The following is a 46,532-nucleotide window of genomic DNA, read 5'->3' as shown; positions in this document are numbered from 1 at the left end:
TCAACATGCACGACCTCTGGACGCTGCGCGGCGTCGGGATCAAGCCCGACCAGTTCCCCATGATCCTCGGCTGCGACGGTGCGGGGACCCTCCCCGACGGCACCGAGGTCGTCCTCTACCCGATCATCGGTGACCCGGACTGGCGCGGGGACGAGACCCTCGACCCCCGGCGCACGCTGCTCACCGAGAAGCACCAGGGCACGATGGCCGACAGGGTGATTGTCCCGGCCCGCAACGCGATCCCCGCCCCGAAGGGCCTCACCCCGGCGCAGGGGGCGGTGCTCGGCACCGCGTGGCTGACCGCCTACCGGATGCTGTTCACCCGGTCCGGGCTGCAGCCGGGCCAGACCGTGCTCGTCCAGGGTGCCTCCGGCGGTGTGTCGACCGCGCTCGTGCAGCTCGGGAAGGCCGCCGGGTTCCAGGTGTGGGTCACCGGCCGCGACGAGGAGAAGCGGGCGCTGGCCGAGCGGCTCGGCGCGGACGCGACCTTCGAGTCCGGGGCGAAGCTGCCGGGCAAGGTCGACGCCGTGATGGAGTCGGTCGGCGAGGCCACGTGGAAGCACTCGATGCGCGCCCTGCGCCCGGGCGGCCGGATCGTGATCTGCGGCTCGACCTCGGGCCCGAACCCGCCGGCGGACCTGCAGCGGCTGTTCTTCCTACAGCTCGAGGTCGTCGGGTCGACCATGGGGACGCGCGACGAGCTGGCCCAGCTCATGGACTTCGTCGCCACCGCCGGGATCGCGCCGGAGATCGGGACCGAGCTGCCGATGGACTCCGCGGCCGAGGCGTTCGAGACGATGGCGGCCGGACGGACGGCGGGGAAGATCGTGCTCACCCGCTGAGGCGTTACGTGATCGGGGTGTGATCTAGTCGTGATCCACCCGGACGGTGGTCCCCCGGGACCATCGGCCCTGGTCCACGCCATGTTCGTCACCGCAGTGTGACGACCGCCCGGCGCTGTGAACGGGTTTCCCCAGGATAGTGTCGGATTTCGGCCGAATGACAAGTACAGTCCGTCATCGTGACCGAGCCTTTCAGTCGACGGGCGTCGGGGACGGCCACCATGGCCGCCCCGACGCCTGGAGCCGCGGGTGTCGTCGAGTTCCTGGACCGGGTCGACCACGCCGTGGCCAGCGCCCTGTCCACCAACCCGTCCTCGACCGATGTCAGCCGTGACGGTTGGCGGGTCCTGCTGATGCTCGCCCGCGGCACCGGCCGCAGCATGGGCGAGATCGCGGGACACACGTCGCTCCCCGCTCCCACGGCGACCCGCATCGTCGACCGCCTGGTCGAGAAGAAGCTGGCCTACCGGTCGGCCGACCCGCTCGACCGCCGCCGCGTCCTCGTGCACCTCTCCGCCGAGGGGCGGACCGTCGTCGAGTCGGTCTGCCAGCGGGTGCAGCGCATCCTGTCCCCCCGCCGTGCTCCCGCCGCGCGCCCCGCCGCCTGCGACAGCACCATCCCCGGCCCCCGCACGGGATCCGTCCTGTAGCTCCCTCCTCCCCCACGTACACGTCGGGCCCGACCCCCTCGGGGGTCGGGCCCGCTCCATATCCGGTGCCGGCGAGTGCCGGTCCCGCTACTTCTTGGGCTTCTCCGTGGCCTGGCCGCCGCCGGTGGACAGCGCGGCGACGAAGGCCTCCTGCGGGACGTCGACGCGGCCGATCGTCTTCATCCGCTTCTTGCCCTCCTTCTGCTTCTCCAGCAGCTTGCGCTTGCGGCTGATGTCGCCGCCGTAGCACTTGGCGAGCACGTCCTTGCGGATCGCCCGGATCGTCTCCCGGGCGATGATCCGGGAGCCGACGGCGGCCTGGATCGGCACCTCGAACTGCTGGCGCGGGATCAGCTCGCGCAGCTTCGTCGCCATCGAGGTGCCGTAGGAGTACGCCGACTCCTTGTGCACGATCGCGGAGAACGCGTCGACCGGCTCCCCCTGCAGCAGGATGTCGACCTTGACCAGGTCGGACGCCTGCTCGCCGGCCTCCTCGTAGTCGAGGCTGGCGTAGCCACGGGTACGGGACTTCAGGGCGTCGAAGAAGTCGAAGATGATCTCGCCGAGCGGCATCGTGTAGCGCAGCTCGACCCGCGACTCGGACAGGTAGTCCATCCCGCCGAGCTGGCCGCGCCGGCTCTGGCACAGCTCCATGATCGCACCGACGAACTCCGCGGGCGCCAGGATCGTGATCTTCGTGATCGGTTCCCGGATCTCGGCGATCTTGCCCTCGGGCCAGTCGCTGGGGTTGGTCACCTCGAGCTCGGTGCCGTCGTCGGTGGTGACCTGGTAGACGACGTTGGGCGCGGTCGAGATCAGGTCCAGGTCGTACTCGCGTTCCAGACGGTCCCGGGTGATCTCCAGGTGCAGCAGGCCAAGGAAGCCGCAGCGGAAGCCGAAGCCGAGCGCGCCGGAGGTCTCCGGCTCGTAGGTGAGTGCCGCGTCGTTGAGCTGGAGCTTGTCCAGCGCCTCGCGCAGCATCGGGTACTGCGAGCCGTCGATCGGGTACAGCCCCGAGTAGACCATCGGCTGCGGCTCGCGGTAGCCGGTCAGCGGGAACTCCGCGCCGCCGCGCTTGGTGGTGACGGTGTCACCGACCTTCGACTGGCGGACGTCCTTCACCCCGGTGATCAGGTAGCCGACCTCGCCGACCCCCAGGCCGTCGGACGGCTTCGGCTCCGGGGACACGATGCCGATCTCGAGGAGCTCGTGCTCGGCACCGGTGGACATCATCTTGATCTTCGCCCGCGGGGTGAGCTTGCCGTCCACCACACGGACGTAGGTCACGACGCCGCGGTAGGTGTCGTAGACCGAGTCGAAGATCATCGCGCGGGCCGGGGCGTCGGACTCGCCGACCGGCGCCGGTACCTGGGCGACGACGGCGTCCAGCACGGCCTCGACCCCGTCACCGGTCTTGGCCGAGCACCGCAGCACGTCCTCCGGCTCGCAGCCGGTGATGTGGGCGATCTCCGCGGCGTACCGCTCCGGCTCCGCCGCCGGCAGGTCGATCTTGTTGAGGACCGGGATGATGTGCAGGTCCTTCTCCATGGCCAGGTACAGGTTGGCCAGGGTCTGTGCCTCGATCCCCTGCGCGGCGTCGACCAGCAGGATCGCGCCCTCGCACGCCTCCAGGGCCCGGGACACCTCGTAGGTGAAGTCCACGTGCCCGGGTGTGTCGATCAGGTGCAGCACGTGGTCGGTCTCGACGCCGTCGGCATCCTTCGCCCTCCACGGCAGCCGCACGTTCTGCGCCTTGATCGTGATCCCGCGCTCGCGCTCGATGTCCATCCGGTCCAGGTACTGGGCCCGGTAGTCACGCGCCTCGAGCACCCCGGTCATCTGCAGCATCCGGTCGGCCAGTGTGGACTTGCCGTGGTCGATGTGCGCGATGATGCAGAAGTTCCGGATACGCTCCGGCGGGGTGAACGTGCGGTCGGCGTACGTCGTCACTCGGCTCTACTCGGCTTTCGCAGTCGCGTCGGGGCAGGTGGCACTCGCGCCCATCGTCCCATGTCGCGCGGGACGGGTGCGGTGGTACCGGGCACGGGCCACCGCGGGGCGGCCGGCGGGCCCCGACCGGGCTCCGGTGACCCGCAGCGGGACCCCGGCACGCCGCTGGTAACCTTGTGCGTCGAGCGCTCGGCGTGCTCGCCCGGAACGGCCCTGGACCCTCTCTCCAGCCATGCCGTTCGGTGCCGCCGGAGCGGACCGGACGCAGAGCAAGCCAGAGACGCAGAGCAAGCAGACCAGCCGTACTGAGCAGGCAGGAAGACCAGAGGCAGACGTGGCCAACATCAAGTCGCAGATCAAGCGGGTCAAGACCAACGAGAAGCGCCGGCAGCGCAACAAGTCGGTGAAGTCGTCGGTCAAGACCGCCATCCGCCACTTCCGCGAGGCCGCTGACCAGGGCGCCGACAACACCACCGAGCTGCAGCGCAAGGCGGCCCGGGCCCTGGACAAGGCGGCCGGCAAGGGCGTCATCCACAAGAACCAGGCCGCGAACCGCAAGTCGGCCATGGCGAAGCGCCTCAACCAGACGGGCGCCTGAGCCCCACGGTTCACCGCACGACGGCGCCGCCCCGCTCGGGGCGGCGCCGTCGTCGTTTGTGCAGCCGTCGTCTGTGCGGCCCTCGTCTGTTCGGCCGTCGGTGTGCGGCCGGTCAGCGGGCCCCGCGGGCGTCCACGACGGCGAGCACGGCCCGCTCGAGCGCGTACTCCGGGTCCGCGGCGACGCCCTTGACGTCGGCGTTCACCCCGGCGGTCGCGGCGATCGCGACCGCCAGCTGCTCGGGCCGCCACTGCCGGACCGTCCCCTGCGCCTTGCGGATCTTCCACGGCGGCATGCCCAGCTCGCTCGCCAGCCGGTTCGGGTCGCCGCGGCCGGCGGACCCCACCTTGGCGAGGGTGCGGACCGAGTCGGCGAGCGCGTCGGCGATCAGCACGTGCGGGACGCCCAGCACCAGGGCCCAGCGCAACGCCTCCAGCGCACCCCGGCGGTCACCCGCGACGGCGGCGTCGGCCACGGCGAAGCCGGACGACTCGGCCCGGCCCCGGTAGTAGCGCCGCACCCCGGCCTCGTCGATCCGCCCGCCGGTGTCGGAGACGAGCTGACCGGCCGCCGATGCGAGCTCGCGCAGGTCGGAGCCGACCGCCTCGACGAGCACCGCGAGGGCGCCCGGCGTGATGGACCCGCCGTTGCGCCGGACCTCGGCGTGCACGAAGTCGGAGCGCTCGTCGGCACGGGTGATCCGCGCACAGGTCGTGACGTGCGCTCCGGACTTCTTCATCAGGTCCACCAGCGCCTTGCCCTTGGCGCCGCCCGCGTGCTGGACGACCAGGACGATCCCCTCGGCCGGGTCCCGCACGTACCGCGAGATCGCCGTGACCATGTCCTTGGTCGCGTCCTGGGCGTGCGTGAGCACGATCACGCGGCCCTCCGCGAACAGCGAGGGGCTCAGGTGCCCGGCGAGCTCGTCAGGCGCGACCTCGGAGGTCCGCAGCCGGTGCAGCTCGACCTCGGAGTCGTGCTCGCGCACCCGTCTGACCAGGTCGGACACTGTCCGTTCGGCCAGGAACTCCTCGTCCCCGACGACCAGCTGCAGCGGTGCGGGTGGGGTGCCGGCGTCACGGGTCCTGCTCACGGTCCCCATCGTGGCGCACACCCCCGACGAGCGGTCGGCCGCGTCCGGGATCGAGGTGGCGGCTGGCCACGAACACACGACGTCACGTAACGTCCTCCTCGCTCCGGCCGGTCCCCGGCCCGGACACACAACCGAATACGGCTCATCCAGAGGGGCAGAGGGAACGGCCCGTTGAAGCCCCGGCAACCGGCGTCGCACGACGATCCGCCCGGCCGCGCGTCCACGCGTGTGCCCGGACGTCGACGAACACGGTGCCAATTCCGACCCGCCGCCCGGCGGGACAGATGAGGAGATCTCGTGACTCTCACTGCTGCGCCCGAAACCACCTCCTACGACCTGGGGCCGGCGCGTGCGCTGTCCTGCCGGGAGTGCGGGCACCAGGTTCCGCTCGCGGCGGAGTTCGCCTGCCCGCAGTGTTTCGGCCCGCTCGAGGTGGCCTACGACTTCCCCGCGGTGACCCGGGCGTCGATCGAGGCCGGCCCGAAGTCGATCTGGCGCTACAAGGACCTGCTGCCCGTGCCGAGCACCGTGCACGAGCACGCGAACACCGAGCCCGGGCTGACCCGGCTGATCGAGGCCGACAACCTCGCCGCGGCGCTCGGCATCCGCAAGGTCTGGGTCAAGGACGACACCGGCAACCCCACGCACTCGTTCAAGGACCGCGTGGTCGCCGTGGCCCTGGCCGCCGCCCGTGAGCTCGGCTTCTCGGTGCTCTGCTGCCCCTCGACCGGCAACCTGGCCAACGCCGTCGCGGCCGCCGCCGCCCGCGCGGGCTGGGACTCGGTCGTGCTGATCCCGTCCTCGCTGGAGCAGCCGAAGATCATCACCACCGCGGTGTACGGCGGCACCCTGCTCGCGGTGGACGGCAACTACGACGACGTCAACCGGCTCGCCACCGAGCTGGCCGCCGAGCACGAGGACTGGGCGTTCGTGAACGTCAACGTCCGCCCGTACTACGCCGAGGGCTCCAAGACCCTCGGGTTCGAGGTCGCCGAGCAGCTCGGCTGGCGGCTGCCCGAGCAGGTCGTGGTCCCGGTCGCGTCCGGCTCGCAGCTCACCAAGATCGACAAGGGGTTCACCGAGCTCGCCACGCTGGGCCTGGTCGAGCCGACCCCGTACACCGTGTTCGGTGCCCAGGCCACCGGCTGCTCGCCGGTCGCGCGGGCCTTCGAGGACGGTCACGACGTGATCCAGCCGCAGAAGCCGGACACGATCGCCCGCTCGCTCGCGATCGGCAACCCCGCGGACGGTCCCTACGTGCTGGACTCGGTGCGCCGCACCGGCGGCTCGATCGGGCACGTGTCCGACGAGGAGGTCGTGGCCGGGATCCGGCTGCTCGCCGAGACCGAGGGCGTGTTCGCCGAGACCGCGGGCGGGGTCACGGTCGCGACCACCCGCAAGCTGCTCGAGGCCGGCGCGCTCGACCCGGACGCCGAGACCGTCCTGATGATCACCGGTGACGGCCTGAAGACGCTGGACGCCGTGTCCGGCGAGGTCGGTCCGACGGCCACGGTGCCGTCGACCAGCGCCGCCGTCCGCGAGGCGCTCGCGCAGCGCGGCTGAGGCACCGGGGCTCCTCCGCCCGGCCTCGTTCCGCCCCCGGACCGGGCGCCGGGCCCCCGGCTGCCGCCGGTGGGGCCCGCGGCCGCGGCGGCCCGGGGCCGGGCGGGGGTCGCCGCGGGCCACCAGTGTCAGCCCGCCGGGGTCGTCACCGGTGACGGCGACGTCGCCGGAGCGGTCGGTGCGGGCGACGGCCACACCCGAGCGTTCGAGCCGGTCCACCAGCTCCGGGTTCGGGTGCCGGTAGGTGTTGCCGTTGCCGACGCTGATCAGCGCGGCCCGCGGCCGCACGGTGTCCAGCAACCGCGGAACGATCTTGCGCGAGCCGTGGTGCGGCAGTTTGAGCACGTCGGCCCGCAGGTCGCCGCCCGCGTCGAGCAGGTCGTCCTGGGCGGCGAGCTCGACGTCGCCGGTGAGCAGCACCGTCCCGGCCGGGGTGCCGGCCCGCAGCACCAGCGAGCCGTCGTTGACCGCGGTCCCGTCGTCGCCGTCCACCGAGGACGGTGGGTGCACCGGGCCGAGCACCTCCAGGCGCAGGCCGGGCCACCCGAGGACCGCACCGCGCGCGAGCCCGACGACCGGGGCCCCGGCGGCCCCCGCGATGCGGGCGATCTCACGCAGCCCGGACGCCGGGTCGCGCACCGGGCCCACGGCGACGCCGCGCGCCGCCCGGCCGCGCACCGCTCCGGCCAGGCCGCCGTCGTGGTCGGCGTGGAAGTGCGTGATCACCACGAGCTCCAGTACCCGTACCCCGAGCCGGTCCAGGCAGGCGTCCACGGCGTCGTCGGTGGGGCCGGTGTCGACGAGGACGGCGTGGCCGGGCACCCCGGTCGCGAGCACGAGCGCATCGCCCTGACCGACGTCGCAGGCGATCACGCGCCACCCGGCGGGCGGCCAGCCGGGTGGCACGAACCGGGTCGGCACCAGCACGATCAGCGCGCCGACCAGCAGCGCCACCAGCAGCGCCCGCAGCCGCGGCACCCGCCCCATCGCGAGCAGTCCCAGCAGCAGACCGGCGAGCAGCAGCGCGCCGCCCGTCCCGGCCGGCCACGGCACGGTCGCCCCGGGCACGGCGGCCGCGCGGTCGCCGACCAGCACCAGCCAGTGCACGAACGGCCCGGCCAGCCACGCGCACGCCCACGCCGCCTCCGGGCTCGCCGCCGAGAGCACGGCACCGAGCACCCCGAGCACGGTCGCCGGTGCCACGGCGGGGGCCGCGAGCAGGTTCGCCACGATCGTGACCAGGCCGATCTGCCCGTTCAGCCCGGCGATCAGCGGGGCGGTCGCCAGCGCAGCCGCCACCGGGACGACGAGTGCCTCGGCCGGTCCGGACGGCACGCCCCGGTCCTTCAACGCCGCCGTCCAGCCCGGACCGAGCAGCACCAGGGCACCGGTGGCGACGACCGACAGGGCGAACCCGGCGTCGACGCCCAGCGCCGGGTCGTACAGCAGCAGGCCGAGCACGGCGGCCGCCAGCGCCGGTACGGCGGAGCGGGCCCGCCCGGCCGCGAGCGCGAGCAGCACCACCGCGCCCATCACCGCGGCCCGCAGCACCGACGGCGACGGCCGGGCCAGCAGCACGAACCCGATCAGCGCGAGCAGCGCGGCCGCCGCGGCGAGCCGGGGGTCGGTGCGCAACGCGCGGAGCAGGAGCAGCACGGCGCCCGTCACGACAGCGACGTTGGCGCCGGCGAGTCCAGCAGAGGACATGTAGACGGCCCCGGCCGGCGGATCGCACCCGCGCGACCAGGGCCTTGACGCGACCCCCTGGAGGTCACGCCCGTGTCCGATCCTGCCCGACCCCTCCCCCAGCGCCGCCGGCCCGCCCGGCACCGCGCCCACCCCCAGACCTGGCCGCTGACCGCACGTCGGCCCGGCACCGCCCGGATCCTGGCCGCACTCGCCGCCAGCGCCGGCGCGGCCGCCGTAACGTTCGCCCTGACCGTCCTGCTGCTGCCGGTGGTGCTCGGATGACCGGCCCGGACCGGATCCGCGACGCCGTCCGCGACGTCCTGCACACCGGCCCACCCGACCGGGGGTTCCCCGACGACCGGCCGGGCGAGTGCCGCTGGTGCGGTGTCTCCGACGGCGACGTCCTGGCACTGGTGCACGCCTCCGGCCACGACACCGCCCAGGGGCACGGCGAGTGCGCGGAGCCCGGCTACGCGCCGACGCCGGCGTGCACCGGCTTCCCCGACGCCTGCGGTGCCGGGCCCGGCGAGCCGTGCCGGGACGCCGCCTGCCCGTCGCTGGCCGCCGAGCCGGCCCCGGCCGAGGTCGGCCCGCACCTGGTCACCTACACCCAGCCGCACCCGGACCACGGCACGTGGACGTCGCCGCCGCTGCGGTTCCCGACCCGCACCGACGCAGACGACTACGTCGCCGCCGTGACCCTGCTGGCCGGTCCGGGCGCGGCCAGCCGGCGCACCTGGTCGGTGCGGCCGGAGGGCTCCCAATGACCGGCCGGGAGCGGGTGTCCGAGCACCTGGACGGCGGCCGCCGGTACCGGGTCCGGGAGTCCAGCGACGGCGCGGTCACCGTCGAGCGCCGCGAGCACGACGGCTGGCAGCTCCTCGACGACCGGGAGGCGCGGGCAGTGGTCGACCGGCTGTCCGGCCGGCCGGAGAACGACCAGCAACCATGATCATGAAACGGGGCGTTGCACGCGTTGCGACGCCCCGTTTCACGTCCTGCGCCTCCGATCGAGCACGATCCGGCGCGACGTGACCCGCTGGCACAGCCTGCGCCACCCGATGATCCGGGCCCTGACCAGCAGGAACGGTCGCGGCGAGGGGGTGCGCCGGCGCAGCACCGACCTCGCCCTCGCGATCGCGCGTATCCGGGGAATCCGGCCCGGCGCGGCCCGCAACGGCCCGCAGGTGTCACATCCGGCCCCGGCTGACCCGCCGACCGACCCGATGCAACGCCCTGACCTGCACTAACAGCACGTGCAACGCCTCCCGTGACGGGTGGCGCACCTCGACCGGACGGAGCGTTTCGTGAACGTCCCGTGGTGGCCGATCCTGATCATGGTCGCCGCCGTCGTGCCCATCGCCTGGTGCACGGTGCGGCCCTGGGCAACGTGCCGGTGCTGCCGGGGTGAGCGCACCCACCGGCACCCACAGACCCGCCGGTTCGTCCGCCACTGCACCGCCTGCGCCGGATGGGGAACTGTGGAGCGGCCCGGCCGGCGGACGCTCCGCCGGCTCACCGGCAGCCGGGTGTTCCGCGAGCCGCCGGCCCGGCCGATCGACGGCCAGACCTTCGCCGGGAACGCACCGCTCGCCGGTGGTGGCCGTCGGCCACGCCGGGCCCGCACCGGCCACACATCCGGCCGGCCGGAACGCCCGAGCACCCGCCGGCGATGACCAGCACGGAGGTGGTCCCCGTGCCCGAGCCCTGCCCCGTCGCCGTCGCCTGCTGGTCCTGCCGGTCCACCGACGGCCTGCGCGCCGTCGTCGCCTCCAGCCCGGACGGAGACCTGTGCTGGACCGCCTGCTCCCGGTGCGCGGCCGGCGGGGTGCACCTGCGGATCACCCGCGACGCCGGGCTCCGGCTCGCCCGCGAGCACCGCGAGCACGCCGGACCGGGCCGGCCGTAGCGGCGCGCCTCGGTCGTGCCGCCGGCGCTGGTCGCGACCCTGGAGCGGTGAGCGCCCCCACCAGCACGACCAGCAGCACCGCCACCGTCGGCCCCGGCACCGTGACCGCGATCGTCGCCCTCACCGGCGTCGTCGACGACACCGGCGACCGGCTCGCCGTCGGATGCTTCGCCCGCACACTGCGGGCCCGCCGGCCCGGGTTCTGCGTCGGGCAGGACTGGAACCGCACCGCCGGCATCACCACCGACATCCGCGAGCTGCGCCCCGGCGACCCCGCCCTACCCGCGACCGCGCCGGACGGCACCCGCTGGCCGGCCGGTGCCGGCGCGCTGGTCGCCACCGCCCGCTACATCGACACGAGGGACGGCCGCGACGCCCGCGCCCTGGCCCGCGCCGCCGGCGACGGCCAGTCCTACGGCATCGGCTACCGGGTCCCCGACGGCGGCGCCCGCCACCGGGGCGGCGTCCGCGAGATCACCGACCTCGACCTCTACACCTGGGGACCCGTCCTCCACGGCACGTCGCCGTTCACCCGCCTCACCGAGATCAAGTCCCCGCACGAGGGCATGGAGGTCAAGGCCGTGGCCGGTACCGCGATCCGCTCCGTCGTCGACCCCGTCGACATGGCCGCCTGCGTGCTGTGCGGCCGCCCCGCCGTCGGCACCCCCACCGGGGACGGACCCCTCCCGCCGACCGCGACCGCCGCGCTCACCTGCGCCGGCTGCGCCGACCGGGTCGTCGCCGATCTGCTCGCCGAACGCGGCGACGACCAGACGGAGCGGGCCGCCGGCGAGCTGACCTGCGCGTTCTGCGGGGAACGGGCCGGCGGCCGGATCGGCGGCCGCGACCTCGGCCGCGACGTCATCTGCCCGGCCTGCGTCGCCCTCATGCGGGACCTGGCCGACGACAACCGGCGCGCCGCACGCGGCGACGTGCCGCTCACCGGGCCCGAGGAGTACGACGCCGCCCGGGCGTTCCAGCGGCCGCTGACGATGGACGCCGGCGCGAACCTGGTGCCCGACGACAGCGCGGCCGGGCTCGGCTGGTCGCCGACGACCTCGGCTCGCCGGCGCTACTGAGCCGGCGGCGGACCCAGCAAGCGGGCGGGAGGCGCGCGGTCAGGGAGGGAGACGCGAGTACGGGCCCGGCAGTGCACCCGGGTGTTCTCAGTCGAGCCGCCCTCGCAGCGCCGCGTACGCCAAGCGCAACCGACCCCGCCGTGGCCTGCGCGCATCCGGGTCCACCCCGGCAGGTACCGGCTCGTACGCCTGGCGTGCGTCGGAGTAGGTGAACACCACCGTCCCGCCGCCCACACGCTCGTCAACGTCGCGACCCTCGTTGCTGTAGGCGGACTGCCGCCAGCGGGCCAGCCGGGCAGCGTCGGTGAACTCGACGGTGCACATGATCGGAGGCTCGTCGGTCGGCCAGCCGGACCGGTCACCGTCCGGGAACGCCGCCGTCATCCGGCCGATGGGCACGTAGGTGTGCTCAGGCGTCGTCAGGATCGGCACGTCCAGCCCGGACGCCTCGGCGAGCACGACGCCGTCGCTGCGCCGAACGACCCGCACCGCCGACACGTAGCCGGAGTGCGGGGAGTCGTTGCGCAGCACCAGGTCAGCCACGAACGGCGACGATGTCACCCGCGCACCCCTCGGACTGATCGCGATGTAGTTCAGCTCCGGTCGGGTCACCCGCGACAGCGCCTCCGCCGCCCGGGCGGCCGTCTGATCGGCACGACCGGCGGTGCGCAACGACGCCTTCGCGCTCATCCACGATGCCCCTGCCGCGACGGCCGCGATGACCGGCCCGACGATCTGCGCCCACACCTGGAGCGCCACGAGCACGGTCACAGCCCCACGCCGGCCAGGGCGTTGTCCCGCCACCGGTCGACCGACCGCACGTAGGACAGCACTACCGGCGAGCCCGGCGCCCACCGGCCGTGGGCGGCGATCGTCGACACCGGCGCCCCGGCCCGGTAGGCGGCCGTCGCCCCGCCCGCGCGCAGCGAGTGCGCGGAGTAGCCGCCCGGGTTCGGCAGCCCGGCCCGCCGGGCGGCGGCCTGCACCAGGTCACCGAGCCCGTCGGCAGACAGCGACGACCCGATGCGGCCGTGCCGGGTCACCGACCGCAGCAGCCGGCCCGTCGTGTGCCCGTGCTCGGCGAGCATCGCCCGCCACGCCCGCACCAGCCGGGCCGGGTCGGTGTCGGCGTGCTGCCCGTGCGGGATCGCGACCTCGACACCGTGCGCGTCCTGGTCGGTCTTCGACGCCCGGATCAACACCAGCAGCCCGTCGTCGGTCTCGGTGACGTCGTCCAGGTCCAGTGCGACCAGCTCGGAGCGCCGGCCCATGAGGGCAAGTCCGAGCACCAGGGCGACCCGGTCCCGCAGGCCGCGCGCAGTGGCCGGGTCGGTGGTGTCGACCATCGCCCGCAGGCTGTCGATCGTGACCGGCACAGCCTGGCGGGCGCGGCCCCCGCTCTCGGCGCGCTGCCGACGGTGCCCGCGCAGCACCCGGCGGGCCGCCTCGGTGTCCGGGGCACCCCGGTGGCCGGCCGTGCGGTGCGCGGTGCGGACGGCGGCGATGGCCTGTTCGATCGACGTCGGGGCCTGGCCGGCGTCAGCGAGCTGGGCGACGTACTCGGCCAGCGTCTCCGGCGTCGCCGGCAGGGCGGTGCGGCCGGCGAGGTCGCACCAGTCGGTGAACGCGGCCCACTGGCGGGAGTAGGCGCGGCGGGTGTTGGTGGGCACGGACTCCACGATCCGCGCCCGGGTCGCCTCGGACAGGTAGGCGTCGACGGCGGGTCGCACCGCGAGGGCCGTGCCCGTCTCGGCCGGCACCAGGTCCACACCCGCGCTGTCGATCATGACCGTCCCCAATTCTGACTCCCGATAACATGCCTTATCGGGAGTTTAATCGGACGCAGGCAAGCGGCCGTTACCGCGACCGGCGAGCGCCTACGCCGCCCCCGGCCCGCCGTCGTCCGGCCCGGCGGTGCCGTGGAGCCACCCCACCCTGTACGCGACCCCGGTCCCGGTCATCGGCGGCGGAGCCTGCCCCGGCCCATCCGGCTCCGCCCACGCGCCCGCCCCGCCCTCCGACACCGGGTAGCCCTCCGCCGGCGTTCGCCAGGTCTGCGACTCCCGGGCACGCTCACTGGCCGGGTGCGGCCACGACCGGTCCGCCTCCTGCTCGCTCTGCTCCGCCATGCCCCCAGGGTCGCGGCCGGCGAGCCCCGACACCGGGAGGCGCCCCGGCCCCGTCACCGCCGGGTGCCCCGCCTCGACCAGCCGGCGCCGCCGCTCCACGTCGTCCACACCAGCCAGCACAGCACGGCCGCGACGCCGGCGGCACCGACCCCGTTCACCCGGTTCACGATCGCGAACCGGACCGCCACCCGGAGACGCCGCGCCGGGACCGGCCAGCCTGGTCTCGGCTGCGGGTCGTGGCGCCGCTATCGTCCCGCCGCATGGCGACCTACGTGCATGTCTTCCTCGACCTCACCCAGGAGGTCACCCTCAATGACGTCCGCGAGTTCGTGCGACAGGCCGAACGAGTCGGCGTCGCCGACGACCAGGAACTGCGCAAGCACAACGACGACGGTGACCTCACCGATCTGGAGGGCATCGGCGGCGTGCCCAGCGACGCCAGCGAGTAGCCGCCCGGGGCGGCGCACGCCCGGAGCAGCCCGGTCACGCCCACGTTCCGAACTCCCGGGCCAGCTCGGCGACGACCAGCGGCCCGAGGCGTTCGCTCTGGTCGCCGACCACCGGCCCGCCCGCAGCACGCGCCGCCGCCTCCAGTTCCGCACGCACCCGCTCCCGCCGACGGTTCGGCCGCGTCTCGGACACCACCAACAGCCCGCCGGCCGCCGCACGCAACCGCTGATCCACCGCCACCCGATCCCGGATCGTCCCCCGAGGCCGCAGAGCCCGCGCGAGCCGCCAGACCATCGACGTGGTCGGCCGGCGGTGCCCCGACTCCAACCGACGCACCGTGCTCGGATGCGCGTCCACCCGGTGCGCGAGATCAGCGCCGGTCCACCCCAGCGCCGCCCGCTCCGCCGCCAGCACCGACCCGAACCCGGCCCGCAGCGCCGACCGCTCGGCAGCCGGCACCTCACCCAGCTCACGGCGGCGCGGCCGCGCCTGCGGGATCACCGAGCACCCCGCGCCGGGCCGCGACCAGCGCCAGCCGGGCGCGGCGCCAACGGCCCACCCACCGGGTGCAAGCACGCGATCTCCCCGACCACACAGCGGCACGCGAGCAGCCGGGGCCCCGCCACCGTCGGCGTCACCGGCGTCACCCGCCCGCACCGGCGACACCGCCACCCGTCCCGGCCGGCAGGGAAGCACCGCGTCCCTGTCCAGGTCGGCAGGCCGTGCACACAGCCCGGCACGTCGGTCATGCCGGCCGTCACCGGCGGCGGCCGCTCCTCCGGACGCGGCGGACGCCCCGTCGACGGCCAGAACACCGGCGGAGGCCACGGCGCCCCACCGGCCACTGCCGCCGCCCGCAACCACGCCACACTCCTACGGCCCTCCGCGACCCGGTCCGCGTCCGGGGCCAGGGCGTCCGCGACGGCGGCCAGCCCGGCCGCCGCCACCGGCTCCGGCACGGCCGGCTCCGGCGGCCGCTCCCGCTCCGCCCGCTGAGCCCAGCGGGCCAGCGACCAGCGATCCGCGATCGCCACCCACAGCGTCGACGTCTCCGCGTTCCGCGACGGGCAGCGCGCCGTCCACACCGAGCCGCCCGCGACCTCCCCGAACTCCACGCCGAACCGGCGCCACCGCGACGTCCACGCGGCCAGCATCCGGGCCAGGATCGCCACGTCGTCCGGGTCGGCGACGTCGAACCGGCCACCCGGCACCGTCGACACCAGCGCGGCCCCCAGCCGCACCAGCGGCACCCAGCCGGCCGGGCTCGCACCGAGCACCGCACGGGCCGCCTCGCCGACGCGCCGCGACGCCGACGACTCCGGCCCCAGCCCGTGCCCGAGGGTGCCGACCTCCGCCGCCTCCGCGCCACGGCGCCGGTGCTCCGGCGCCAGCGCTACGGGCCCCTGAGATCGCCGCTGCCGGTCCGGGGATGCCGGGACATCGGGGCGGGCCGGAACGGACGGGAGCGCGGGAGCAGGGCCGGCGACCACGTCCACACGGGCCGCGCCCACACCAGCCATCACCCGGGGCGGTGTTGCCGTTCGCGCGCGCGCCGGGTCCCGCCCGCTCACGACACCGTCCACATGCACTCACCGCAGGCACCCGCCATGTACAGCAGCGGCCCCGCCTGGAGCGCCACCTGGCGTAGACCGTCACCGACCTCCACACCACCGGTGACCCGACCACACCCGTCACACCGCATGTCCGCGTCCGAGCGCGGCCGCAGCGCCAGCAGGTGCGTGCACTGCCGGCACACCACCAGCCCTGGCCGCCACGCCGCCGCCACGACCGGCCCCGGACGGACCGGAGTCGGCGCGTGCAGACACGTCTCACCGGTGCACAGCGCCCACCGCGCGAACGCGTCGGCCAGACCCAACCGCGCCCACGCCGGCACCGAACGCGGATCGACCGCCACCCGCTCCCCGTCCAGCGCACCAGCCGCGAGCGTCATGCTCTCCGCCTGCTCTGCCGTCGCCGCCTCGACCTGGTCCGCCAGCCCGGGCGGCAGCAGATCCGCACCGAGCACCGCGATCGCCGCGAGCACATCCGGAGGCGCCTCGGTCAGCAGCCGGTCGAACGCCAGCGCGGCCGGCCCCGTCGGGTCGGTAGTGGGCATGGTCAGAACCTCCGGTTGTGGATCTTGAGTCGGGATGTCACACGAGACCGGGGGACCAACCCCCCGAGACGACGACGAGACCGCCGGCGGTGGGCGCTCGCCGCCCCGATCGCCTGGCGTTGCGGGGCGAAACGCCCCTTTAGAGGAGGAGGAGGGGGGTGCTACCCCTACTTCGTGTGAGATCTCTGTGCGCCTCACGAGGGAGCAGCCCCGGCTTCGTGTGACAAATCCATGCAGGTCAGACCGGTCATCACATCGCGGACGACCTCGGCATCGGCATCGGCGAGCCGCCAGCGGGTCGACACCCGGCCGTCCGCCGCCGTACCGCTCTCCGTAGCCGGTGCGTCCGGCCCCTCCGAGCCGTCCCCACCGAGGACGATCGCGTCCACCACACCGACCGTGGACAGCTCCTCCAGCGCCCGTGCCGTGACGTTCCAGTGCAGCGGCCGCGCCCCCGGCGCCTCGCCGGCCAGACGCGCCACCTGCGCCGTGCTCACCGGCTCCGAGCACCCCGCCAGCGCCCGCAGCACCCCGGCCCGCTGCGCCGGCATCGAGTCGACCGCCAGGCGCCGGACCACCACGGCCGCGTCCTGCTCCGAGAGCCCGAGCGCCAGCACGCCGCGCGCGACGACGTCGAGCTGCCGCACCAACCGCATCGGCGCCTCGACCGTCGCGACACCCTCGACCTCGCGCCGGCCGTAGGCCGCGCGCGGCACCGACGCCCGACCCCACGCCGTCACCTGTGCCGCATCCTCGATCAGCGCCGCCAACGGCTCCGACAGGTCCGCGTCGTTGTCCAGACGGGTCCGCGCCGTCGCCACCAGCTCGGCGACCAGCTTCGCGCCGTGCGCCCGGTGCTCAGGCAGGTCCCGGGCCCGGCACATCCGGGCCGCCTCCCGACTCTGCGCCCGGGTCATGGGGTGCGGGCGGCACGACAGCCACCGGTCACCGAGCGCGGCCGTGTGGTTCGCGTACCGGTCGATCACCGATGTCGCGCCGCCGATGATGTGGATCCGGCCGGACCAGGACAGCGACCCGGGCACGGCCGCGCCCGACGGGGCCGCAACGTCCCGGACCACCTCGCCGTCGGCGACCCGGCGCAGCAGCGCGTACACCGCGTCCCGACCGCCGTGGTCAGAGCCGGCCAGCAGCGTCGACAGGTCCCCGAGCGTCAGCAGGCCGCGCCGGATCCGGGTCAGCACCCCGACCGGGTGCGGCTTCCGGCCCTTCGACCAGCTCAGCAGGCCAGCGACAGTCACATCGTCCAGACGCGCCTCCGCCACCGCGTCGAACAGCCGGATGATCTCCGTCTTCCCGGACGACGGGTCGGAGATCAGCAGAAGCCACGCCGGGTCGCCCTCGCCGTCCCGCGCGCCCACCGCGACCGCCAGCGCCGCCACCAGCGGCACGACGTCCGGCATCAGCAGCCACGTCCGCAGGAACGCCAGCAGGCCCGCGAGCAGGTCCGCCGGTGCCCGCTCGCTCGGCGCGATCACGACCGCGCGGGCGTCGTCCAGCGCCAGTGGCTCGGCGCGCTCTCCGATTGACTCAGCGGCCGCAGCGGTGCCGTCGGAGACCGGGCTCAGCGCCGGACGTCGCCGATCGCGGTCCGGCCGCTGCGCCTGGTACGCCTGCGCCTTCGCCCAGGATCGGTCGAACTCCACCAGCGCGCGCGGCGCGAACCGCCCGATGTGCGGTAGCGCGTGCTCCACCACCAGCGCGAACGACTCGTCGCGGCCGTAGCCGAACACCACGGCGAGGGACACGAGCTGCTGCCACGCGTTGGACTTGTTCGGTGCCTCGGTGAACCCGTCGACCGCGCGGCGCAGCCGATCGGGCAGGTTCGTCGGGGCCGGCACCGTCTCCGGGGCGTCCGCTGTCCCGCCAGCGGCTACGGGTAACGGCGGAGCCGGCTGGTCCAGATCGACCCCGAGCACGTCGGCCAGCTCCGCGAGCGACCACACCCGCCCGGTCCAGCCGATCGGCGCGACCGGCAGCGGCGGCCCCGTCGGCCCCGACGCCGGCACCGTCGGCTTCGCGTTCACCGTGCCCGGCAGCCGGAGCAGGTCGTTGTCGGCGATCTTGTCGTCGACCCCGCCCCCGAGCCGGTCGCGGAGCGCACGCTGGCACTGCACCCAGCGGGCCCGATCGTCCAGCGGGGCGTCCAGCAAGACGATGCCGTGCTCGTGCCCGTCCGTGCCCGACGCGGTCCGCAGCGACGCCAGCAGGTCGTACAACTCGCCGTCCGCCGCCGGGCCGTCCATGTCGGCGTGCAGCAGCGTCGGCGGGAGCGCGTTGCTGCCCTTGGGATTGGTCGGCCCGCGCCGGCCACGGCTCGTCCGCAGGTGCGGCGTCACGTAGACGTCGACCGACAGGTTCCCGTCGTCGGCAGCCGCCAGCAGCTCCGCGACCTCCCCGAGTAGCTCATCCCGAGACGCCGGCCACGCATACGAGCGCTCCACCCAGCGCCGATGCTCGTAGCGGCCCTCGGCGTTGCGGAACGGGTCGAGCCCCCAGGCCATCGCGACGTAGCCGCGCCGGTCGCCGAACACGACATCGAGCCACCGAGCGGCCTCCGCCTTGCGCAGATGCAGGCTCGGCCGCTTGTCGTCTACGTCGTCTAGGGGCCCGTCGTCCGGGTCCAGGTACGCCCCGGCCGTCATCGCGCCACCGCCGGAACGTCCGCGACCTGCGCCGAGAGGACGAGGCCGTCGTGCTCCACGACCCGCAGCAGCGTCGTCGGCGCGACCCTCACGACACTGACGACGGCGAGCCGGCGCAGCCGGCGCGGCACCGGCCGGCCGGCCATGATCTCCAGGGCGACGCACTCGGTCCACGCCAGCCGGCGACGCAGCAGCGGCCGCACCCCGGCCGCGCGCAGGCGGTCCAGCTCGGCTACGTCGTCGCGGGTGCGGTCGCGCTCGGCAGCCGCGACCGGGCAACCGTCACGATGCCAGCCGGTAGGGGCAGATTGGTGCCCGCCGGCGCCGACGGGCGGGGTCGCCTCGGCGCCGCAGTCCGGGCACGTCGGCGGGGTCGCCGGGCCGTTGCCGGATCGGCTAGTCTGGTCTCGCATCGTACGACCTCTCGATTGAGGTCCGCGCTGGTCAGAACGGTCGCCCGGGGAGGGAACTGGAACGCCTGACGAGCACGGACGATGGGACCGGCCCGGGTGGCGACCCGGGCCGGTTCTGCTTGTCAGGGGTGGGTGGCCGCGCCAGCACCGGCGAGCTGGCGAACCTCGGCCAGGACGTCCGGCCAGTGCGGACGCTCGTGAGACGACAGCGTCGGCATCCCGGCCGCCCGCACGACGCCCTCGGTGACCTCCACCGCGTCCGCCGGCAGCCGCCGGAAGATGTCCAGCAGGGACCGGCCCCGGTCGCCGCCGATCGGCGGGGGCACCGTCACGCCGGTACCGCCCCGGACCGGGTCGGCGGGGCCAGCCGGTCGCCACCAGCACCTACCGGCCTGGTCGAGCCAGGCGATACGGGAGGCGAGCACACGCCGGGCGACCGACTCCGCCAGCGACAGCGTCGTCGTCCGCGCGGCGCGGACGACGTCCCGCCGGACCAGGGCCGCAACCTCGTCTGCCACCTCGTCGGCGACCGCCTGGACGTCGGTGAGGCGACCTCCGAACGGGTCGTCGGGCACATGCCCGAGGGCGCGGTCCCGGCAGAATGCGGCGACCATCTCGCCGGTCAGGTCCCGCGAGGTCGACGCACCGTGGCGCGTGCCCACGATCCGGTCGCCGTCGGCGACTTCCCAGCGGTGTCCGGTGTGGACCGCGTCGGCGAGCAGGTCACGGGCCGTCGTCACCGACGCGACGTCGCCCAGCCTCGCCATCGTCGCCGCGACCCGGCGGCCGACCGGGCTCCCGTACGGCGGGAGCGGCAGCGCGGCGTTCACGCGGCCACCTCCCCGGTACGGGCCGGCGCCGGCTGCTCACCGGCCGGGACGGCGAGCATCGCCCGCAGCCGTGCGCGGGTCGCGTCGTCGACGGGCGGGGCATCGGCGACGGCAGCCTTCACGGCTGCCCGCCACTCCGGCGACGTTCGGTCGATCCCCCGGGTCCGAGCGGGGGCCCCGCCGGCCGTCACGCCGGCACCGCCTCGGGGCGGGCGACCTGCGGCAGCACTGCGACCAGGGAAGCGACCTCGTCGGGGTGGAGCGGGTCGACGCCGGCCATGAGGTCGGCGAGCACGTAGCGGGCGCGGATTACGGCGTAGCGGCGGGTGGCGTCACGGGCCACCGGGTGATCGGCGGGGTACGACTGGAGGGCCCTGGCCTTGACCATGCGGGCTCGGACCAGCGGCTTCGGAGCTGCGGGCATCGGTGCCTCCGGGCACGACGGATCGTCGTCCCGGGTCGGTGCCCGCTCCGGTGGATCATGGGCGGCACCCGATGGGAAGGGTGGCGGGATCGGTTCATGTCGGCCGCCCGCTCGCCGGCCGCCTGCAATGGCGACAGTCCAACCATACCGATGCGGTGGTGGTCAGCTCGCAGCGACGCGCGCCCGCCCCCGCACGATCGCCTCCGCCGTGCCCCGCCCGCCGTGGTTCGCGAGGTCGAACAGGTCGATCTCCGCCAGCCAGCAGGACGCCGCCCCGTCGAGCAGCAGCGCCAGCGACTCCCCCGCCAGCCGGTGCTCGCCCCGCACGGTGCGCCGGCCGCGCCGGTCCCGGGGCGCCCGGGAGCAGTGCTCGCAGCGCCCCACCCACTCCGGCCACGCCCCGCCCGCACGGTGGAACAGCCGAGACCGGCGGTGCTCCGACCGAGGTGCCGCCGGCTCCCGCTGGTACGCCTCCGCCCCGAGGTGCGGACGGACCGACCGGTCGTGCTGGTCGTACGGGGCCGGCGCGAGCGGCCCGCACGACGCCCCGTGCCACACGTCCATCTCGGACCAGAACGCGTCCACGTCGTGCACCCGGGCGCCGCCGCCGTGCCGGCACACGATCCGCGCCTGCTCGGCCATCGGCACGCCGGGTACCGGGCCCCAGTCGACGGCGGTCACGCTGCCGCCTGCCGTCCCGGCCGCCGCCACTTGATCCGGACCAGCGATGGGTCGAAGTCGGTGCGGCCCCGGTACGTGCCGGGCCGGCGCATGATCCGGATGTCGGCGAGCATCCGGATGATCTCCCGCTTCTGTTCCGGCTCCAGCGCCTCCCAGCGGGCGGCCGCGTCGGGGCCGGCGACCTCGTCCAACAGCGCCGGTACCTCGACCGGCTGCACGCGGCGTTCGGCGTCGGCGACGCGGGCGACCAGCCCGGGCTCCAGGTCCAGGAACGAGACGATCGAGACGGTGCGCGCCTTCGCGGCCGCGCGCAGCGCCTCCAGGTCGGCCCGGGCTTCCTCCAGGTCGCGGCGGGCAGCCGCCCGGGCGTCGGCACTGTCCTCCGGGGCGAACATGTCCAGCATGTCCGGCTGCGACAGCCGTTCCACGATCACGTCGGTGACGTAGGCGTCGACGAACTCGATCTTGCGGCTGACGCAGAACCGGCGGGCCCCGGCCATGTGCTGCGCCCGATTGCCCGCGCACGCGTACGACGGAGTTCCCCGGTTCTTGATCCTGCGGATCTTCCCGCCGCACTCCCCGCACGTCGCCAGCCCCGTGAGGAGGTACTTCGCCGATGCGTCGGTCTGCGACCGGCGGGCGGGGTCGGCGAGCATCCGCACGATCGCCCGGTGCGTCGCGAGCGGGATGATAGCCGGCCACGCAGCGGTGACCTCGTCGAGCACCTTGCCCTGGTGCACCCGCAGCCCCGCCATCGCCGGCGAGGCGACGACGTCCTCCACCTGGTCCACGCGCCACGGTTGGCCCGGCCCCTGCACCCCTGACCGGTGCATCCGGTGCGTCTCCGGCGAGGGCACGCAGTCGTCGTTCATCTTCCGGGCGAGCCGGTAGAACGCGACACCGCGCCGGACCTGCCCGGCCAGATAGCGGACGATCTTCGCCGTGTCCGGGTCGACCTCCTGCCGGATCAGCGCCTTCGTGTGCTGGTCGTAGACGCGGCGGTACCCGTACGGGATGCGACCGTGCGGGAGACCCTTCCGGGCGCGGGCGGCGACGTCGCGCCGGATCCGCTTGGACGTGGTGCCGGACTCCCGGACCGCCAGTGCCGCAGCGAGATCGAGCATGAACCCGTCGTCCGGGTCGCCCGGATCGTGCACGCGGCCGTTGACCGTGATCTTCACACCCTGCGCAGTGCACGCCCCGACCAGCGCGGCCCACACCGGCCGGTCCCGGGTGGCACGGCTGATCTCCCAGACCCACAGCTCATCCACGTCACCGGACATGATCATGTCCATTGTGGCCTGCCAGCCGTCGCGGACCTTGCCGCGCGCATATCGGGATGCACTGATGCCGTCGTCGCGGAACGTGGCGAGCACGTCCACCCCGTCCCGCTCGGCGAGCCGGTGGAGTTCGTCGAGCTGCTGGCCGACGGACTTCGCGTCGTGCTGGCCGCGCTCGTCGCCGGTCGCGAGCCGGGACACCCGGGCGTAGGCGACGGCCCGACGGGGTGAGGACGGTGGGTTCACCCTGCTAGCATGACATGGTCTCTGCTGGGTTGGCTCCGGAGACCGCCACCAGGTGCGCGAGCCCCGCGGTCCGGAAGTCCTGTTCGGTCTCCGCCAGCTGGGCCCGGGTGTCGCCGATCGCCAGGCCCGGGAGCAGCCCGGCGGGCGCCTCGGGGAGCGCGGACCCGGCCGCGGCCCGCAACCCGTCCCGCAACGAGCCGGCCGCGGTCTGCCACCACGGCGGTGGCCCCACCTCCTGCGGCGCCCCGCGCACGCGCAGCACGGCCGTCGTGAGGTCGGGACGCTGCGCCGGGGCCAGCAACCCGGCCGCGGAGAGCTCCTGGCCGGGCAGGAGCCCCGTCCAGGTGTCGGCGGGCGCCAGCAGCAGGATCTTCCCGCCGGTCCGGTACCGGGTGTCCCCCGCGGTGGCGGTGACGAGCGCGGCGGGGACCAGTGCGGTCGCCCGGGCGGCACCGGACTCGTCACCGCCGCCGGCGGTGCGCAGCACCCGCGGGTCGTCGGTGAGCACGACCCGCACCTCGGCCGCGGCGCCCCGCTCGGCCGGGGCACGCAACGGGTGGGCGGCGAGCGCGGACGCGTGCGCGGTCACCAGCACGGCCGCCACCACCGCGCACCCACCGGCCGCCAGGACCGTCGAGGAGGGAGCCGCCGCGCGGGCGCTGATCCGGGCCCGCAACAGCGCCACCGGGACCGCGGTCGCGGCGAGCAGCGCGGCCGCGATGCCCCCGGCCGGGCCGCCGAGCAGCCCGCACAGCACCGCGGCCCAGGTCGCGAGCGCCGCCGGTACCAGGCGCAGGTCCGGCGGGGCGGGCCGCTCGCCGGTGTCGCCGGCCCGGGAGCGCATCTCAGACCGTCACCAATGCCTGCAGGGTCGCGAACCGCCGCTCGCCGATGCCGTCGACCTCGCGCAGCTGCTCGACACGGCTGAACCGACCGTTCGCCGTGCGCCAGTCGATGATCTTCGTGGCGGTGACCGGGCCGACCCCGGGCAGTGCGTCGAGGTCCGCCGCGGTCGCCCGGTTCAGATCGACCTTCGCCCCGGCCGCGGTGTTCCCGGCCGCGGTGCCGCCGGCCCCCGGAGTGCCGGCCCCCGCCCCGCCCGGCGCCGCGCTCCCCGGTGCGCTCCCCGGCTCGGCGCCGGAGGCCGGTTCCCCGCCCGGGGCGGGCGCCCCCGGTGCGGCGTCCGGGGCCGGCGGGACGCCGACCGCGATCTGCTCGCCGTCGCCGACCCGGCGCGCCAGGTTGAGCACGGCGAGGTCGACCCCCGGCATCGCTCCCCCGGCGGCGTCGACCGCGTCGGCGACGCGCGCCCCGTCCGGGATCCGGACCAGCCCGGGCCGCGCCACCTTGCCGACGACGCTCACCACGAGCGGCCCCCCGGTCGCCGGGCCCGCGGCCACCGGGTCGTCCGGCGCCGGACCGCCGGGCGCGGCCGCGTCCGGCGCGGGGGTCACGGCGACCGGCGGCAGCCCGCCGACCGGCTCCGCGGTCGGCCGGTTCGACCACACCCCGACACCGGCGACGACCGCGCCGACCAGCACGACCACGATCAGGACCAGCGCACCCGGCCGGCCCGGGTCCACCCGGGCGCCGGCCAGCGAGGGCGGCAGCCACCGCAGCGCGACCCGGCGCGCCCAGGACGGGCGGCCACGGTGCGGGGCGGACCCGCCGGGCTCCGGGCTCCCGCGGCCCTCCTGCTCGGCGAGACGGGCGAGGGGGTGCCGCAGATCGTCGACCGGCCCGTCGGGGTCCGGCCACGCTCCGACGGGACCGTCACCGCCCGGCGGCGGGCCGAGGGCCAACGGCACCGTCGGCGGATCCGCCGGGTTCCGGGGCTCCGGCCGCGGACCCCACGGACCCGGCGGACGCCCTGCCACCGGCAGGGGCCCTGGCCCCGGCAGCCCCGCTGGACCCCCGGCACGCGGGTGCCCGTTCAACCCGGCGAGCCGCCGGGCCGCGTCACGGGTGCCGTCCGTCCTGGTCACACGCTCGACGCTAGGAGCGGACGGGCCCGCTGCCCCCGCGATCCGCGCACCTGTGGACGGTCCGGCCGATTGGGGACGACCGGGCCCACACGGGCCCAGGACGCCCCGAGGTGTCGGCGGTATCTGGTACCGGCGTCCGCTACGTCCCGGCGGGAACGACCACCACGCCGACCAGACCCGGCCCGACGTGCGCCCCGATCACCGCACCGACCTCCGAGACGTGCAGCTCGGCGGCGTCGGGAAGCTGCTCGCGCAACCGGTCGGCGATGTCCTCGGCACGCTCCTCGGCGCCCAGGTGGTGCACGGCCAGCCGGGCGCCCGGCCCGCCCGCCTCGGCGACCGCGAGCGCGACCAGCCGCTCGGTGGCCCGCGTGGTCGTCCGCACCTTCTCCAGCGGCGCGATCCGCCCCTCGGACAGGTGCAGCAACGGCTTGATCGCCAGCACCCCGCCGAGCAGCGCGGACGCCGCCCCGATCCGCCCGCCGCGACGCAGCCGTTCCAGGTCCTGGACCCCGAACAGCACCCGGCAGCGGGCCGCCACCGCTCCCGCCGCAGCCGCCACCGCGACACCGCGGGCACCGGATGCGGCGGCGTCGCACGCGGCGAGCACCGCGAACCCGAGCCCCATCGCGATCGCCCGGGAGTCGACGACCCGGATGCGTTCCGGATCGACCTCCTGCGCCGCGGCCCGGGCCGCGTCCCAGGTGCCGGAGAGCTCCCGGGACAGGTGCACCGAGACGATCTCCTCGGCGCCGTCGTCGAGCAGCTCCCGGAACATCCGGGCGAACGACGCCGGCGCCGGCCGGGAGGTCTGCACCAGCAGGTCGCGGTCGGCGAGCGCGGTGATCAGCTCCGCCGGGGTGACGTCGATGCCGTCCTGCGCGGTGCGCTCCCCCAGCCGGACCTCCAGCGGGACGACGTGCACACCGTGCCGCTCCGCCGCGCCGGGCGGGAGGTAGGCGGTGGAGTCGGTGACCACGGCGACCGGCGAGCTGGGCACGGCGGGACCCTACCGGGCCCCGGGCGACCGGAAGAGCGGCGCCAGCGCCTGCTGGGCGGCGCGGTAGCGCCCGTGCGCGTCGTCGAGCCCGGCGCGCACCCGCGGGTCGGGCACGAACTCGCGCTCCACCCGCACCATCCGTGCCACCAGCTCCCCGACCGACGCCCCGGCGCCGACCGCGAGCCCCGCGAGCAGCGCGGCGCCGAGCACGCCCGCGTCGCGCTCCGCGGTGCGACGCAGCGGCCGCCCCAGCACGTCGGCCTTCACCTGGCACCACAGGTCGCTGTTCGCGCCGCCACCGCACACGGCGAGCGCGCTCGCCCGCCGGCCCGCCGCCTCCTCCACCGGCCCGAGGACGTGCCGGGCGGCGTGCGCGACCCCCTCCAGCACCGCCCGGGCCAGCTCGGCGCGGCCGGTGCCGAACGTCGTGCCCAGCCAGTGCCCGCGCAGCTGCGGGTCCCACAGCGGCGCCCGCTCCCCCGCCAGCTGCGGCAGGAACAGCACGCCCCCGGCACCGGGGGCGGCCGTCGCGGCGAGCTCGAGCAGCTCGGGCACGGTGCCGCCGAGCGCGGCGGCCGCCCAGGTCAGCGCGTCGCCACCGGCCTGGGTGGGACCGGCGTGCACGTGCAGGCCGCGCCAGGGCGGGAAGGCGACGACGCCCGGCGCGCCGCCGCCGGGTTCGGCGGCCATCGCGAGCACCTCGGAGGTCCCGGCGACGTCGATGGCGTCCCCGGGCGCGGCGACCCCGCCGCCGAGCAGCGCGGACCAGGCGTCCATCGTGCCGACCGCGACCGGCAGCCCGGGCGGGAGACCGCCGGCGCCGGTGGTGTGCCCGGCGACCGTCGCCGGGTCCGCCAGCGGCGGCAGCAGGTCGGACAGCCCGGGGACGAGCAGGTCGAGCCAGTCCGGGTAGGTGCCGTCCGGTCCGACCAGCCCCACCGACGACAGCGGGTCGGCGACCGCCGTGCCGGTCAGCCGGTGCACCAGCCAGTCCTTCGGCGCGAGCAGCCGCTCGGTGCGCGCCCAGACCTGCGGCCGGTGCGCCGCGAGCCAGGCCGCGCGGGCGGCGGGGTGCGAGGCGTCGACCGTGCCCAGGCCGCCGCGGACCCGCGCGCGGTCCTGCGGGGCCAGCCGGTCGGTGAGCGTGGCCGCGACGGCGGCGCACCGGCCGTCCTGCCAGGTGATCGCCGGGTCCAGCGGGGCCCCGGCCGCGTCGGTCACCAGATGGGTGTTGACCTGCGAGCACAGCCCGACACCGGCGAGGTCGTGCAGGGCCCCGGCGGCGCCGAGGTCGGCGAGTACACCGGTGACCCCGTCCCACCAGTCGTCCGCGTGCTGCTCGGCGTGCCCGGGCGCCGGCCGGTGGGTGACGTGCCGGCGGGCCGCCCCGCCCAGGCGGGTGCCGTCCGGGGCGAACACGGCGGCCTTCACCGACGTGGTGCCCAGGTCGATGCCAAGCAGGTTCACGAGCGGACCGGCCGTCGTGCCAGCAGCTCGGCCAGCGCGGCGCCGACGGCCCGGTGTCCCTCCCAGCCCCAGTGCATGCCGTCGGGGTTGCCGTGCCCGCCGAGCACGTGCCCGCCCACGAGCGCGGCCACGTCGAGCACCGAGACCGCGGGAGCCCCGGCCGCCCACTCCCGGATCGCGGCGTCGGTGGCGGCCCGGTGCGGGTGGGCGAGCCCGTAGTCGGCCGCGCGGTGGACCGACGGCAGCAGGGTCACCACCGGGAGCCCGGGGCGCAGCGCGTGGATCCCGGCCCGGCACTGTTCCAGGTAGGACGCGGTGAGCCGGGCGGGCAGGGTGGCCGGGCCGCCGCCCGGGATCCGGGCGAGGGTGCGGGAGAGCACGGGCTGCGCCCGCCGGTACCCGGACCGCACCGCGCGGCGCAGCGGCACCGGGCGCAGCACCGGGATCAGCTCGCGCAGCGCGGTCGGTAGCGGCGAGGGCAGCGAGTCCATCCCGGACACACCGAGCACGACGGCGTCCACCCGGGGCAGCGCGGCCCACACCCGCGGGTCGCCGCTGATCGCCGACCAGGCGTGCCGGGCGGTCCAGCCGGCCCGGGCGACGAGCTCCGCGGTCCCGCCGAGACGGTCGGCCGCGAGGTTGGGCCAGATCCTCGGCTCGTCGGCCGGGTAGGCCCGGTCGGGTCCGTGGAACGCCAGCGAGTCGCCGACGACCAGCAGTTCAGGCACCGATGTTGTACCCGGACAGCCGCCAGCGCGGGTGGTCGTCGCGGCGGGCCACGACGGCCCACTTCGCGTTGCCCATCCCGCCGATGACCGGCCACGCCGACTCGGGCAGGTCGAGCAGCCCGCACACCATCCCGGCGATCATCCCGCCGTGCGCGACGAGCAGCACCGACCGCTCCTCGGGGTCGTCGGCGTAGGAGGCGTCGAGCTCGGCCACGACCGGCAGGGACCGGTTGACGACGTCCACCCGGGACTCACCACCGGGTGGCGCCCACCATGGATCGGAGCGCCACGCGCCGATCGCACCGGGCTGTTCGGACTCGATCTCGGACACGGTGCGGCCCTGCCAGTCCCCCAGGTGCGTCTCGCGCAGCCGCTTGTCCACCGACAACGGCAGCGCGCACGCCTCGGCGACGGCCAGCGCGGTGTCGTACGCGCGGGTCAGGTCCGAGCTGATGATCCGGTCGAACCCGACGGCGGCCAGCAGCGGCACGACCGCGGCCGCCTGCGCACGGCCCTCGGCGGCGAGCATGGTGTCCAGGTGGCCCTGCATGCGGCCGCCCGCGTTGTACTCGGTCCGGCCGTGCCGCAGCAGGGTGACCCGGCGCAGCGTCATTGATCGTCCCCGGCAGGCGGCTGCGCCTGCGGCACCTCGACCGCCGGGCAGTCCTTCCACAGCCGGTCCAGGCCGTAGAAGCCGCGCTGCTCGGTGTGCATCACGTGCACCACGACGTCGGTGAAGTCCAGCAGCACCCAGCCGTTGTCGGCGTCGCCCTCGCGCCGGGTCGGCTTGCTGCCGCGCTCGCGCAGCCGCTCCTCGACCTCGTCCACGATCGCCTGGACCTGCCGCTCGTTCTGCGCGGAGGCCAGCATGAAGCAGTCGGTGATCACCAGCTGGTCGGACACGTCGAGGGCGACGATGTCGACGGCCTTCTTCTCCGCCGCGGCGGCCGCCGCCACCTTCGTCAGCTCGATGGCCTCGGGTGATGCCGTCACTGCGCCTCACGTCTCCCGGGTTCGTCTCCCTCGGACTCCGATGGGTGTCGTCCGAGCGGGACCCAGTGTGTCAGCCGTACCACCCGGGGGCCCTCGGCGGGCTCCGCGCAGGGTTGGTGATCAGCGTCGCGCGGGATAGGTTCACCGCCACGCCTGCCCGTCGACGGACGTCCCGAGCGCCGAGGAGACCCCATGACCCTGGCCCCCGACCTCGCGGGCACGCAGTCCGAACCGGCCACGTTCGCCTGGGCACGCGACGACGTGCTGCTCTACGCCCTCGCGGTCGGTGCCGGTGGCGAGGACCCGGCGAGCGAGCTGGCGCTGACCACGGAGAACACCGAGGGCGTGCGCACCGCGGTGCTGCCGTCCTTCGCCGAGCTCATCACCCGCCACGCGCAGGTGGACCTCGGCGACATCGACCACGCGCGGGTGGTGCACGCCGAGCAGTCGTTCCGGCTGGCCGCCCCGCTGCCGGTGGAGGGCAGCGCCCGGGTGACCGCGACCGTGACCGAGGTGCTCGACAAGGGCTCCGGCGCGCTGGTGCGCACCGCGGCCGAGGCGGTCGACGCCCGGACCGGCGCCCCGCTGGCGTCGACCGTGCGCACGCTGTTCCTCGGCGGCGAGGGCGGCTTCGGTGGTCCGCGTGGCGCGCAGGCGCCGAGCCCGGTGCCCGACCGGGCGCCCGACCACGAGGTGACCTACCGGACCGGGCCGGCCCAGGCGCTGCTCTACCGGCTGACCGGGGACCGCAACCCGCTGCACTCGGACCCGGCGTTCGCGGCCCGGGGCGGCTTCGACCGGCCGATCCTGCACGGCATGTGCACTTACGGCTACACGGCCCGTGCGCTGGTCGCGACCGTGTGCGACGGCGACGCCGAGCGTCTCGTCGCGATGGACGCCCGTTTCACCCGGCCGGTCCTGCCCGGCCAGGCGCTGACCGTCTCGGTCTGGCGCACCGGCTCCGGGGCGGCCTTCCGGACCGCCGTCGACGGCGAGGTGGTCCTGGACCGCGGGACGGCCGAGCTGGCCGGCTGACGGCGGACCGGAGGGTCACCGACGCCGGAGCACGTAGGCCGTGTAGCCGTACTCCGCGCCGAACTGCTCCCGCACAGTGATCTCGCGACCCACCTCGTCGAGCGCGGCCGGGTCGGCGCCGCCGTCGCGCAGCAGCTCGATCCGGTGGGCCAGCGGCCGGTAGTAGGCGTCCCAGTCCGCGTCCGGCAGCAGGTAGAGGGCCTGCACGGTGAACCCGGCGCGCTGCGCGGCGGCCACGTTCTCCGCGGTGGTGCGCATCGCCGGATAGCCGGCGTCCCAGAACGCGCGGGCCCCGGGCGAGGGATCGGTGGTCGTCCACTCCGCCTCGGTCAGCACGAGCGCCCCGCCCGGGTTCAGCAGGCGCCGCCAGGACACCAGCGCCGCGTCGAACCCCATGATGTAGGCCGCGCCCTCGGACCAGACCAGGTCCGCCGACGCGTCGGGCAGCGGGAGGTCGTCCATCGGCGCGACGAGGGTCCGGACCCGTTCCCCGAGCCCGGACGTCGCCGCGCGGGCCTGCAACCGCCGCAGGTAGGGCTCGTAGAGGTCGACGGCGACGACCTCGCCGCCGGTCGCGCCGGCCAGCGCCAGCGTGGCGGGCCCCGTCCCGCAGCCGATGTCGACGATCCGGGGGGTCTCCGGCAGCGCCCCCGCCAGTCGCAACAGCAGCGCGGTGGTCTCCTCGGAGCCGGGCGCCTCCCGGGGCAGGTCCTCGTGGGCGGCGCGGAAGGTCCGCTCCAGCGGTGTGCTCACGTGCCGGGATGATGCCGCCACCGGGCCCGGTCCGCGACCCGATAGCGCGCGGGCGCCCCGGCGGTCGGCGCAGCGCAGCGCCGGGGCGCCCCGCCGGTCAGTGCTCGTGCACGGTGATCGCCGCGGCCGGGCAGCCGGTCGCCGCGTGCCGCACCACCTGGTGCTGCGCGGCGGGCGGTTCGGCGTCGAGCAGTTCGACGATCGCGTCCTCGTCGCGCTGGTCGAACACGTCCGGGGCGGTGAGCAGGCACTGCCCCGAGCCGACGCACGCGTCCTGGTCGACCTCCACCTTCATCGTCGCCACCTCCGGGTTCACCAGGCGACCGGCAGGCTGCGGACGCCGCCGGTGATGTGGTCGGTACGGATGTCCAGCTCGTCCATCTCCACGGCCATCCGCAGCTGCGGGATCCGGCGGGCCAGCGTCGTGAACACCGCACGCAGCTCGGTGCGGGCGAGGCTGGCGCCGATGCAGAAGTGCGGCCCGTGCCCGAAGCCGACGTGGCCGCGCTCGGTGCGGTCCGGGTCGAAGTCCTCCGCGTCGGAGAACACGGTGTCGTCCCGGTTCGCGGCGTTGATCGAGAGGATCACCGCGTCGCCGCGCTCGATGGTCGCGCCACCGATCTCGACGTCCTCGTGCGCGTAGCGCAGCAGCCCGAGGTCGCCGGGCGCGCCCATGCGCATCATCTCCTCGACCACGGCGTCGATCCGGCCGTCCGGATCGGCGGCCAGCGACTCCCACTGGTCGCGCCGGGTCATCAGGAACAGCGTGCCGAGCCCGATCCGGTTCACGGTGGTCTCGTGCCCGGCGAACAGCAGCCCGACGCAGAGCCGGACCATCTCCTCGTAGCCGAAGTCCTCCTCCTCGGCCTGGGCCCGGACCAGGTCGGTGATCACGTCCTCGCCCGGGTCGGCCCGCTTGGCCTCGGCCAGGCCGGCCATGTAGCGGCCGAACTCGATCCGGGCGTCCTGGGCGTCCTGACCGGAGTAGGTGGCCATCCGGTCGGACAGCGAGCGGAAGTACTCGCCGTCGGCCTCCGGGACGCCCAGCAGCCGGCAGATCACCGCGACCGGCAGCGGGAACGCGAGGTGCGCGTGCAGGTCGACCTGCCCGCCACCGGCGTCGTGCTCGGCCAGCATCTCGTCGACGTAGCCGTCGACGAGCTCCTGCACGTGCCCGGACAGGGCCCGCATCCGCTTGGCGGAGAACGCCGGCGTGAGCAGCCGGCGCATCCGGGCGTGCTCGGCCGCCTCGGAGTCGTACGAGCCGCTCGGACCGTCCTGGATCCCGGCGAGGCTGATCCGCGCCGCCTGCTCGGGCTCCGGGTGCGAGCGGCCGAACCGCTTGTCCCCGAGCAGCTGGCGGACCTCGGCGTACCGCGTCGCGAGCCACGCCGGGTCGCCCGCCGGGGTGGTGACGGGCGCGATCGGCGCCTCGCGCCGGAGCACCTCGTAGAACGGGGCGAGCTCCAGCAGGTTGGGTCGCGTGAACGGCAGCTGGGGGCGCTGCGCGGCAAGGGTCATCGAGTCTCCTCCATCGTGGTGGTGACCCGAGCCTACGATTTGATGGCAGTCTCTGCCAGAAAGATGACCGATTAGGGTGGCCACGTCGCGAACATCCGGATCGGGGAGGGACCGTGGCCGAGCACCGGGAGAGCACCCGTCGCGGCCGCCCGCCGGTGACCGAGCACGACCGGCGGGCCCGACGCCTGGAGATCTCCCGCTGCGCCGTGCAGTTGTTCCGCGAACGCGGCGTGGCCGGCACCTCCGGTGCCGATGTCGCGGCGGCGGCCGGGGTCTCCGAACGCACCCTGTGGCGGCTGTTCCGCACCAAGGAGAGCTGCGTCGAGCCCCTGCTCACCGAGTCGATCGACGGTTTCCGCGAGGTCCTGCGCTCCTGGCCGCAGCACACCGAGCTGACCGACCACCTGCGCAGTGCCTACACCTTCCTGCGCGAGGAGTCCCGCTCCGACACCGAGGCGGTGCTCGCGGTGGTGCGCCTGACCCGGGCCACGCCGTCGTTGCGGGCCGTCTGGCTGGTCCTGCAGGAACAGGCCGAGCCGATCTTCGCCGAGGTGCTGGCCCCGCGGATCGGCCTGTCCCCGGAGTCGACGGAGGTGCGAATGCTGGCCGCCACGGTCAACGCCGCGTTCCGGGTGGTCACCGACGACATCGCGCTGGCGGCGGCCACCGGGGCCACCGCGCAGGTCCTCGACCGGCACCGGGACCGGCTGGCCGAGGTCCTGCACGGCGCCACCCGGTTCCCGGCGTCGCATCCGGGTGGCGACCGGGTCAGCCCGGCGTGATGACGACCTTGAGCGCCTGGTTCGCGGCGGCGTTGGCGAACACGTCGTAGGCCTCGTTCATCTGGTCGAACGTGAACGAGTGGGTACCCATCTTCTCCGCCGGGATCCGGCCGCTCGCCACCATCTTCAGCAGCGTCGGGATCGACACGGTGTCGACCAGGCCCATCGTGAGCGTCACGTTCGAGATCCACATGTCCTGCATGGGCAGCTCGACCGGGGTGCCGTGCACCCCGACGTTCGCGATCGTCCCGCCGGGCCGGACCAGTGACGCCGCGGTCAGCAGGGTCTCCGGGTAGCCGACCGCCTCGATCGCGACGTCGACGCCCAGGCCGTCGGTCAGCGCCGTGACGTCGCCGACGGTCCCCGGCCCGACCTCGACCGCGTCGGTCGCGCCGAACTCGAGTGCTTTCTCCAGCCGGAACTTGTTCGAGTCGATCGCGATCACCTTCGAGGCACCCCACAGGCCGGTGGTCAGCACCGCGGAGAGCCCGACCGCGCCGGCCCCGACGACGGCGACGGTGTTGCCCGGCCGCACCCGGCCGGCGAGCACCCCCACCTCGTAGCCGGTCGGCAGCGAGTCGGCCAGGAAGATCGCCTGCTCGTCGCTCACCCCCTCGGGGACCTCGTAGAGCGAGGTGTCGGCGTAGGGCACGCGGACGTACTCGGCCTGGGTGCCGTCGATGAGGTGGCCGAAGATCCACCCGATCCCGCCGACGGTCTGGCAGTGCGAGGGCATCCCGCGCTGGCAGTACTCGCAGCGCCCGCACTTGGTGACCGCCGGGACGAGCACCCGGTCGCCGACCGAGAAGCCGCGGACGGCGTCGCCGACGGCGGTGATCGTCCCGACCGCCTCGTGGCCGAGGATGCGGCCGTCGGTGACGGCGGGGACGTCGCCCTGCAGGATGTGCAGGTCGGTGCCGCAGATCGTGGTGGTCTCGACCTTGACGACGACGTCGGTCGGGTCCTGGATCGTGGCGTCCGGGACGTCCTCCCAGGACTTGCTGTCCGGGCCGTGGTAGACGAGGGCCTTCATCTGCTGCCTCCGCTGGGTCGCAGGATCGTGGGGTCGCGCCGCACCGACGGTAGTGACCCGGGACACAGTCGGGTGTAGCGATATGGGACGACCTCGACGGCGGCCACACCGGCCCGCGGCGCGGGTGTCCCGCGTGCGGGACACCTCAGCCGATGTAGCTGATCCCGAACGCGTCGATCTTGCGGTAGAGCGACGACCGGGCGATGCCGAGCATCTCGGCGGCCTTGTACCGGTTCCCGCGCGACTCGTAGAGAGCCTGGATGATCGCGTCGCACTGGGCGGTCTCGAGCATCGACATCCGCGGCGCCCGCGCCGCGAAGCACGACGCCGGCAGGTCCGGCGCCTGGATCACCCCGACCGGTTTGCGGGCGACGACGTAGCGCAGCACGTCGGCGAGCTCGCGGACGTTGCCCGGCCAGGCGTAGCCCTCCATCACGCGTACGACCTGCAACGACAGCCGCAGCGACCGGCCGCCGGAGAGCGAGTGCAGGATCGACAGCGCGATCTCCCCGAGCTCGTCGGCGCGGTAGCGCAGCGCCGGGACCCGCACGGTCTCGTGGAAGTGCCGCAGCAGCAGCCCGTACGGGCGGGTCGCGTCGATCGAGACCGAGTCGACGCACCCGGCGACGGTCGGCCCGCCGGGCAGCGCGACCAGGGTGCGCAGCGACTCGTCGAGCCGGCGGGCCGCGACCGGCCCGAGCAGGTTCATCTGGTGCAGCACCACCAGGTAGGGCCGGTCGCTGAGCTCGCGGCGGACCCGGGCGAGCGGGTCGGGGCCGTCGGCCCCGAGCGCCGCGCAGTCCACGACCCGGATCCGCCCGTCCGGGTGCGCCCGGCGGAACTGTTCGACGGCCAGAGTCCGCTTCCCGACCCCGGTCTCGCCGAGGAGCAGCTGGTTGCGGCCCTGCCCGACGGCCGCGGCGACCTCCTGACGTGCCCGCAGGTAGGGGCTGAGCAGCTCGCGGTTGGCACGGCGGCGGGCCTCGACGTGCGAGCCGGACGCACGGGTGCGCAGGTCGGCGGCGTAGTCGCGGCGCGCGGTCGGAGCGACGTGCGAGCCCTGCCTGCGGACCGCTTCCGGCACCGTGGCCACCCGCGACTCGGCGAGCGGACCACCGGCGACGACGCACCCGCCACCGGGGACCGGCTCCACCGTCACCTCCGCACAGCGGCCGGACAGCAGGTCGACGTGCCGGCTCGCGGGTTCGGCGAGCACCGCCCCGGCGAGGACGAGGTCACCGAGCACCCGCTGGTCCGCGGTGGGCAGCCGGCGCACCCCGGGCGAGGTCAGCAGGAACGCCCCGTCGGTGGCCAGCACCCAGGCGTGCCCCTCCGCCTCGGCGGCGGCGTAGCCCTCGTGGACGGCGCGGGCGCGGCGGTGCCCGCGGTCGCGGACCAGCGCGCCGACGTCGGCGGCGAGCCGGCGGGCGAGGGCGAGACCCAGCGCCCCGGAGCCGGAACCGCCGTGCTCCCAGACGACGACGGCGTCCGGCGGGCCGCCGTCGTCCCGCGGGACGACGGCGGCGGCCTCGCCCAGCCACACCAGGTCGGGGTGCAGGTGCTCGGGACCGTCGACCCGGGCCGCGCCGTCCAGGTGCGCGGCGAGCGCGGCGGCGGTGGTCCCGACGTCGTCCTCGCCGTGCCGGAACCCGGGCGTCAGCCGGACGGCGTCGAGCAGCTCGGCCAGGCCGTCGTCGCCGTCGTGGCGGACCCGCACGACGCCGTCGTACCCGACCAGCGCCAGCGCGCACGGCAGGTGCGGGGTGAGCCGGAAGAAGCCGGCGAACACCTCGTCGGCCTCGGCGACCGCCGAACCGGCGGGCTCGTGGCCGACGAAGACCGGCTCACCGGCGCGCGACCGCTCCCAGGACGCGAGGACCTCGGGGCGGAGCGCGCCCGGTGCCGGGTCGAGCCGGCCGTACCTCAGGAACCGGCGGCGGGCCGACTCGACCCGGACGACGTCCATCCCGGTCAGGCGTCGGCGTCGAGCAGTTCCTGCAGGTACTGGTCGACCTGGCCGATGTAGGTCGGGGCGACGCCGAACAGCCCGAGGTGGCCGAGCACGTCGTCGATCACCCGGATCGTGGCGTGCGGGGTCAGCTCCGCCTCGTGCTCGTGGTCGCGCACCGGGAAGAACATGTCCTCGTTGATGGGCATGATCCGCGCGAGGGCCTCGTTGCGGCCCAGTGCCTCGGCGAGGTCGCCACCGGCGTTGCGGGCGACGTCGCCGTGCTGCCACTTCCATGCCATGCACAGCAGGTCGTTCGGGTCCATCGCGGTGAAGTACGGCTCCAGGAAGCCCTCCATGAATGCCTCCTTCGAGTCGAACTCCAGTGCCCGCCAGACCTCCTGCTTCCAGAACTCGGTGGAGAAGCCCATCACCGCCCAGAGGCCGGCGTGGCGCTTGAGGCCGTCGACGACGTCGGCGTTCGAGGAGTACTCACCGCCCTTGAAACCCGGGTCGGAGGTGATCGCCTCGACCAGCGCCTTGGTGAACAGGTAGTCGTGCGGGGTGTTCTGCGCGGTGCCGGCGATCGGCGCGGCCCGCTCGACGCGGCCGGGGAAGCGCACCATCCACTCGTAGGTCTGCTGCGCGCCCATCGAACCGCCGACGACGAGCTTGAGCCGCTCGATGCCGAAGTGCTCGCGCAGCAGCTGCTCCTGGGCGCGGACGTCGTCCCCGATCCGGACCCGGGGGAACTTCGACATCGCGATCCCGGCGTTGGCGCCGGACGCGTTGTGCGGGCTCGTGGAGAGCCCGTTGCCGATCTGGTTGACCACGACGATGAAGTACTTCTCGGGGTTCAGCGCCCGGTCCGGTCCGATGTAGACGTCCCGGAAGATCTGGTGGGTGCCCGAGTACCAGGTCGTCACGAGGATGGCGTTGGTGCGGGCCTCGTTCAGGGTCCCGAAGGTGGCGACGGCGAGCTGGAGGTCCGGGATGACCCCGCCCTCCTCGAGCGCGAACTCCCCGAGGCCGATGAGCTCGTAGTCGCCGTGGAACTCGTGCGTGTAGTAGGGGTTCTCGATCGCCATTGATCCTCGTTCCTCGTCCGACGCGGGAGCCTGCACCGCGACTCTCCCCGCTTGTGACGCGGGGCACAAGGATCAACGACGGGGACCGACCGAACCGGTCAGCTCCAGAGCACCACGAGCACGAGCATCGCCACCACGACCAGCACGCCCAGCACCACCAGCGCCAGCCACGCCCCACCCGCCGCGGGCACCGTCGCCTCCGCCGGCGGCGGCGCCACCGGCTCGGCCCCGTGGCGGTCGGCCCCGTGGCGGTCGGCACTGTGGCGGTCGGCCCTCTGGCGGTCGACACCGTGGCGGGGCGGGCTCGCGCGACGCAGCTGCTCGACCTCGGCGCGGCCGAGGATCGGGGCGGTGAGATCGTCCGCATCCACGTTCATGCATGGTTCAACGCGCGAGGGGATCGCAAGCCACTGTGGTCCAGCCGCTCGTGTTCCGCGTGCACGACCGACGTCGCCGATCGTGTCAGCACTGGCCGGTTCGAGTGACGAGCGGAGGTCACAGCGACGACTGTCGGTCACGGACCGTAGTGGCGCAGCCGTCCGGAGCTCCACCGGCCGGCGAGCCGCACGAGCACCCACCCGGCCGCACCGACCACGACCCCGACCGCGACGCCGGTCAGCAGGCTGCTCCCAAACGCGAACGTCCGCAGCAGCAGCGACTCGACCGTCGGGGACACCGCACCCGCGAGGTTCCCGCCGAGCCGCGGCGGGGTGTCGAACGCCCACGGCCAGAGCAGCTGGTGGGCGACGCCGACCAGCACGCCGTAGGTGGACCCGATCGCGAGCAGCGTGGTGAACGGCCGCACGATTTCCGGCCGCACGAGGTGCAGCGACACGACAACACCCAGCCACACGAGGATCGGGACGAACACCAGCAGCGTGTTGGTCACGCCGCCGACCGGCCCGAGGTCGTGCGCCACCACGCGGGGCACCCCGAGCGCCGCGAGCCCGAGGACCGCCCACGGCGACAGCCCGAGCCGGGCGCTCACACCGGCTCCCGGACCGGGGCCGGCGCGCCGGTCCGCTCGAGCAGCCGCAGCAGCGCGGCGAACGCCAGCACGGCGGTGACCGCGCACAGCCCCAGCCGCAGCCAGTGCCCGGTCTCGAACTCCCACGCGACCCGCGCCAGCTCGCCCGCCGGGTGCACCGCGGCCCCCTCGGTGAACAGCACCTGGTTCCGCGGCCAGAAGTACCACGCGGAGAACCCGAACTCGCCGACGAGGTTGACCCCGACCGCGGCCAGCACCCGCAGCCGCACCGCGGGCCAGGGCCACACCAGGCCGGCGGTCACCGCGCCGGTCACGAGCGTGGCGGCCCCCAGGACCGGGAACACGTCGCCCGGGCCGACCTCGGAGAAGAACTCCGAGCCGCGCGCCAGCGACGCCGGGACGTCGCCGAAGATGTTCGGATACACCAGCCAGGTCTCCACCAGCACCCCGCTGAACGTCGTGATCGCGAGCCACGCGAACACGATCGACGCGAGCCGGGCCGGCCCCGGTCGTCCACCGCGCACGGTCATCCCCTCCCCCTGCGGTCCGGCCGTCTCCCGGCCGTACCGGCGACGCTAGGAGCACGGTGGGGCGCACCGAATCCGTCGCTGCGCGCGAGCGGGGTACGCACCTCGACGTAGCGGACCCGCACCCGGCTCTCGGGGGTTCCACGTCGCTGCGGTTCGGGGTCGGCCTACCGGCCGATCTCGAGCCCGCGCAGCACGATGTCCAGGCCCTGCCGGAACTCCTGCTCGGACCCGACCGATCCGGCGTCCCGGGCGGTCCGGGTGAGGATCGGGAACTCGTCGGACGGCAGGGCGGCCAGCGCCGCGGTCCCCGCCCCTTCGAGCGGCCCGAGCCGCTCGACCTGCAGCGCGCCGAAGACGTAGCTCAGGAACGCCCGGAAGGCGACGACCCGGCGGGTCCCGGTGAACCCCGCCTCGGTGAGGACGGTCAACACCGACTCCCCCCAGCGCACCGAGCTCGGTGCGCGATGACGATGGGTGAGCAGCAACGGCACGACCCCGGGATGACCGGACACGGCCACGCGGACCCGATCGGCGAGCGCACTCAGCCGATGGTGGGCCGAGCCCGGCGGCGGTGCCCCGTCGCCGCCCTGCAGGACCAGGTCGACCACCAGCGCCTCGACCTCGCCGCGATCGTCGACGTACCGGTACAGCGACATGGTGCCCATGCCGAGCTCGGTCGCCACGGCGCGCATCGAGAGCGCGTCGAGGCCGGACCGGTCGATCACGGCGAGCGCGGCGGTGGCGATCCGGGCGGGGGTCAGTGAGCGGGGGCGGGGCATCGCCTTGACAGCGTACAGCGTGCGCCTATCGTCGTACGAGTACGGCGTACGCCAACGGAGGGAGCCATCATGCACGAGGCCGGCGAGCACACGTTCAGCACCGTCTCCGGGGAACACGTCCGCGTTCCCGACGCCGAGCTCCTGGTGCACCTGCAGTTCCGGCGGTTCGCCGGGTGCCCCGTCTGCAACCTGCACCTGCACTCCGTCGTGCAGCGGCACGACGAGATCACCGCGGCCGGGATCCGCGAGGTGGTGTTCTTCCACTCGCCCGCCGACGAGCTGCGCACCTACGACTTCCCGTTCGCGGTCGTCGCGGATCCGGACAAGCGGCACTACCGGGAGTTCGGTGTCGAGTCGAGCCGGCGGGCGCTGCTGCACCCCCGGACGTGGAGCGCGATCGTGCGCGGCTCCGCGCTCACCCTCGCCGGCACCTACCGGCGCCCCGCCACGACACAGGACGGCGGGCGGCTCGGGCTGCCCGCCGACTTCCTGATCGCACCGGACGGCCGGGTGCTCGCCGCGCGGTACGGCACGCACGCGTCCGACCAGTGGTCGGTCGACGAGCTGCTCGCGCACGCCCGGGCCGGGGCGCACCGGTGATCGACGACGACACCGAGCCGTCGTGATCGGCGGAGGGCTCGAGGTGCAGGACCTCCCGGGAACCGGCTGCGCCGGCGGGAGGTCGCGGAGGCCCGGGCCCTTCTCCGGACCGCGTTGCAGTCCGGCCGACCGCTCGGCCGGGCATCGTCACCGGCGGGTCGCGTGCTCGCGCACGATCCTCCGGTAGGCGAGGTAGGCGGGCTTCGGGGCGTAGTCGGCCCTCAGCAGGCCGAACCCCGCGAAGAGGGAGCCGTCCGCGGCCGCGTCCCGCAGGCTGAAGTGCGTGTACGACGCGACGTGCAGGTCCGGCTGCAGGGCTGCGGTCACCATCGCCTCGACCATCGTGCGCTGGCGTTCCCCGGGCCGGGCCGGCCCGGTCGGCCAGCCGTGTTCGGTGATGTGGATCGGCAGGTGTCCGAGGCCTGCGGGCACGAGCGCGCCGGTGCGGTGCGTCGAGAGCAGCCAGGAGCACACCGCCACGGGGTCGGCGTCCGGCGGCAGCGGCGCGAAGACGTCCGGGAAGGCGTCGAGTCCGATGTAGTCCAGGTGGTCGACCACATCGGCCGGAGCCGAGGCGAGAAGTCGGCGGTAGAAGGCCGGATCACCGAGGAGCTGGGTGGTGTTCGTCCCGACGGGCACGTCCGGGCAGTGGCCGTGGGTCGCGTTCTTCGCGGCCACGATCCCGGCCCCGATCGCGTCGAGGACGCGCGGGAAGGCGCCGTCGAGGACCGCGTTGCCGGTGACGTTGGGCTCCTCCCCGATCTGCACGGCGCCGAGTACCGGTCCGTACTCGGCGATCATCCGCTCCACGAACACGCAGAACCCCGGGACGTCCCCGGACACCGACTGGTACTGCAGGACGAGGTCCAGGCAGGTGTCGCCGCCGAGGTGGCGCCGGGGGGCCCGTGGCTCCTGCGTCGAGAGGTCGTCGCGTTCTCGCCGGTCGGTGTACTGGGCGTAGGCCCGGACGTGGAACGGCGCGCCGCCGTGCAGCTCCGCGAGCGCGCTGCCGGTCGCCGCCGGATCGTCGGGGACCGATCCGATGATCTCGCCGTCCCCGCCGACGGGGCCGCCCGGGTAGATGCCGAAGCGCAACGCTGCCTCCAGGAGTCGTAGGGACCATCTAGGGAGTCTATTTAGACTACTACGATGGACCCCGTGCCCGGTTCGATGCTCGACAATCCCGCGATCACGTCCGTGCTGGGGCTGCTCGTCGAGCGCCCCCTCCATCTCTATGCCCTTTCCCGCGAGCTGCCGCGCCGGCTCGACGCCCACGGCCTGCCGGCCGGGCGCGGGTCGATCCGCAACCTGATCACCCGGCTCCGCGACGTCGAGTGGATCGAGATCGACCCTGCCTCCGGTCCTGCGGACACCACGAGCTACCGGGTGACACCGGCCGGCGCCGACGAGCTCCGGAACCGGGTCCGGCGGCAGCTACGGGACGCGTCCCCCGACCACGACCACTTCGTGCAGGCCGTCGCCTACCTCGGCCTCCTGGAGCCGCAGGAGGCGACGACGCTGCTGCGCGAGCGACGCGACCGGCTGGCCGCCGAGCTCGCGGCGACCACGCGCGACCGGGACCAGGCACTCGCCGACGGGCTGCCGTGGCTCCACCTCGCCGAGGTCGACTACGTCCTGCACCAGACCGCATCGGCGATCACCTGGCTGGACCGCACGATCACCCGGCTCGACGGCTGAGCCCGTGCACCGGGCCGCGACGAGGCGGCTGCGACCGTCCGGACGCCTGCCGACGGTCGGGCAGACTGGCCGGGTGGCAGCGGGGAACCGGGCCACGCCTTTCGTCCACAGTGTTCTCGTCGTCCTCGTCCGGATTGGAAGCCGTCGTGCTCACCGCTCAGCCCGGTCCCGAGCCGGCACCCGTCCACGTCCCGGCTTCGACCTGCCCGCGTCGGGCGCCCTCAGCCCGCAGACCGCGGCGATGATGGCGACACCCACCGATCTGACCGACATCAGCATCCCGGCCGGGTTCACGTTCGACAGCGAGGACGCCTACCGCGACGCGGTCGAGAGGTTCCGCCGCGACGTCGACAGCCGCTACCTCCGCCCGCTGTCCGAGATGATCGTGGAGCAGTGCCCGACGCAGCGGTCCACCCGGACGATCGCCGGCGTGCCGGTGGAGGAGTTCGTCCCCCGGGACGCCGACCCCGACCGCGTGCTCATCAACCTGCACGGCGGCGCCTTCTGCTCCGGCGCCGTCCACGTGTCCCGCATCGAGTCGGCACCGCTGGCTCATCGCGGCGGCTTCCGCATCGTCTCCGTCGACTACCGCCAGGGTCACGAGCACACGTATCCGGCCGCGACCGAGGATGTCGTCGCGGTCTACCGGGACCCGTTGGCGCACTACGCCCCGGGGCAGATCGGCATCTACGGGGGCTCCGCGGGCGGCATGCTGACCGCGCAGGTCACCGCGTGGCTCGTCCGGCACGGGCTTCCCGTCCCGGGCGCCCTCGGCATCTTCGGCGCAGGCACCGGCGGGGCGGGCGACGGGGACTACTTCTCGGCGATCGGCAACGGGAAGACCCCGCCGGACCAGATCATCAGCCGGCTGGCCGACGGCGACGTCGGCTACTTCTCGACCGCGGAACCCGGCGATCCGTGCGTCGATCCGACCCTCGCGCCGGTGGAGTTCCGGACGCAGTTCCCGCCGACGCTGCTGATCACCGGTACCCGCGCCATCGACCTCAGCCCCGCCCTCACCACGCACCGCGCGCTCTGCCGGGCCGGGGTCGACGCGGCGCTGCACGTGTTCGACGGCCTGGGTCACTGCTTCTACTACACCGCCGCCACCCCCGAGGCCCAGGACGCCTACGAGACGATGGTCCGGTTCTTCCGGAAGAACCTCAGCGGAGGGGAATGACCGTCCCGGCGACGTGGGAGTTCCCGTCCGGAGCGCCCGGTCCCGGCTCACCGAGGACGGGTCAGCCGACCTCACCCAGCGACGGCGGCTCGTCCGGATCCGGCGGCGCGGAGCGGCCGTCGACGACGGTCAGCGTGGGCGGGTGTTCGACGAGCTCCACCCGAGCCCACCCACGACGAGGACCGCTGACGACGACATCGTGGACCTCGTAGGCCGCGGCGAGTCGGGGGGCGAGCTCGGCGATGTCGGCGGCGAGCTGACCGGGCCGGAGCCGGACGGTGAAGCTGGTCGGTGGCCCGAGGTCGACGTCCCTGATGTGTGGGAATGCGCGCGGCCCGTCGTCCGGGAGCTCGCGGCGGGTCAGCCCGTAGCCGGCACAGAACTCCCGCCAGATCGCGCGGATCTCGTGCCGGGCCTCGGTGTCGAAGGCGGAGTCCTGGCCGCCGGGCGGACCGGCCCACCGCCACGTGGGCACCCTCAGGAACGGATTGGTTGCAGTGGCCATGACAAGGCTCGATTCGTGTGCACCGGACCGTGCAGACCGGGGCGGACCGGACTCGGAACGCACCGGGCGCCGCCACGTATCCGACATGGTGTCACCCTTCCGTCGGGCCCGGCCTCGTCACGTTTGCTGAACCATGTGCGGCCCTACCCGCGCTCCTCGAGCAGGTACGCCATGAGCAGCGTCGAGCGCAGGGTCCCGTCGCGACGGCGGTAGTGATCGCGCCGCACCCCTTCGACCCGGAACCCGACCCGGGCGTACAGAGCGATGGCGCGGGCGTTGTCCGGCCACACCTCCAACTCGACCTTGTGCGCTTCGTGCGCCCGGGCGTGGTCGAGGACGGCGCCGAGCAACGCGCGGCCTCCGCCGCGTCCGCGCGCCCGCGGCAGCAGCGCCATTCCGATCGCGAGGACCCCGGCCGGGCCGCTCTCGTACGCACCGGCGAGGCCCACCACCCGACCCTCCTCGTCGAGCACCCACATGCCGCCGGCTCCACCGTCCGCGAGCACGTCGCGGAACCGCTGCGCACGGGCCTCGATGTCCACCGGAGGCTCGGCACCGATCGACCCCTCCTCGGCCACGGCTGCGATCACCTGCGCCATCGCCTCGGCATCGTCGTTGCCCGCGGCCCGGACCATCACGGTCGCCAGTATCGATGCACGGGGCATGCCGAGCACAGGAGCTGGACCCGGACCTGGCCGCCCACATCGGCCTCACCCATGACGCGGTGCTCCACGACACCCGGTCGAGGGCCACGCCGGCGGCCGCTTGCCCCGTCGGTCAGCCGCTGTCGCGGCCCGTACCCCGGACCGGAGTGATGGGCGACCGCGCGTCGCCCGCATCGAGCGCTCCGCGCAACGCGGGCCCCGGCCCGGCCCCGGCAGAGGCACCAGCCCGCTCGAGCCACACGGCCCCGACCTCAGCGGCCCGGGCGAGGCGAGACGGTGCAGGCGCCGTCCGTCCGCAGCATCGCGCACGCGTTCGACTCGTATCGATCTCGTCGTTCTGGTACCCCGTTGCGCACGGGATCGCCATCCGGAGGTCCACGAACGGCACGGGAGACGCTGCGCGCTGCTTCCGTGCAGGAGAGCGATGCAGGCTACCGACGCGGTCGGGCGGAGTCGTGAGTCGTACGAGCGCCGTGCGTGGCGCGATGCCTACGACGCGTTCTCGGCGGCCGACCACCAGACACCGCTCGAGGCCGTCGATCTCGACCGGCTCGCGACGGCCGCCTACCTGATCGGCCGCGACGAGGTGGCCGTCACCGACCTCGAGCGCGCCCACCGCGGGTTCCTCGATCGGGGTGAGACCGACCGACGACGGCCACCCGGGTGCTCCGGCACTCGCGGCGGCGGGCGACACCCGGCGCCATCGCCACCCAGCGCAGCGTTCCGGGTGGATCGACCAGCCCGGACACCCGGACGAACGCCCGGCCGAACTCGGCGTCCCGCGCGGCCGCGACCAGGACGCGGTCGATGTAGCGGCCGGCCAGCCGGGTCCCGTATCGACGACGACCCATGGTGGGCGTCGCTGGTCGGACCGGTGTGTACCGGATTTGTACCCGCCGGCCGGAGCGACGCAGGATCGGACGCGTGGGAGAACACAAGCAGCGCATGCTCCGGAACGAGTGGTACCTCGACGAGCACGACCTGGTCGAGGACCGGCGCCGCTGCTGGCGTCTCCTCGACCGGTTCAACACCACCGGTGCCGATGACGACGAGCGCGAGTCCCTCCTCCAGCGGCTCGTCGGACAGCTCGGCGACGGCGCCGTGGTGATGCCCCGCTTCCAGTGCAGCTACGGAACCCACATCACCCTCGGCGACCGCGCCTTCGTCAACCACGACGCCTTGTTCATGGACGACGCCACGATCACCATCGGCGACGACGTCCGGATCGGACCGCGGACACAGCTCCTCACCGCACAGCACCCCGTCGCAGACCACGACCGCCGGCGCGAAGGATGGGAACGTCCCCTGCCCATCAATATCGGGAGCAACACCTGGCTCGGCGCCGGGGTCATCGTCTGCCCCGGCGTGACCATCGGGGCAAACACCGTCATCGGGGCAGGCAGCGTCGTGACGCGCGATGTGCCTGACCGCGTCCTTATCGCAGGGAACCCGGCCCGACTCGTCCGCGAGCTATAGGCGGGCCGCTGCTACCGCCCCATCGCGATCGTCAACGCTCCTACGGGCGCCGTCGGCTGCCATTGACTGCCGTTAGCTGGGTCGACGTCGCCACGTGGTCGTCGACTGAGAACGATGTGGCCCGACAATCACAAGCCCCGGCGTCGGACACAGACGATGCGCAGGACGACGACGAGCACCCCGAACAGCAGGGCAGACTGTCGCTGCATATCGCTGCTGGGGGACGTGCTGACGAACGCCTGCAGCGTTCCTCGGTCCCCCGGCAGACTGCCGAGATGCCGCCCGATCCTCGGCCCGTCGAGTCAGTCATCAACGATCTGATCGACAACCCGGTCCGCACCGAAGACGTCCGAACTCGGGCGCCGTCGGCTCCGGGCCTCTACGCCTGGTGGGCCCCTCCCGCCATCGTGCCTGACCTCGTGGGTGTCCCCCACCCGACCGTGCCGGATCAACGGCTCCTCTACATCGGTCTCGCGACCAAGCTGCGCTCCCGGCTCGCGTCGAACCACCTCCGTCGGACCGGCAGCTCCACCCTCCGACGAACACTCGCAGGCCTCCTACTCGACGAGCAGGGCTACCGGACTCGTTGGACCGATCGCGTTGTCCTCGTCGACGACGACGAAGCTCGGCTCACCGAATGGATGGGCAACAACCTCCGCGTCTCCTGGTGCGAGTACCCGACACCGGGTGAGGTTGAAGGCGACATCATCCGGGCCCTACGCCCGCCCCTCAACCTCGACCATGCCTCGGGCCCCTCTACTCAGGTCGTCAAGACAGCCCGACGCCGCTACCACGACAGTGCCGGGCCTCGTCCCTGAGCTAGAGCGGGACTGTAAGAACATCGGTGTAACTCCGATCAAGGAGTGTGGACCCGATGACAGACCAAGCAGCTGAGCCGGTCGACCTCGACAGCGTGACCGACGAGGAGCAGCTCGTCGATGATGACGGCGCGCAGGCAGGGCTCGACGCGGTCGACGAGCAGTTGATCGCCCAACTCGCCGGCCGCGCCCGCGCGAACGGGCTCGACCTGACCGGCGAGAACGGCCTGCTCGCGCAGCTCACGAAGCGGGTCCTGGAGTCCGCGCTCGAGGGCGAGATCACCGACCATCTCGGCTACCAGGCCCACGATCCGGCCGGACGCAACGGCGGAAACTCCCGCAACGGGCACCGGTC

Annotated in this window: 55 protein-coding genes, 1 pseudogene and 1 riboswitch; of the genes and pseudogenes, 19 read left to right on the top strand and 37 right to left on the bottom strand. The window is 74.5% G+C overall.

Annotation, left to right across the window (positions count from 1 at the left end; translation table 11 throughout):
- Both BM093_RS28905 and BM093_RS28900 read left to right on the top strand, forming a co-directional pair.
- Window positions 1-842 (top strand): zinc-binding dehydrogenase (locus BM093_RS28905; protein ID WP_093353606.1); only part of this gene is annotated, 842 nt, incomplete at its 5' end.
- Between the two features lie 179 nt (window positions 843-1,021).
- A complete protein-coding gene (locus tag BM093_RS28900) occupies window positions 1,022-1,492 on the top strand; it encodes a MarR family winged helix-turn-helix transcriptional regulator (RefSeq protein WP_143105563.1) in 471 nt (156 codons plus the stop codon).
- Window positions 1,493-1,579: 87 nt separating this feature from the next.
- Here the strand turns inward: BM093_RS28900 and lepA are convergent, their stop codons facing one another.
- On the bottom strand, window positions 1,580-3,442 hold the full coding sequence (gene lepA, locus BM093_RS28895; protein WP_093353572.1) for a translation elongation factor 4: 1,863 nt from the start codon (window positions 3,440-3,442) through the stop codon (window positions 1,580-1,582).
- A gap of 334 nt (window positions 3,443-3,776) precedes the next feature.
- On the opposite strand from lepA, the gene rpsT reads away from it, so the two are divergent.
- A complete protein-coding gene (gene rpsT, locus BM093_RS28890; protein ID WP_093353567.1) occupies window positions 3,777-4,040 on the top strand; it encodes a 30S ribosomal protein S20 in 264 nt (87 codons plus the stop codon).
- Between the two features lie 112 nt (window positions 4,041-4,152).
- Here the strand turns inward: rpsT and holA are convergent, their stop codons facing one another.
- Window positions 4,153-5,142, bottom strand: coding sequence for a DNA polymerase III subunit delta (gene holA / locus BM093_RS28885; RefSeq protein WP_093353601.1), 990 nt, complete (start codon window positions 5,140-5,142; stop codon window positions 4,153-4,155).
- A gap of 130 nt (window positions 5,143-5,272) precedes the next feature.
- A riboswitch (SAM riboswitch) is annotated at window positions 5,273-5,424 on the top strand.
- A 6-nt stretch (window positions 5,425-5,430) separates the two neighbouring features.
- Between holA and thrC the strand changes: the two genes are divergently transcribed.
- Window positions 5,431-6,696 carry a threonine synthase gene (gene thrC, locus BM093_RS28880; protein WP_093353562.1) on the top strand — a complete coding sequence of 422 codons (1,266 nt, stop codon included), beginning with the start codon at window positions 5,431-5,433 and terminating at the stop codon, window positions 6,694-6,696.
- A 1,041-nt stretch (window positions 6,697-7,737) separates the two neighbouring features.
- On the opposite strand, the pseudogene BM093_RS37615 reads toward thrC, so the two are convergent.
- Window positions 7,738-8,403: pseudogene (locus tag BM093_RS37615) on the bottom strand (ComEC/Rec2 family competence protein); the annotation flags it as partial.
- A 72-nt stretch (window positions 8,404-8,475) separates the two neighbouring features.
- Here BM093_RS37615 and BM093_RS28870 point away from each other — a divergent pair.
- The 6 genes from BM093_RS28870 (at window position 8,476) to BM093_RS36260 (ending at window position 11,373) form a co-directional block, all read left to right on the top strand.
- On the top strand, window positions 8,476-8,667 hold the full coding sequence (locus tag BM093_RS28870; protein WP_093353557.1) for a hypothetical protein: 192 nt from the start codon (window positions 8,476-8,478) through the stop codon (window positions 8,665-8,667).
- On the top strand, window positions 8,664-9,152 hold the full coding sequence (locus BM093_RS28865) for a hypothetical protein (RefSeq protein WP_093353552.1): 489 nt from the start codon (window positions 8,664-8,666) through the stop codon (window positions 9,150-9,152). The genes BM093_RS28870 and BM093_RS28865 overlap by 4 nt, the downstream gene beginning before the upstream one ends.
- Window positions 9,149-9,337 (top strand): hypothetical protein, encoded by a 189-nt coding sequence (locus tag BM093_RS28860; RefSeq protein ID WP_093353547.1) that lies wholly within the window; start codon window positions 9,149-9,151, stop codon window positions 9,335-9,337. The genes BM093_RS28865 and BM093_RS28860 overlap by 4 nt, the downstream gene beginning before the upstream one ends.
- A 79-nt stretch (window positions 9,338-9,416) precedes the next feature.
- Window positions 9,417-9,635 carry a hypothetical protein gene (locus tag BM093_RS28855; protein WP_093353532.1) on the top strand — a complete coding sequence of 73 codons (219 nt, stop codon included), beginning with the start codon at window positions 9,417-9,419 and terminating at the stop codon, window positions 9,633-9,635.
- Between the two features lie 422 nt (window positions 9,636-10,057).
- Entirely contained in the window at window positions 10,058-10,294 is a 237-nt protein-coding gene (locus tag BM093_RS28845) for a hypothetical protein (RefSeq protein WP_093353523.1), read from the top strand.
- Between the two features lie 47 nt (window positions 10,295-10,341).
- Window positions 10,342-11,373, top strand: coding sequence for an HK97 family phage prohead protease (locus BM093_RS36260; protein WP_093353519.1), 1,032 nt, complete (start codon window positions 10,342-10,344; stop codon window positions 11,371-11,373).
- Window positions 11,374-11,460: 87 nt separating this feature from the next.
- On the opposite strand, the gene BM093_RS28835 is transcribed toward BM093_RS36260, so the two are convergent.
- The 3 genes from BM093_RS28835 to BM093_RS28825 all read right to left on the bottom strand — a co-directional run bounded on the left by BM093_RS28835 (window position 11,461) and on the right by BM093_RS28825 (window position 13,610).
- Window positions 11,461-12,144 (bottom strand): hypothetical protein, encoded by a 684-nt coding sequence (locus BM093_RS28835; RefSeq protein WP_093353516.1) that lies wholly within the window; start codon window positions 12,142-12,144, stop codon window positions 11,461-11,463.
- On the bottom strand, window positions 12,141-13,160 hold the full coding sequence (locus BM093_RS28830; RefSeq protein ID WP_093353513.1) for a site-specific integrase: 1,020 nt from the start codon (window positions 13,158-13,160) through the stop codon (window positions 12,141-12,143). Before BM093_RS28830 ends, BM093_RS28835 begins: the two co-directional genes overlap by 4 nt.
- A 90-nt stretch (window positions 13,161-13,250) precedes the next feature.
- Window positions 13,251-13,610, bottom strand: a complete 360-nt coding sequence (locus tag BM093_RS28825; protein WP_143105562.1) for a hypothetical protein — start codon at window positions 13,608-13,610, stop codon at window positions 13,251-13,253.
- Window positions 13,611-13,762: 152 nt separating this feature from the next.
- Between BM093_RS28825 and BM093_RS28820 the strand changes: the two genes are divergently transcribed.
- On the top strand, window positions 13,763-13,951 hold the full coding sequence (locus BM093_RS28820) for a hypothetical protein (protein ID WP_093353504.1): 189 nt from the start codon (window positions 13,763-13,765) through the stop codon (window positions 13,949-13,951).
- Between the two features lie 34 nt (window positions 13,952-13,985).
- On the opposite strand, the gene BM093_RS36255 is transcribed toward BM093_RS28820, so the two are convergent.
- The 17 genes from BM093_RS36255 to rsfS all read right to left on the bottom strand — a co-directional run bounded on the left by BM093_RS36255 (window position 13,986) and on the right by rsfS (window position 28,778).
- Window positions 13,986-14,453 (bottom strand): helix-turn-helix domain-containing protein, encoded by a 468-nt coding sequence (locus tag BM093_RS36255; RefSeq protein WP_093353499.1) that lies wholly within the window; start codon window positions 14,451-14,453, stop codon window positions 13,986-13,988.
- Window positions 14,450-15,472, bottom strand: coding sequence for a hypothetical protein (locus BM093_RS36250; protein WP_177238765.1), 1,023 nt, complete (start codon window positions 15,470-15,472; stop codon window positions 14,450-14,452). Before BM093_RS36250 ends, BM093_RS36255 begins: the two co-directional genes overlap by 4 nt.
- A 47-nt stretch (window positions 15,473-15,519) precedes the next feature.
- A complete protein-coding gene (locus BM093_RS35415) occupies window positions 15,520-16,068 on the bottom strand; it encodes a hypothetical protein (protein WP_143105560.1) in 549 nt (182 codons plus the stop codon).
- 194 nt (window positions 16,069-16,262) lie between these two features.
- A complete protein-coding gene (locus BM093_RS28805) occupies window positions 16,263-18,731 on the bottom strand; it encodes a hypothetical protein (protein ID WP_093353490.1) in 2,469 nt (822 codons plus the stop codon).
- A complete protein-coding gene (locus BM093_RS35410) occupies window positions 18,728-19,144 on the bottom strand; it encodes a hypothetical protein (protein WP_143105559.1) in 417 nt (138 codons plus the stop codon). The genes BM093_RS28805 and BM093_RS35410 overlap by 4 nt, the downstream gene beginning before the upstream one ends.
- Before the next feature lie 122 nt (window positions 19,145-19,266).
- The gene (locus tag BM093_RS28795; protein WP_093353482.1) at window positions 19,267-19,974 is read right to left on the bottom strand and encodes a hypothetical protein; all 708 of its coding nucleotides are present in this window, start codon (window positions 19,972-19,974) and stop codon (window positions 19,267-19,269) included.
- Window positions 19,971-20,096, bottom strand: coding sequence for a hypothetical protein (locus tag BM093_RS38050; protein WP_281248743.1), 126 nt, complete (start codon window positions 20,094-20,096; stop codon window positions 19,971-19,973). Before BM093_RS38050 ends, BM093_RS28795 begins: the two co-directional genes overlap by 4 nt.
- Before the next feature lie 65 nt (window positions 20,097-20,161).
- Window positions 20,162-20,398 (bottom strand): hypothetical protein, encoded by a 237-nt coding sequence (locus tag BM093_RS36805; RefSeq protein WP_218162976.1) that lies wholly within the window; start codon window positions 20,396-20,398, stop codon window positions 20,162-20,164.
- Between the two features lie 162 nt (window positions 20,399-20,560).
- Entirely contained in the window at window positions 20,561-21,079 is a 519-nt protein-coding gene (locus BM093_RS28790; RefSeq protein ID WP_143105558.1) for a hypothetical protein, read from the bottom strand.
- On the bottom strand, window positions 21,076-22,605 hold the full coding sequence (locus BM093_RS28785; protein WP_177238764.1) for a recombinase family protein: 1,530 nt from the start codon (window positions 22,603-22,605) through the stop codon (window positions 21,076-21,078). The genes BM093_RS28790 and BM093_RS28785 overlap by 4 nt, the downstream gene beginning before the upstream one ends.
- Before the next feature lie 4 nt (window positions 22,606-22,609).
- Window positions 22,610-23,449: a hypothetical protein gene (locus tag BM093_RS36245; protein WP_177238763.1), complete on the bottom strand. Its 840-nt coding sequence runs from the start codon at window positions 23,447-23,449 to the stop codon at window positions 22,610-22,612.
- A gap of 1 nt (window position 23,450) precedes the next feature.
- Entirely contained in the window at window positions 23,451-24,413 is a 963-nt protein-coding gene (locus tag BM093_RS28780) for a ComEA family DNA-binding protein (protein ID WP_245773864.1), read from the bottom strand.
- Between the two features lie 316 nt (window positions 24,414-24,729).
- Complete coding sequence (locus BM093_RS28775; RefSeq protein WP_093353469.1) at window positions 24,730-25,590, bottom strand: DegV family protein; 861 nt, start codon at window positions 25,588-25,590, stop codon at window positions 24,730-24,732.
- Between the two features lie 9 nt (window positions 25,591-25,599).
- Complete coding sequence (locus BM093_RS28770; RefSeq protein WP_177238762.1) at window positions 25,600-27,057, bottom strand: xylulokinase; 1,458 nt, start codon at window positions 27,055-27,057, stop codon at window positions 25,600-25,602.
- Window positions 27,054-27,785 carry a diglucosylglycerate octanoyltransferase gene (gene octT / locus BM093_RS28765; RefSeq protein ID WP_093353462.1) on the bottom strand — a complete coding sequence of 244 codons (732 nt, stop codon included), beginning with the start codon at window positions 27,783-27,785 and terminating at the stop codon, window positions 27,054-27,056. Before octT ends, BM093_RS28770 begins: the two co-directional genes overlap by 4 nt.
- Window positions 27,778-28,398, bottom strand: a complete 621-nt coding sequence (locus BM093_RS28760; protein ID WP_093353457.1) for a histidine phosphatase family protein — start codon at window positions 28,396-28,398, stop codon at window positions 27,778-27,780. Before BM093_RS28760 ends, octT begins: the two co-directional genes overlap by 8 nt.
- Window positions 28,395-28,778, bottom strand: coding sequence for a ribosome silencing factor (gene rsfS, locus BM093_RS28755; protein WP_093353454.1), 384 nt, complete (start codon window positions 28,776-28,778; stop codon window positions 28,395-28,397). The genes BM093_RS28760 and rsfS overlap by 4 nt, the downstream gene beginning before the upstream one ends.
- A 192-nt stretch (window positions 28,779-28,970) precedes the next feature.
- Here rsfS and BM093_RS28750 point away from each other — a divergent pair, with 192 nt between their 5' ends.
- Window positions 28,971-29,813 carry a MaoC family dehydratase gene (locus BM093_RS28750; protein WP_093353449.1) on the top strand — a complete coding sequence of 281 codons (843 nt, stop codon included), beginning with the start codon at window positions 28,971-28,973 and terminating at the stop codon, window positions 29,811-29,813.
- A 15-nt stretch (window positions 29,814-29,828) separates the two neighbouring features.
- Here BM093_RS28750 and BM093_RS28745 read toward each other — a convergent pair whose 3' ends face one another.
- The 3 genes from BM093_RS28745 to BM093_RS28735 form a co-directional block, all read right to left on the bottom strand.
- Window positions 29,829-30,566 (bottom strand): class I SAM-dependent methyltransferase, encoded by a 738-nt coding sequence (locus BM093_RS28745; protein ID WP_093353444.1) that lies wholly within the window; start codon window positions 30,564-30,566, stop codon window positions 29,829-29,831.
- 97 nt (window positions 30,567-30,663) lie between these two features.
- Window positions 30,664-30,861 carry a ferredoxin gene (locus tag BM093_RS28740; protein ID WP_093353591.1) on the bottom strand — a complete coding sequence of 66 codons (198 nt, stop codon included), beginning with the start codon at window positions 30,859-30,861 and terminating at the stop codon, window positions 30,664-30,666.
- 17 nt (window positions 30,862-30,878) lie between these two features.
- A complete protein-coding gene (locus BM093_RS28735; protein ID WP_093353439.1) occupies window positions 30,879-32,087 on the bottom strand; it encodes a cytochrome P450 in 1,209 nt (402 codons plus the stop codon).
- 113 nt (window positions 32,088-32,200) lie between these two features.
- Here BM093_RS28735 and BM093_RS28730 point away from each other — a divergent pair, with 113 nt between their 5' ends.
- On the top strand, window positions 32,201-32,869 hold the full coding sequence (locus BM093_RS28730; RefSeq protein ID WP_245773863.1) for a TetR/AcrR family transcriptional regulator: 669 nt from the start codon (window positions 32,201-32,203) through the stop codon (window positions 32,867-32,869).
- Here the strand turns inward: BM093_RS28730 and BM093_RS28725 are convergent.
- From BM093_RS28725 to BM093_RS28695, 7 genes are all read right to left on the bottom strand, one after another.
- Window positions 32,856-33,902 (bottom strand): alcohol dehydrogenase catalytic domain-containing protein, encoded by a 1,047-nt coding sequence (locus BM093_RS28725; protein ID WP_093353435.1) that lies wholly within the window; start codon window positions 33,900-33,902, stop codon window positions 32,856-32,858. The genes BM093_RS28730 and BM093_RS28725 overlap by 14 nt on opposite strands.
- Before the next feature lie 145 nt (window positions 33,903-34,047).
- The gene (locus BM093_RS28720; RefSeq protein ID WP_093353430.1) at window positions 34,048-35,868 is read right to left on the bottom strand and encodes a helix-turn-helix domain-containing protein; all 1,821 of its coding nucleotides are present in this window, start codon (window positions 35,866-35,868) and stop codon (window positions 34,048-34,050) included.
- A 5-nt stretch (window positions 35,869-35,873) separates the two neighbouring features.
- Window positions 35,874-36,938 (bottom strand): alpha/beta fold hydrolase, encoded by a 1,065-nt coding sequence (locus BM093_RS28715; RefSeq protein ID WP_093353425.1) that lies wholly within the window; start codon window positions 36,936-36,938, stop codon window positions 35,874-35,876.
- Window positions 36,939-37,036: 98 nt separating this feature from the next.
- A complete protein-coding gene (locus BM093_RS28710; protein ID WP_177238761.1) occupies window positions 37,037-37,309 on the bottom strand; it encodes a hypothetical protein in 273 nt (90 codons plus the stop codon).
- 143 nt (window positions 37,310-37,452) lie between these two features.
- On the bottom strand, window positions 37,453-37,926 hold the full coding sequence (locus BM093_RS28705) for a hypothetical protein (RefSeq protein ID WP_093353414.1): 474 nt from the start codon (window positions 37,924-37,926) through the stop codon (window positions 37,453-37,455).
- Window positions 37,923-38,456 (bottom strand): hypothetical protein, encoded by a 534-nt coding sequence (locus BM093_RS28700; RefSeq protein WP_093353409.1) that lies wholly within the window; start codon window positions 38,454-38,456, stop codon window positions 37,923-37,925. The genes BM093_RS28705 and BM093_RS28700 overlap by 4 nt, the downstream gene beginning before the upstream one ends.
- Window positions 38,457-38,620: 164 nt before the next feature.
- Complete coding sequence (locus BM093_RS28695) at window positions 38,621-39,235, bottom strand: TetR/AcrR family transcriptional regulator (RefSeq protein ID WP_093353404.1); 615 nt, start codon at window positions 39,233-39,235, stop codon at window positions 38,621-38,623.
- A gap of 69 nt (window positions 39,236-39,304) precedes the next feature.
- Between BM093_RS28695 and BM093_RS28690 the strand changes: the two genes are divergently transcribed.
- Entirely contained in the window at window positions 39,305-39,835 is a 531-nt protein-coding gene (locus tag BM093_RS28690) for a peroxiredoxin-like family protein (RefSeq protein ID WP_093353399.1), read from the top strand.
- Window positions 39,836-39,982: 147 nt separating this feature from the next.
- On the opposite strand, the gene BM093_RS28685 is transcribed toward BM093_RS28690, so the two are convergent.
- The gene (locus BM093_RS28685; RefSeq protein WP_093353395.1) at window positions 39,983-40,930 is read right to left on the bottom strand and encodes a hypothetical protein; all 948 of its coding nucleotides are present in this window, start codon (window positions 40,928-40,930) and stop codon (window positions 39,983-39,985) included.
- Window positions 40,931-40,984: 54 nt separating this feature from the next.
- Here BM093_RS28685 and BM093_RS28680 point away from each other — a divergent pair, with 54 nt between their 5' ends.
- Window positions 40,985-41,533 (top strand): helix-turn-helix domain-containing protein, encoded by a 549-nt coding sequence (locus BM093_RS28680; RefSeq protein ID WP_093353390.1) that lies wholly within the window; start codon window positions 40,985-40,987, stop codon window positions 41,531-41,533.
- Between the two features lie 241 nt (window positions 41,534-41,774).
- Window positions 41,775-42,713 (top strand): alpha/beta hydrolase, encoded by a 939-nt coding sequence (locus BM093_RS28675; protein WP_093353384.1) that lies wholly within the window; start codon window positions 41,775-41,777, stop codon window positions 42,711-42,713.
- A gap of 61 nt (window positions 42,714-42,774) precedes the next feature.
- On the opposite strand, the gene BM093_RS28670 is transcribed toward BM093_RS28675, so the two are convergent.
- The 3 genes from BM093_RS28670 to BM093_RS28660 form a co-directional block, all read right to left on the bottom strand.
- Window positions 42,775-43,218, bottom strand: a complete 444-nt coding sequence (locus BM093_RS28670; protein ID WP_143105557.1) for a hypothetical protein — start codon at window positions 43,216-43,218, stop codon at window positions 42,775-42,777.
- A 143-nt stretch (window positions 43,219-43,361) separates the two neighbouring features.
- Entirely contained in the window at window positions 43,362-43,883 is a 522-nt protein-coding gene (locus BM093_RS28665; RefSeq protein WP_143105556.1) for a GNAT family N-acetyltransferase, read from the bottom strand.
- 593 nt (window positions 43,884-44,476) lie between these two features.
- The gene (locus BM093_RS28660; protein WP_093353369.1) at window positions 44,477-44,734 is read right to left on the bottom strand and encodes a hypothetical protein; all 258 of its coding nucleotides are present in this window, start codon (window positions 44,732-44,734) and stop codon (window positions 44,477-44,479) included.
- 73 nt (window positions 44,735-44,807) lie between these two features.
- Between BM093_RS28660 and BM093_RS28655 the strand changes: the two genes are divergently transcribed.
- The 3 genes from BM093_RS28655 to BM093_RS28645 all read left to right on the top strand — a co-directional run.
- A complete protein-coding gene (locus BM093_RS28655) occupies window positions 44,808-45,359 on the top strand; it encodes a sugar O-acetyltransferase (protein WP_093353365.1) in 552 nt (183 codons plus the stop codon).
- Between the two features lie 116 nt (window positions 45,360-45,475).
- The gene (locus BM093_RS28650) at window positions 45,476-46,177 is read left to right on the top strand and encodes a GIY-YIG nuclease family protein (RefSeq protein WP_218162975.1); all 702 of its coding nucleotides are present in this window, start codon (window positions 45,476-45,478) and stop codon (window positions 46,175-46,177) included.
- A 56-nt stretch (window positions 46,178-46,233) separates the two neighbouring features.
- The coding region (locus BM093_RS28645) for a transposase (RefSeq protein ID WP_218162974.1) at window positions 46,234-46,532 on the top strand (299 nt) is incomplete at its 3' end.

Source organism: Pseudonocardia ammonioxydans, from assembly GCF_900115005.1.
Classification (GTDB): Bacteria; Actinomycetota; Actinomycetes; order Mycobacteriales; family Pseudonocardiaceae; genus Pseudonocardia; species Pseudonocardia ammonioxydans.
Note: the sequence above shows the minus strand (reverse complement) of the source record. Positions and strands in the feature narration are given on the sequence as shown.

Excerpts from the sequence above, each read along its gene's own strand:
- BM093_RS28740 (WP_093353591.1), bottom strand. The coding sequence starts at position 30,861 with ATGAAGGTGGAGGTCGACCAGGACGCGTGCGTCGGCTCGGGGCAGTGC.
- BM093_RS28725 (WP_093353435.1), bottom strand. The coding sequence starts at position 33,902 with ATGAAGGCCCTCGTCTACCACGGCCCGGACAGCAAGTCCTGGGAGGAC.
- BM093_RS28700 (WP_093353409.1), bottom strand. The coding sequence starts at position 38,456 with ATGACCGTGCGCGGTGGACGACCGGGGCCGGCCCGGCTCGCGTCGATC.
- BM093_RS28845 (WP_093353523.1), top strand. The coding sequence starts at position 10,058 with ATGACCAGCACGGAGGTGGTCCCCGTGCCCGAGCCCTGCCCCGTCGCC.
- BM093_RS28675 (WP_093353384.1), top strand. The coding sequence starts at position 41,775 with ATGATGGCGACACCCACCGATCTGACCGACATCAGCATCCCGGCCGGG.
- BM093_RS36250 (WP_177238765.1), bottom strand. The coding sequence starts at position 15,472 with ATGGCTGGTGTGGGCGCGGCCCGTGTGGACGTGGTCGCCGGCCCTGCT.
- BM093_RS28715 (WP_093353425.1), bottom strand. The coding sequence starts at position 36,938 with ATGGCGATCGAGAACCCCTACTACACGCACGAGTTCCACGGCGACTAC.
- BM093_RS28805 (WP_093353490.1), bottom strand. The coding sequence starts at position 18,731 with ATGACGGCCGGGGCGTACCTGGACCCGGACGACGGGCCCCTAGACGAC.
- BM093_RS28860 (WP_093353547.1), top strand. The coding sequence starts at position 9,149 with ATGACCGGCCGGGAGCGGGTGTCCGAGCACCTGGACGGCGGCCGCCGG.
- BM093_RS36245 (WP_177238763.1), bottom strand. The coding sequence starts at position 23,449 with ATGCGCTCCCGGGCCGGCGACACCGGCGAGCGGCCCGCCCCGCCGGAC.
- BM093_RS28665 (WP_143105556.1), bottom strand. The coding sequence starts at position 43,883 with ATGCCCCGTGCATCGATACTGGCGACCGTGATGGTCCGGGCCGCGGGC.
- holA (WP_093353601.1), bottom strand. The coding sequence starts at position 5,142 with ATGGGGACCGTGAGCAGGACCCGTGACGCCGGCACCCCACCCGCACCG.
- BM093_RS28690 (WP_093353399.1), top strand. The coding sequence starts at position 39,305 with ATGCACGAGGCCGGCGAGCACACGTTCAGCACCGTCTCCGGGGAACAC.
- BM093_RS35415 (WP_143105560.1), bottom strand. The coding sequence starts at position 16,068 with ATGCCCACTACCGACCCGACGGGGCCGGCCGCGCTGGCGTTCGACCGG.
- BM093_RS28695 (WP_093353404.1), bottom strand. The coding sequence starts at position 39,235 with ATGCCCCGCCCCCGCTCACTGACCCCCGCCCGGATCGCCACCGCCGCG.
- BM093_RS28680 (WP_093353390.1), top strand. The coding sequence starts at position 40,985 with ATGGACCCCGTGCCCGGTTCGATGCTCGACAATCCCGCGATCACGTCC.
- BM093_RS28820 (WP_093353504.1), top strand. The coding sequence starts at position 13,763 with ATGGCGACCTACGTGCATGTCTTCCTCGACCTCACCCAGGAGGTCACC.
- BM093_RS28720 (WP_093353430.1), bottom strand. The coding sequence starts at position 35,868 with ATGGACGTCGTCCGGGTCGAGTCGGCCCGCCGCCGGTTCCTGAGGTAC.
- BM093_RS35410 (WP_143105559.1), bottom strand. The coding sequence starts at position 19,144 with ATGCGAGACCAGACTAGCCGATCCGGCAACGGCCCGGCGACCCCGCCG.
- BM093_RS28670 (WP_143105557.1), bottom strand. The coding sequence starts at position 43,218 with ATGGCCACTGCAACCAATCCGTTCCTGAGGGTGCCCACGTGGCGGTGG.
- BM093_RS28750 (WP_093353449.1), top strand. The coding sequence starts at position 28,971 with ATGACCCTGGCCCCCGACCTCGCGGGCACGCAGTCCGAACCGGCCACG.
- BM093_RS28735 (WP_093353439.1), bottom strand. The coding sequence starts at position 32,087 with ATGACCCTTGCCGCGCAGCGCCCCCAGCTGCCGTTCACGCGACCCAAC.
- BM093_RS28760 (WP_093353457.1), bottom strand. The coding sequence starts at position 28,398 with ATGACGCTGCGCCGGGTCACCCTGCTGCGGCACGGCCGGACCGAGTAC.
- BM093_RS28865 (WP_093353552.1), top strand. The coding sequence starts at position 8,664 with ATGACCGGCCCGGACCGGATCCGCGACGCCGTCCGCGACGTCCTGCAC.
- BM093_RS28660 (WP_093353369.1), bottom strand. The coding sequence starts at position 44,734 with ATGGGTCGTCGTCGATACGGGACCCGGCTGGCCGGCCGCTACATCGAC.
- BM093_RS36805 (WP_218162976.1), bottom strand. The coding sequence starts at position 20,398 with ATGCCCGCAGCTCCGAAGCCGCTGGTCCGAGCCCGCATGGTCAAGGCC.
- BM093_RS28830 (WP_093353513.1), bottom strand. The coding sequence starts at position 13,160 with ATGATCGACAGCGCGGGTGTGGACCTGGTGCCGGCCGAGACGGGCACG.